Below are 57,671 nucleotides of genomic sequence, written 5' to 3'. Positions count from 1 at the left end.
GATATCGGCAGAACGGCGCTGCAGGCCCCGGACAGGGGCTCCAGAATGATTAGGTGGCCCTTCATGATGTTGGATACAACCACTTCCAATTTGGGTTCAACAAGCTCGCCCACAGTTTTAAGAATATCTGCTGGTGCCATGGTGGTTTCGGTTAGATTCGAGGTTTGGGTTTGAAGCGATGCGATGCTCTGGGGAAGATCCACCAATGAATCAAAACCGATCACCTGGACATGATATTGCAGCAATCGTATTTCAACATTGAAATAATCGGCATTCGCTTTGAAATATTCAGCCAGGCTTTCTTTGAGGTCCATTCCTGCATCCGCTCCCCCGCCATTCTTGATACTAGATATCATTTCCATTATGGCCTCTGCTTTATGCATAAAAAGTATTGCCGGTGATGTCACAACGGCACTGCCTTATTTGTCTATATGATGAATAGATTAAAAAGGAGAGAAATTGGATGGGAAAAATGCTTATTATTAATGCGCATCCGAAGGTGGAAGCAGCCGCCTCTGTCAGCTTACAGGTGCTTCAGCATTTTGTAGAGACGTACACGAAATGGAATCCAGCAGGCCTAATCGAACAGTTGGATTTATACCGCGATCATATACCTGCCATTGACTACAGGGTTCTTGAGGCATGGAGCAAACAGGGAAGAGGGGAGCCGCTTAACGAAGAGGAGCAGCAGATCACGGATCGGATGTCCGTCATCCTGAAGCAGTTTAAGAATGCGCGGAAGTATGTCATTGCCATGCCATTGCACAATTTCAACGTTCCGTCCAAGCTTAAGGATTATATCGACAACATCCTCATAGCGCGGGAGACATTTCGATACACGGAGAACGGTTCGGAAGGTTTGCTAACCGATGGCCGCAGTTTACTGGTTATTCAGGCAAGTGACGCCATTTACACGAATAATGACTGGTATACCGAGGTGGAATACTCTCATAAGTACCTGAAATCCATGTTTAACTTTATGGGGATCATGGATTATCAGATCATCCGGGCGCAAGGGAATGCCATTCTGGATCGAAGTCAAATTCTGGAGAAGGCCTTTCAGGAAGCCGAAACAGCTGCGAAGGCCTTGGCTATTGCGGAGACTTCGAATAAAGAGCCTATACGAAGTGGATTAGCGGAATAGGAATGTATCATGAACAAGGCTGCCTGATGGCAGCCTTTTTTATAAGTATCCGTGATCCTTTAAATAAGCATGCAAGAGCACAATTCCGTCACGGATCTCGCCAGGCTCAAGATGGCCGTAGCCAAACAGCAGCTTGTTGGCGTGGAGACCTTTTTGTATGCTGTGATAATCCAGCGGCGTGATGCGTATTCGATCTTGCCTGATCCTCTGCCTGAAAGCCTCGTCAAAGACAGCCCCGGGAAACTCTACAGCAAGATGCAAACCGGCTGCATCTCCCCAAGAACGCCAATCATTTCCGAAGTGTTTATGTAATGAAGACAAAAGGACCTGTCTGCGTTCGCCGTAGATCTTACGCATTTTCCCGATATGCCTGTCAAATTTTCGGGTATGTAAAAATTCGGCCAAAGCAGCCTGTTCAAAAGGGGGATTCTGCACATCGGTATGGGTACGTAACCGGCCCCAGCTTTGTTGAAGCTGACGGGGAACCACCGCGTAACCGATGCGAAGCGCTGGGAATAGAACCTTGCTGAATGTGCCGACATAGACCACCCTATCGGGATCCAGGGCATATAAAGGCGAGACGGAATCCCCGTAATATCTGAACTCGCTGTCATAATCGTCCTCAATGATATAGCTGTCGTTCTTTCTGGCGTAACGAATAAGGGCAGCGCGCCGATCGGCCGGCAGGATACCGCCAAGTGGAAATTGGTGGGAGGGGGTGACATACACGGGACCACTTGATTTGTCGCCCAGGAGATCTGTTTGCATGCCGCATTCGTCCACGGGAACTGGATGTATGCGATACCCTTTATTGATAAACGTCTGCAGCATCTCGATATTGCATGGATCTTCAAACCATATCTCCTGACGGTCCCGATAGAGCAAATCGGCAAGGATGCTGAGCGCATGCGTCGCGCCTGCCGTTATGTATATATCCTGGGCATCCACGCTGAGTCCTTTGCTGCGATACAGCCATAAAGAAATTTCATTGCGCAGCGCCGGCAGGCCCTGGGGACCCGAATAACCCAGCAGGGCGGAGCTCATGCCGCCAAGGGTTTTCGATGAAATCTGCTGCCATGCGTACCGCGGGAATAACCTCAGTTCTGGCTGGCCCGTACGAAAATCCGCTGCAAAGTCAGGAGGGCCTTCTTTCTGCGTCCGCGGTTCGGCGTCAGTCGGAGGATCCAGCACGATGCCTTGGGCGACGCGCGTCGGCGCTCCTTGTCTGCTGACGACATAGCCCTCGACGTTCAGCATGTCCAGAGCTTCGTTGACCGTGGCACGAGACACGTTCAGATCTCTGGCCAATTGACGGGAAGAGGGGACGGCTTCTCCTGACGGCAGGTTCCCGTGAACGATCTTATCCCTTATGGCCAAATAAATTTGGCGTTTGAGTGATACTTCGCTGTTCCGATGTAATTTGATTCCCCACATGTTGGCCCGACCTCCAACTGGTATGCTTATATTTGAGTTCAACTGGCTCTTTCATCATACCAGTTAATTTCCTATGATTGTAGCATAGATTAGCGGCTATCGATTGGAGATTTCAAGGGGATGTGATCGTGTTGGAACGATGGAAAGGAATGCTTTATTTAATGGGGGCTTTCACGCTGGCAGGAACCTCTGTCATCACGGCGTGGCTGTTGAACGGAAAGTTAGGTGCGTTTACGATAACGGCGGCCAGTTTATTGCTGGCTTTGTTATGCATGATTCCTCTTTGCATGAAGGATTTGAAGAGAACGGTTGGAAGGCTGTCATGGGGTGAGTGGGGGGATCTGTTTTTTCAGGCCCTCTTGGGTATGTTTCTGTTTCGGATGCTTCTATTGCATGGCCTTCTTCATACTAGCACGGCAGAAGCCGGAATACTCACGGGGACTACGCCTGCTTTTACCGTGATGTTGGCATTCGTGTTTCTGAAAGAGTCGGTTAGCGGCGGCAAGCTGGCAGGCATTTTCAGCACGGTAGGAGGCATCCTCGTATTACAAGGAATGCTCACGCCCGGCATTTCTTTCAAGGTGCAGCACGTATACGGGAACTTGCTGGTGCTCTGCGCGGCTCTATCCGAATCCGGCTTCAACCTGCTATCCCGTATCGGTTCGGTGAAGCAAACGTCTTCTCCAAATCATGCCATGCATCCTGGAGTCCAAACGACGCTTGTCTCTGCGATCGCTTTCCTATTATGCTTGATTCCCGCTGGTTTCGAGGTTCCTTTCACTTCGCTGGCTGCCATCGGATTACGGGAATGGTTCGCACTGATATGGTATGGGCCGATCGTGACGGCCGTAGCGTTCATCATGTGGTATGCCGGCATCAAGCGCTGCCATGTTTCAACAGCTGCCGCTTTTTCTGGCATGATGCCTTTCACGGCTCTATTGTTATCTGTCATCGTACTAAAAGAACCCGCAGGATGGGAGCAGTGGGGAGGGGGCATCCTGGTCGTTCTCGGTATGTTCCTTATTGGCAGGCAGCAGGCCAAAAGCCCTCCGTCGGCCAAACAGCTTCAGTCGGAACATGGAAGCCTCGCTGGGAGTGAGGGAATAGGTTAACTAAAAGAAGCAGCGTTGATCGCTGCTTCTTTGGCTTGTGGATCGTCAAGGCTCAGCGTTTCAAGAGATTGGGAAATGATATTTTTACTCGGGTCTCTTGATTTGCAGCGGCGGCGGAATGAGCCAGCCTTTTTCCTTATTCATCTGAAGGATTCGCACACCCTGCGCGGTCTTGACGAGATGATATTTAGCAAATAATGCACCGATATCCTCCCGGATCGATTGTCCCATGATTTGGCTGCAAGATACTAGTCCGAGTGATGTATCCGCTGCGATTTTGGCCGCGATTTCCGGATCCGTGAATCTTGCGCCAGCCGGAATATCCTCAAGCTTGACAGGGGGTCTTTCGGGAAGCCCCGGTGCAGGCGGGATTCCGTTGTCGGTAAGCAGCTCATCGCATTCTTTAATCTCGAGTTTAGCCTGATCCAGCAGATCATGAAGAATTTTTTTAAGGTCTTTATCTCCCGCGTGATTCAAATAAGCCTCATAGCAGGACACCATTCCCTTTGCCAGCATGGAGGTTTCCCATACGCTAAAAATCTCCCCGTAATGCATGGGCTCATCTTTAGGGTTTCCGCTTAAAATACCCATCAATATTCGCTCCTTTAATATTTATCCAAACAGAGTCATTATGTACAGGAGGTTATTGTTTCATTCTAATCAGAACGAAGTTCTCGGAAATTTGCAGGAAATCATTGTATCGGGTGCAGACGCATGGAAAAAGAGGGCTCAACGCAAACTGGATTGGTGACCATTTGAAAAAGCGGAGGATATGCACATGTATTTTTATAAAGAGGATCTGATCAACCTGATCGTTCCGGATAAACCGGATCCCGCAGCTGCGAAAGTGCTGCAAGAAACGTTAGGCGGCCGATTCGGGGAGATGCGGACGATGATGCAGTTTTTCTTTCAGAGCAGCAATTTTCGAGGAAAGGCAACGCAGTACCGCGACTTGATCCGCGGCGTTTTTTTGGAAGAAATCAGCCATGTCGAATTGGTTCAACATACAATCAACCAGCTGCTTACCGGTGCTGGCGCAGAAGGCGCGGGTAATTCCGGCACGGATGCGGCCCCGCTGAATGAAGCGATTAAACATGCGAATCCGCATCATTTTATTATGGGAGCCCAAAGTTCTTTGCCTGTGGACGCCGCCGGAAATCCGTGGATGGGAAATTACGTGTACGATCACGGCAATCTGGTAGGTAATTTGCTCGATAATGTTGTACTTGAATCTACGGGAGTGCTTCAAAAAACACGAATTTATGAGATGAGTACGAACAAGGCCTTCCGCGAAACGTTGGCTTTCCTCATCGTGCGGGATAATGCACATCAGAATGCTTTTGCAAAAGCTTTGGAGACGCTAGGCGTGGAATGGGGCAAAATATTTCCTGTTCCGAATTATGACATTCATAAATACCCGGAATGTCAGAAGTACGTTGATATGGGCTTCCATAACGCTCAGTTCAATTTCAGGCTGGATGATACACGCATCGGCGAAATTTTTAGCGGTCAAACACCTAGCAGAAACGGCGGAGAATTACAAGTGGTTCAACCGCCGGAGGGTTTCCCGTTACCTGTGATGCCGGAGCTTGCCAACGAGCACGCACCCGGTTTATACGATTTGAATCAGTAAGTCTGCACGGATACGGATTTACAGGTTATCGAACAACAAGAGGCAGTCATCGGGCTGCTTCTTTTTTGCATGCTTCTTTTTTTGCATGCTTCTGTTGCGCGTGAAGTCATGAGAGCTTATTGTTTTTTTGTGATTACGACGTACCGCGGCTTGTATAAAAAATAATTATAATCATACGGCCTATATATAAGAGTTTGTCGAGGATGATACCCTTGAGTGCAAGGAGGGATTTGGATTGAGTTTATTTCCTGTCACTTACTCGCTTCTGTCTAAACAAGCGGTAGGGTTACATATCCAACACCATTATGAGATCGGTTCCGTTATGAAAATTCAGTATTTCTTGCGGGGTATGAACGATACGTACGCAGTTGAAACAGATGTTGATAAGTATATCTTCCGCATCTATAGGGCTGATCGAAGAAGCCGGCCTGACATCGAGTTTGAATTGGAATTGCTGCGGTTTCTCCGTGCGAACGGGATCAGCGTGTCAGAGCCCATTCCGGGAAAAGACGGCGCGTACCTTAGCGGATTTAACGTCATGGAGGGAACCCGGTACGGGGTTCTATTTCAATATGCGGAAGGACAAGAGATGCCGATTCACGCCGCAGCGGACAGTTACCGGTTCGGTAAATCCATCGGCCATATGCATAAGGTGGCGGATCAATTTGAAAGTCGGTTTGCAAGGGAACGGCTGGATATGGAGTTTCTTATAGAGCGGCCTTTATCCATCATCAGATCCTATATGGAGCATCGGTTGACGGATGTTAACTACCTTAGTGAAATGGCAACGGAACTTAAGAAACGAATCTCTGAGCTTAAGGTTCAAGGTTTAGATTGGGGCGTGTGCCACGGAGATTTGCACGGCAATACGAATGCTGCATGGACAGAGGACGGAAAGCTGACCCATTATGATTTTGATTTATGCGGTTACGGCTGGAGAGCTTACGATATTGCGGAGTTTAGGCTGGCCAGAGAAATACATAGCAGACATGACCCGGAGGAAGTCGAAAGATTATGGGACGCCTTTCTGAGTGGGTATTGCAGCGTCAGATCTCTCAGCGAAAATGATCTTGCTGCTGTCCCTGTATTTGTTGCCGTTCGGCAGCTTTGGCTCTTTGGTCTATGTTTTCGCGATTCGGAATTTGTGGGCATTGCCGACATTGATGAAGGTTTTATAGATAGCAAAATGCAGTATTTCAAGAGTTTGGAATATGTCTAGGATGGAGGGAAATATATGAAAGTTACCGTGGAGTTAACCGATGCTTCCGCCAAATTTATGATTAACAATCTATATCCGCTATATTTGCACGATTTATCGGAGATATGGGGGTGGAAGCCGAATCGATACGGCGTCTTTGAGGATGACGATACTAGAACCTTATATGACCAGAATCAAGTTTTTGATATATGGTGGGAGAAGCCCTTGGTTTTGTTTCCCTATCTGATTCGAGTGGAAGGTATCCCGGCAGGGTTCGCCCTCGTAGCAACCCCGCCGTACACTTTTGGCAGTGAATTTTATATGAATGAGTTTTTTGTTATGAAACCCTTCCGGGGCAAACATGTTGCTGAGAATGCTGCATCGCAAGTGTTCGGCAAGCATGATGGCAGCTGGGAAGTCCAGACGAATGCCACCGATCGCAATAAGCAGGCGCAGGCATTCTGGAGAAAGACGATGCACAACTATGTTTCGCCCTCTCGCATGCAGGAATTTGTTGCAACGAGGAACGACAAAGAGATGCTGATCTTTCAGTTTGTATCCTCGCGGGAGTAAAGTCTGACACATATATATGTCTTCTAAACAAAAGAAGTGATCGACATGGCGGAAAAACAATTCATACTTGAGGTATGAGTTGTTTTTTATTTATGTTTCGGGTGTCCCTTTTTTGGAAGATGAGGGGTTATACAGACGTAAATAAGATTTACACGGAGGTGCGTCTTCGAATTGGATTCGATCGAGGAGTACGTGGGACGTGTTAAGGCCGGTGAGGTGGATTGTTTCGAGCCTATCGTCGAAACGTACAAAAAACAGATTTACATATACTGCTGCCGAATGCTCGGCTGCAAGCAGGATGCGCAGGATGCCGTCCAGGATATCTTCATCAAAGCGTTTACCAAGCTTAATACCTATGAAGCCAAGGTTTCATTCTCATCATGGTTGTACAAGATTGCATACCATCATTGTCTCAATATTCTACGTAAGCGACGGGTTCGCATGCGAGTAAGCCGACTGATCAAACCGGCGGGTTATGCTGATAGCGTGGAAGAGACGCTGGAGCGCAAATGGTTTAGCGAACCGCTGGAATATGCCATGACCAAGCTCTCGGTAGAGGAGCGTAATCTGCTCGTGTTGCGGGTTTATGAAGATAAACCATTTACGGAGATTGCGCAGATTCTGGATAAGAATCTAAGCGCGGTGAAGAAAAAATATGCTCGGATGAAACAGAAAGTCATCAAGCTTATCCAGGAGAAGGAGGTGACGGGGTTATGCGAGATTCGGGACAGCCGGAGCAAGATCGAATTCTGAGAAGCATGGAATTGCACTCTGTGGATGAAGAAGTTGACGTGACCCCCGCCATCATGCATAAGGTACGTCTAATTCACCGGAAGAAACACGGTAGAAATGGCAATCGGAAGAAAACCTTAATTATTGCAATGCTTATTGCGATTTTGATTCTTTCGTCGCTTAGTGTTTACGCAAGTCAATACTTGATACAGATCAAGAACAAGGAAGGCGAAGTCATTCTGTCGACCATAAAGCCATGGGAATATTCCGAATCGGAATATAACGCCAAACGTGTAAAAGAGACGGAAGAAGAGCTGAGAAAGAGGTTAAAGCCGGGAGAACAGGCGGTGTTTTATATCAAGGACCTGCATATGACTCCACTCGTCAAAGAACAACCTCTGAAATATTTTTATATGTTGACTAAGCATTCGAATTATCAGGAACTCGCAAAAGAAATCGAGGAAAAAAACGCTCCCGTGCTTCTAGAGCCAGATTATGTACCGGAAGGGTATCGATTTGATTATGGACAGATTCAAATTAGGAACGAGCCCGTATGGGGTACACCGGAGTATGAAACTCTTCTGAATGAACTCAAAGAGCAGGCTGAGCAGTCGGATGAAGAACAGGGACTGTTCTATAAGATTGTTCCTTGGTACAAGATTGCATCTACAGGAATGGAATATCGTAAAGATGAAAACCGGATCAAGATGGTAGCTTTTGCCCGAGAGAAGGGCTCCAAGGCCGGGGTGCCCACAAACCAAGCCGTAAAAATAAAGGTGAAAGGGAAAGAAATGATTCTGTCAGCCAGTCCATCCAGCCCTTCGCGCAGCTTGACTTGGCTAAGCGACAGCGAAGAGGTGCTGTATATAATTACGGATGACCCAAAGGATCCGTTGTCCAAGGATGAGTTTGCGAAGATTGCGGCAGGGCTTATTCCGTAAAGGTATCCGATTTCTTTACAAAATGTCCCTTTTGATGACGGCAAGGTGTTATACGAGATGTTAATAAAACCAACTCAAAAGGCTTTGCCGCCGAAAGGAGCACGAATGGTAACATGATAAAAAACAAGGTAAAAGTCGCATTACTTCTCGCAGCCACGATGATGGTTGGATCTGTCAACGCATACGCAGCCAGTACCGAAAGCGTATCGATTTCGAAGACGATGTCTGCCAAACCGGAGAAGGGAATCGTTTCATATGACGATCAAATCAAGGACTTGGTCAACAGACTTAAGCCAGGTCAGATGATTGCCTACTATGCTGCCGATCAGGAATTTAACCGGACAGATCAAATCTACTTCGCATCCAAAGGCTTTGCTTTCACTAAGTATACGGATTATTTGGCGAAGTCGAAGGCAATGAGTGCACCGTCCCTGACCAAGCCTTCAACCTTGCCGAAAGGGTACACTTTCAAGAACGCGGTTGTTTACTTAAAGAGTCCTGAAAGAACGTCGAGCCTATACAAGAAGCTGGACAAGGAATTGAAGGGGAAGGCTGCGAACGGCGAGAAGTTCGTGTATTCCGATATCATGAAGGTGAATGAAGCATCAGCCGCGATTCTGAACTATGAAAAAGGCAAAGTAAAGCTTCAAGTCGTAGCGAGTGATATCGTTCCCGAACAGCCGATAGGCGGAACGCCCGTACCGCAGGAGAAACCGAACGAATCCAAGGAAACCATCGTCATTAACGGAGTCGAATGTGTTTACACCGCCGACTCGAAGGGAAGGGATCACCTGGATTGGGTGGATGAGGAGCATCAGATTCGTTATAGCATTTGGGCGGAAGACGTCAAGTCTGATATTCTTCGCTATGCCCGAATTATGCTGGCTCCAAAATAGAAGCTCTTCCTTATGATCCGTCGATGCAATAACCCATGTTTTTATTTTTGCTCTAAAGTCTAAGCTCTTTCATATAACAAGCATAGGATATTGTGTTCCGAAAATAAAGGAGGTTAGAACCATGGGTGAAGTTGCTGGATACAATGGCGGAGGATACGGATCGGTTGGAGCGGTGCTGGTTCTCTTTATTCTCTTGGTCATCATCTTGTCTGCTTTCGGATTCGGATTTGGAGTTTAATAGGTTATGAAAAAAACCCGCACCGTTTACCCGGTGCGGGTTTCTTCCGTTCATTGCGAGGCATGCCTTCCCATTGACGAGACCGCATCGGATTCTGTAAGCAAGGACAACCATTTGTTATATAACTCCCATGGTTTCCCTGAATCCAGCAATGCTTTGCAGGTATATATCCCTTCTTCGACGGACCTGACCTTGTCCGCCAACTGTAAACGTACCGCGCCATTCAGCAGCACCTGGTAGATAAAAGCGAGATTCCCTTTGCCTAGCAGAACCTCCGCCGTAGCGTCAGCTTGTTCGGAAGGAGTCCAGCCGATGTCCGGAACCGGTACATCTAGCCCGTACGCCTCGGGATCGATGATCTGCAGGCAGGCCTTACCGTTCTCGATCCGGTATGTCCGCGTGGGCCGGTGAATGAATAGTTCATCGGAGCCTTCACTGCCTTGAATAATGATCGCTTTACGATAATCGAGTTTCATGATCAGTCGGCTTAACCGGTCAAAGACCGTATTATGGTAAACGCCGAAGGTTAAATACGGGGAATGGGAATAATCGACGAACTTTTCCGCCGTGTTGAGCACGGTCCGCATCCCCAGTTCCTCGCGAATCGGGCGAAGGTGCTTCAGCGGAGGGCACCATTCTTCCGCATCTACATATAATACGCCCGTCTGTTTGGCCGCCCTGATGCATGAGTCTTTTGCCAATGCCGGTCCGGTTATTCCTTTCGCTGCGAGTATATCCGACAAGGTGATCCCCCACTTTGGAGGGAGGGATGCAGTCCCGTGCAGCGTAACGGGCAGATCGGCAGCCGCGAGGACAAATGCAGTGGCTAACGTCGAGAAAAAAGAAGACTTTCTGCCGTCATAAGGACCTGCGCAGTCGATACCCGCATGTAGAAACGAACGGTCCGCATATTCACGACTGACCTTCACGAATGCTTCCAATTCTTCCACGCTTTCCATCTTGATGCGTTCAGCGATGAAAAAGGCCCCGATCTGCGCAGGAGTAGCCTCTGCACCCAGAATCGATGCTGCAGCCTGAAGGGCTTCCTCGTAAGTCAGGTCCCGAGCGCCGCGTTTGCCGCGGCCGACTTCTTTCAATAAGTGGATCATGATTTTTTGGCACCTCCTGAACCGGTCTCTTGCAGCAATTGATACAGCTTAACGATCGAGGTGGCGACGTCCACCATTCTTTTTCTTTCATTCATCGCCTGTTTGCGCAGGACATCGTAGGCTTCGGATTCCGAAATTTGTTTCATTTCGCATAAAATGCCTTTGGCCATATCAATCCATTTTCGTTCTTCAATGCGGGCTAGGAGCTGCGTTTTTTCGTCATGCCACTGTTGACGTTCGTAAAAATGCTTTGAACTAAAATGAAGCGTCCAATGCAGCTCATGCTCCTTCATGGTGGGGAATAAAAGCCCATCAATTGTAACATCATCTTCACATGCTTCGAGAGATTGCGAAGCGGCATGATCGCTGCACCACCACAGAACCGGCACGCGCTTTTGTTGTTCAAGGGTGCTGCACCATGGCTTGATCGATGCGACCGGAAGATGGAGAACCGTTCCGTCAGCCTCCATGATTCCGGCCAACGCTTGCTTCTCATTGCGAGCAAGGTGGATCTTATATCCGTATGAACGAAGGATAAATTCCGGAAGAAGCGCCTTGGCAGCTGTGTCACTTCGCTCTGAAGCAGGGACCGGATGGTGGATAACCAGCAATGAACGCATGGATTGACGCTCCCTTCATAAATGAAATCCTGTCAGTGGTTAAGCTTTAGCACAAAACAGAAACTATGTTAATTTATATAACATAAATCACGAGTGAATGTCGATAATTAATTAATTTTCTTATTTTCGTGTCAAATATGTTGACAGAACTCAAATGCGTAGTGTATATTTCCCTCAAGAACTTTATACTTCCCGGATACAACGGTGTATCCCATTAGCGGCAAAGAAGCCTGTTTTCGTTCCCGGTAAGAGTGTGCCAACTCTACTGGATCGAATGCAGGCTATTTTGGTTTTTAAAGATTTGTTGATGGATGAGTAGATCGAAGGTGTTAGACGGAGGGAGAGCGAACCATGAACAAAAAAGAAGTTAGTGATGATCGGGAATGGCATGGCAGGAGTAAGGGCTATCGAGCATTTAATCAAGCTTGCGCCCGAAGCGTATGAGATTACGATATTCGGAGCGGAACCTCATCCGAACTACAATCGGATCATGCTGTCATCCGTGCTCGCAGGCGGAACCGATCTGAAGGAAATCATTATTAATGATTGGGATTGGTACAAGGAGAACCGGATCCAATTGCATGCAGGCCATACGGTGAACCGGATCGACACGCTGCATCGCAAAGTATTCTCCGAGCAAGGAGCTGTCGCTCCATATGATGCTTTGATTATTGCGACCGGATCCAATCCGTTTATGCTGCCTTTGCCGGGTGCCGACAAGGAAGGCGTGATCGCATTTAGGGACATCCAGGATTGCGAAACGATGGTGAAGACGTCGCAGCAATATAAGAAAGCGGTGGTCATCGGCGGAGGCCTCTTGGGCCTGGAGGCCGCTCGAGGTCTTCTGCATCTGGGCATGGATGTATCCGTGGTTCATCTGAATCCCTATTTAATGGAACGGCAATTGGACGAGACGGCAGCCAAAATGCTGCAGCGTGAGCTCGAAACACAAGGAATGACGTTTTTGCTGAATAAAAATTCGGAATCGATCTCGGGTCGGAAGCGGGTGAGGGCGCTCCATTTTACGGACGGGAGCAGCGTCGAGACCGACCTGATCGTGATGGCCGTCGGGATCAAGCCAAACGTCTCTTTGGCACAGTCCTCCGGAATTGAGGTTAACCGCGGAATCGTCGTTAACGACTATATGGAGACGAACGTCCCCGGCGTCTATGCGGTGGGCGAATGCGCGGAGCATCGGGGTATCGCTTATGGTCTTGTAGCCCCGCTGTACGAACAAGGAGCGGTACTCGCCAAGCATCTGGCAGGTGTGGAGACGAGTGGATATGCCGGTTCCGTCACGTCAACGAAATTAAAGGTATCCGGTGTGGATGTATTCTCCGCAGGTCATTTTGCAGACCCGGAAGGAACCAGATCCATGCGATATCAAGATGAGGTCGAAGGGGTATACAAAAAAATCGTCGTCCGCGAAGACCGGCTCATCGGGGCTGTTATGTTCGGCGATACGGGGGATGGACCGAAGCTGTTTTCGCTCATGAAGAGCGGGGAATCCATCAAGGGTAGAGAGAAAGAGCTTCTGTTAGGCTTCGCGCCTAATGCAGGCGTTGTATCAACGGAGCAGCGGCTGGCTCAGCTGGCGGATGATGAGATCATTTGCGGCTGTAACGGCGTATCGAAAGAAGCGATCAAAGATGCCATTCTTACGAAGAATTGCAATACCGTCGCATCCGTTAAAGCTTGTACCAAAGCTTCGGGATCCTGCGGCGGCTGCAAACCTCTTGTCGAGGGACTCGTTCAATTATACGCCGGGGATGCTGCCGGGGAGCCGGTAAAAGAAGGGATATGCGGGTGTACTTCGCTGGGGCGGGATGAAATCATCGCCGAGATCACCCGTCTTGGACTGGGTACCGTGAAAGAAGTGATGAACGTGCTGGGATGGGATAATCCGGAGGGGTGCTCCAAGTGCCGTCCATCGCTGAACTACTATCTCGGCATGCTGTTTCCGGAATCCTACGTGGACGAGAAGGAATCGCGTTTCACGAACGAGCGGTACCATGCCAATATTCAGAAGGATGGCACGTATTCCGTGGTGCCTCGGATATACGGTGGGGTGACGTCACCTTCGGAGCTAAAGAAAATCGCCGAGATTGCGGAAAAATTCGATGTGCCGATGGTCAAGATTACGGGCGGACAGCGGATCGATCTGCTCGGCGTCAAGAAGGAGGATCTGCCGAGGATGTGGGAGGAGCTGGATATGCCTTCCGGTTATGCTTACGGTAAAGCCCTCCGTACGGTTAAAACTTGCGTAGGGTCCACGTTTTGCCGATTCGGCACGCAGGACTCCATAGGTATGGGCGTGCGTTTGGAGAAAGAATTTGAGCGGCTGAGCACCCCGGCCAAAGTGAAACTGGCGGTTTCCGGATGTCCTCGGAACTGCGCGGAAGCCACCATTAAGGATTTTGGCGTTGTGGCAATTGATGGCGGCTGGGAACTGCACGTCGGCGGCAATGGAGGCGTTCATGTCCGGGCCACGGAATTGTTATGCATCGTAAAGACCGAAGACGAGGTGGTCGAATGGGCGGGAGCCTTTATCCAATATTACCGCGAGAACGCACAATGGAATGAACGGACGTCGGTTTGGATCGAGCGAGTGGGTCTGGAGCATGTGAAACAAGCATTGGAGAAGAAAGAGGATCGCGACGCTCTTGTTTCCAGAATAAAGCTGTCTTTAAGCAAGCAAAAGGATCCGTGGAAGGAGATTACGTCAGACAGCGGGCTTCGTAAAAATTTCGTGCCTTTGCCTGACGCCGAAGCTGTGACGAAATAGGGGGAGAACCAATATGGCGAAACTGCATGTAGGATACGTGAACGAAATCGATCCTAAGGGATCAAGAACCATTGAAATCGGGGGAACGGAAATTGCGCTGTTCCGCTTGTCGGACGGGAATATTCTGGCCGTCGAAAACAAGTGCCCGCATAAAGGAGGCAAGCTTTCGGAAGGTATGGTGTGCGGGAAGCAAGTGCACTGTCCACTTCATGATTGGAAAATCGATCTGTGCAGCGGACAGGTTCAAGAGCCGGACACGGGTCATGTAAACACATATCAGATTGAAGTGGATCCGGCAAACGGCGCGATTTACTTGCTGGATCGTACAGCTTAACGCGTTGTCAGTCATATTCCGCTGTCATGTCTGAGGCTGTCATAAATGTTAAGGATTGATTTCATTAGAAGGAGTAGACCGACATGGATTACGTGAAACCGGATCAGGTGATGCATGACATGATCGAGGCTGGGGCCGCGAAGGCGCGGCTGAAGATTTCGCAGATGCTTATTCGCGGCATACTGTCCGGCGCTATCCTGGCATGCGCCACCACGCTAGCATTTACAGCTTCGACCCAAACGAATATCCCGATGGCGGGCGCGCTCCTATTTCCGGTTGGCTTCGTCATCATTGTAATGCTGGGTTTAGAGCTGGTCACCGGAAGCTTTGCACTCTTACCGTTAGCCGTCCTGCAGAAGAAGGCTTCAACGGCTTCTATGCTAGCGAATTATGGATGGGTCATTCTCGGACATGTGATAGGCTGTCTGATCTATGGGGGGCTCTATGCGCTTACTGCGACCAAGATGGGGACGGATATGAGTCATCCGCTGGTTCGGATGATCATTGAAGCAAGCGAGACGAAGACAATCGGCTACAAGGAGCTAGGCACGAGCGGCTTGCTATTGGTATTGATCAAGGCTATGCTCTGCAACTGGATGGTGACGCTTGGCGTTGTCATGGCGTTTACCTCAAGCTCAACGATAGGAAAAATCGTCGCCATGTGGCTGCCGATCCTGCTCTTCTTCGGCCAAGGATTCGAGCATGCCGTCGTCAATATGTTCGTGATCCCCGCAGGCATGATGCTGGGTGCGAATGTCAGTATGACTGATTGGTGGTTCTGGAATCAAATCCCCGTGCTTATAGGTAACTTTATCGGCGGATCGGTATTTACCGGGGCGATGCTGTACTTTGCCCAATATGGATTCGGTAAGAGACGCGGGGTTACGCGGATGGCGACCGGCTATTCAGGCCGCGGGATAATGGAGGCGACGGCAGTTTCCGTCGAGAAAAGACGATGAGGCCGGGCATGGTGTATATCGTCGGCGCAGGCCCGGGAGACCCGGAGCTGATTACGTTGAAAGCCCTCCGGCGTATCCAGGAAGCGGACGTCATCATGTACGATCGGCTGGTGAACGATGAGCTGTTGAATTACGCGAAGAAGGATGCTTTGCTTGTATACTGCGGCAAGGCACCCGGACGCCATTCTCTTCCGCAGGAAAGGATCAACGAGAACATGGTGGCCTTTGCCCTAGACGGTCATCATGTCGTCAGACTCAAGGGAGGCGATCCGCTGATCTTCGGTCGAGGGGGAGAAGAAGCTTGCGAATTGGCTGCACGCGGCATTCCCTTCGAATTCGTGCCAGGCGTTACCTCGGCTGTGGGCGCTTCCTCGTCCTCAGGAATTCCTCTGACTCACCGCGGAGCCAGTACCTCGGTTGCTTTTGTCAGCGGAACGAGCTGCCATGGTAATGAGCAGAGCGTGAGGTGGGACTTGCTGGCGCACAGCGTGGATACGCTTGTGGTGTACATGGGTGTCAGCAGAATGGAAGGCATCTGTAAAGAGATGATCGCTCACGGCAAGCCGCCGTGGACTCCCGCCGCCATCGTCGAGCAAGGAACCTGGGCGGAAGAGAGAATCTTCACGGGTACGCTCGGAACCATCTACAGGATTTCTCATCGGATGAACGTGAAAAATCCGGCCCTGCTTATCATCGGAGAAGTGGTGCGGGTCAGAGAGCAGCTCCTGAAACTGGCGGCGGAGGCGCAGGAGAAGACCGGTTAACCCTTGCGCAGACATGAGGAGATGGATGCGCAGCCTACAATTACGCTAGAACGATACGAAGATACTTTTAACCATGGAGTGAACCCTTCTTGATTTGGGGTTCACTTTATTTTGCTGTGGAACATGTTAGCGGGGATGGGAAGGCATACAATAATACGGACCAGGCATTCGAGAGTAGCCGATTCTATGCCGTTGCAAGGAGGAAAACGCTTACATCGTAAAGAATATCATGTTAACGCCATCTGTAACGATCAAGCTGGAGTGAAGTTAAAATTATTTGTTTTAGTAAAGGGAAAGAACGGGGGAAATGCATGAAATATGACGTCATCGTGGTAGGAGCCGGCTTATCGGGTCTCGTGGCTACCGCCGAAATGGCCGGGGCCGGCAAACGGGTGCTGCTGCTTGACCAGGAACCGGAAAGCTCTATTGGCGGGCAGGCATGGTGGTCTTTTGGCGGTTTATTCCTTGTCGATTCGCCCGAACAGAGAAGACTGGGAATCCGGGACTCCCGTGAACTGGCATGGCAGGATTGGCTTGGAGCCGCTGGTTTCGATCGGGAGGAGGACGAGGATCTGTGGGGGCGGAAATGGGCTGAGGCCTATGTCGACTTTGCCGCCGGCGAGAAGCGGGCATGGCTGCATTCGTTAGGAATTCGCTTCTTCCCTGTCGTTGGCTGGGCGGAACGCGGCGGATATCTCGCCGAGGGCCACGGCAATTCCGTTCCGCGTTTTCATATTGTGTGGGGAACAGGCCCAGGTGTCGTACAGCCATTTGAGTCCAGGGTCAGAGACGCCATTCGTTCCGGCGTCGTTGATTATCGTCCGCGTCACCAAGCCGATGAGCTGATTACGCGCGAGAATGCCGTCATCGGAGTAAGGGGCTCGGTACTTGCACCGAGTTCGGCCGGCCGGGGCGAAGAAAGCTCCCGCGAGGTCGTCGGCGACTATGAATATTATGCGGAGGCTGTGGTTGTCTCCAGCGGAGGTATCGGCGCCAACCACGAGCTGATCAGGCAGCATTGGCCGTCCCGGCTAGGCAAGCCTCCACGAGCGATGCTCTCCGGCGTTCCCGCGCATGTGGACGGACGGATGCTGGGCATAACGGAGCAAGCCGGCGGGCGGGTCGTCAATCGAGACCGGATGTGGCACTACACGGAAGGGATTAAGAACTGGGACCCGGTATGGTCCAAGCACGGCATCCGGATACTGCCGGGTCCATCGTCAATATGGCTTGATGCCAAGGGGCAACGGCTTCCTGCTCCGAATTTCCCGGGCTTCGATACGCTGGGAACCCTGAAAGCCATTCAGGATACGGGTTTTGACTATTCCTGGTTCCTTCTGACCAGAAAGGTCATTGAGAAGGAATTTGCCCTATCTGGCTCTGAACAAAACCCGGATTTGACCGGAAAGAGCATCCGAAAAGTGCTTGGAAGAGCAGGCTCGGGCATTCCTGGCCCTGTGCAGGCATTTCTGGATCACGGCGAGGATTTTGTTGTCGCCGATTCGCTGCCCGAGCTTGTGGACGGCATGAATAAGCTTGCAGGCAGCGATCTGGTCAAGCTGGACGATTTGAAGCGTCAGCTTGCCGCAAGAGACCGCGAGATGGACCAGGCTTTTACCAAGGACCTGCAGATTACGGCGCTCCGGGGAGCAAGGAATTATATAGGCGATCGCTTGGTGCGCGTAGCCAAGCCGCATAGATTTCTTGATCCGGCCCATGGACCATTGATTGCGGTGCGCCTGCATATTCTTAGCCGGAAAACACTGGGCGGGCTTCAAACGGATCTATCGGGGAGGGTGCTGAGTGCATCCGGCGATCCGGTCCCCGGGCTCTACGCGGTCGGAGAAGCGGCCGGCTTTGGTGGTGGGGGCGTTCATGGTTACCGTGCATTGGAGGGAACGTTTTTGGGCGGCTGCCTGTTTACGGGAAGACAGGCGGGACGGAGCATTGCAAAGCTGTAAGTTTCAGTCGGTCGTCCTTCATTGGAAAATTGTGCAAAAGGCACCTTATCGTTATCATCCTCTCCCCAGCCATAATAATGAAACAGCCTCCCATCGAAGTCGATAGGAGGCCGTATTCAGTTATAGCTTAAGGAAGGATGTTGCCGGCCGCGCGGTAAATGGCGTACCATTCCTCGCGAGTCAGCGTAACATCGCCTGCTTTGATGCAGTCCTTCAAACGGTTGATATTCATCGTTCCGATGATGGGCTGCATTTGTGCAGGGTGGCGAAGAAGCCAAGCAATGGCAATCGTCGTATTGGTAACGTTATATTTTTCAGCGATTTCATCGATCTTCTGGTTAAGCTCAGGGAACTTGTCGCTTCCAAGGAATACGCCTTCGAAGAACCCGTATTGGAAAGGCGACCAAGGCTGAATCGTAATGTCGTTCAGTCTGCAGAAATCCAGAACGCTGCCATCGCGGTTAACCGCGGCGTCATTCTCCATATTCACGTTGATTCCGCTTTGAATCATGGTGGTATTCGTGATGCTAAGCTGCAGCTGGTTGGCTACGAGCGGCTGCTTCACTGCTTTTTTCAACAGCTGGATCTGCATCGGATTCTGGTTGGATACGCCGAAATGACGCACTTTCCCGGAGCTTTCGAGCTGATCGAATGCTTCAGCCACCTCTTCAGGCTCAACCAAAGCATCCGGACGGTGGAGCAGGAGAACGTCGAGATATTCGGTACGAAGTCTTTTGAGGATGCCGTCGACGGAATTCAAGATATGCTCTTTGGAGAAATCGAACATGCCCTGACGGATACCGCATTTGGATTGAAGAATGATTTTCTCGCGGACTTCCGCATTCATATGTATCGCATCTGCAAAAATCTCCTCGCAAGCTCCGCCGCCATAGATGTCGGCATGGTCGAAGAAGTTGGCTCCTTCCTCAAGTGCGGATTGCACGAAACGTTCGGCTTCGGCTTTATCCAGCGAATTTATGCGCATGCAACCAACGGCTACAACAGGTACTTCCAGTGAACTGCTTCCTAGTTTCATCGTTTTCATGATTGCGGTCCTCCCATTCAAAATAGGTTGATTGTACGGCCGCCGCGCTATAATGCAGGGGCAGCCGAGAACGTGTAAGCGAACGACTAGATGAATAGGTTCATGCTGACAGTCTCTAATGTATTGTGACATGCAGACGGCGCAATGTACAAGCTTTAATTTTCTCTCCCATGCAGCAATGTGGGTTCTGGATCCCAGATGCGATTTTGGAAGCGTCCTTGGATTCACCGCATCCTAATGTAGGGTCTTTACTTTTCGAATGACGATTCGGCTGTGAGGAAGAGAAGGCATCTCATGAAAGCTGAAGCTTACGTCGTGCACGGGCACTTCATAACTCATCCGGTTAGCCAGAAAGTCCAGACTCTCCTTCATGATTTCAAGCGTAATCCATTCCCCGGCACAGCGGTGTCCCGTATGATGATCTCCGCCGCCTTGAGGGACGAAGTTAAAGGGACTTCCGTTCCAGTGTTCGAAGCGATCCGGCTTGAACAGCTCCGGCTGATCCCATAGGCCGGGATGATGGTTCGTTCCGTATAAATATTCTCTTCCGATTTGAACAATTTCACACCGCTGTTCTCAACTATCATTATCCATGTCAAAAGTTGAAACCGGGCTGCTGCTCCCTTGCAGGATTCCCATGCGCTGACGAGAATTCATTAGGTAATAAATTCAAAAAGATGAACCCAGGAGGTTAAGAAAATGGCTGCAGAAGTAACCAGGGTGTACAAAGAACAGATCCCGTCCGCGCGCTTGATCGGCAAACGGTATACGGACGAGCATCGAAATGCGGCAGGAAGCTTCACGGACCAATGGGAAGAATGGTTCGCCAATGGCTGGTTCGAAAAGATCGGGCAGTTTGGTTGTTTGCCCGAATCGGAGGGTGCTTCATACGGTATTATGCGAATGAACGGGATTCAGTTTGAATATTGGATTGGCATGCTTTTCCCGAAACATATCGAAGTGCCGGAAGGATTTGACCATGCGGATCTGGAAGAAGGCGCTGCGGGGATATGTTGGTTATATGGCAAGGATAACGGGGAGCTATTCGGTATGGAGCCTCATAAACGATGCATGGCGAAAATCGCCGAACAAGGCTGGGGCTTGGGCGAGAACCCGTGGTTCTTTGAACGTTATCATCCAGTCCGTTTCATGACGCCGGATGAGCATGGGAATGTCATCTTGGATTATGGCGTTTATTTGAAATGAGACGTTCGATTCGCTAGGCATGAATGAGAGCCGCTCCAATGGAGCGGCTCTTAACCGTTCTTCTGATTCAGTTAAACAAACCACACGCCAGACTCAAGCTCGCTGTTTCTGTGGAAATGCTCGAGTCGCCGGTTCCTTCATTGCGATATACGGAATATTAAGATTCATGCAGTGCTTAGCCTCTGCTCACGAATTTCTTTGCATTGTCTATGTTCAGCTTTTTAACATGTTGAGTTAATAGATTCTTGTCACTGACGATCCAGGTGTGATTGTTGGAGTTGCGTCTTCGATTCGCTAAGAAATGATACGGACTGCCCGAGTATATTCTATAGTTACGAGCTATACAATCAGCACAAAATTTGACGCACTCGCTGCGATTTTGATTCGGGAACGATATTTGATCGAATACATGCCGTTTAACCAGCATGGTCGCCCCTTGAACAAGGGGAACCCATTGATTGGCCTTGTTAGGGTAACGGTGCAGAAGAGCTTTTTGCCCGGCAAGCTGCATGAAGTGCGCTCTCTTTCCTACAATATCAGCGCGAGTCTTGATCATGAGACGGACGCTTTCGTGCAAATAATCGGGTGCGTAATAGTCATCATCGTCAAATTTAGCAATGAGGCCGTGTTTGGAGACCTTTACTCCATAATTAAGGCAGCTGCCAAGAGAGAATCGTTCCGGTTTGCTATATATTCTGACGTTGCGATATGACTTGGCTGCCATTTGATATTCCGATAGCTTGAGACTGCTATGATTTAAGATGACGATTAACTCTTTGTTCCTGTAATTCTGTCTGACGTAATTCTCCAACAGATTGTGCAGGCATTCCGGTCTTTTGGTACAGGTGATGATCGATACGGCAGGCTGTGATGGGGATGATGACCGGTGCGTCATGCTCGACCGCCTCCGGTCGTCCGCTGTACGAATTTTTTGAAATCTCGCACATTCGGAACTTTAGGGTGCTTGGCCATGAGTTCCTGATCGCTAATGATCCATGTATGACCAGATGAATTTTTCCGCCGCACTGCCATAAAATGATACTTGTTACCGGAATAGACTTTAAAGCCCTTGCTTTTACTTCTTGTACAAAAAAGATCGTCTTCACCGACGTTTTGATTCGGAAAGCGTACTTTGTTAAAGACGTTCTTCTTAAAAAATGAGTGTAGCCCCCGGCAGCATGGTTACGGTTCGATTTTCATCGTTAGGAAACCGTAGAATTAGAGTTTTGGAGCCTTGTAAATACATATAATGTGCACGTTTCCCTATAATATCGGCGTTGGATCTTCTTAATGACTTCAGGCTGTCCGACAAATAATGGGGGGCGTAATAGTCGTCGTCATCGAATTTGGCAACGATGCCGTATTTCGTTTTGCTTACGGCGTAATTTAGGCACGCACCCAAAGTGACTTGCTCCGGCATGCGGTAGATTTGTATGTTTCGATGCTTGTTGGCTATTTGCTGGTAAGGAGAGAGGGCGACAGTACTATCGTTGACAACGATAATGAGCTCTTTCTTGGTATGGGATTGTCTAGCGAAATTATGGAACAAGTTTTTAATATAATTAGGGCGATTCGTACAGGTAATAATGGATACGCCTTGCGTTTGGGATGAATTGTTGAAGCTTGCTGCCATTACATCACTCTCCTTATCTATGAGGATAATTCCTATATCACAATAGAATATGTAAACTATAAATAGAGGTAACGGCATTACGACTCGATCAACTTTTAAAATTTTTATAGCAGGAGAGCCTTGCATTACAGATTTTGTTTGTCTATAATGGATGTCAGGAGTCTATAATATAATTTGTCCCTGGCCATTCTTCCTTGGGCAAAGAGCAACTTACAAGAACCCATGTCTTCTTGCGTTCTTATTATGGACATTAAAGATCCAGAAAGGTGATGGTATGCATGACCGAGCAATTGCATGATGTCGTTATTATCGGCGGAGGTCCGGCAGGGTTGAATGCTGCGCTGGTATTGGGAAGAGCGAGGAAGGACGTGGTGTTGATTGACGAAGGAAAGCCGCGAAACAGGGTTACGCGGGAAACCCACGGTTTTCTTACGAGAGACGGCACAAGCCCATCGGAGTTTCGCCGCATAGCAAGAGAACAAATTACCGCCTATCCCTCCGTCCGCTTCGTAGAGAATACAGCTGCCGCCGTGGCGGGAGTCGATGGTGATTTCCGGATTACCACGGGAGAGGGAACGATATACCGGAGTAAAAAGCTGCTGTTCGCCGTTGGGAAGAAGGACAGCCCGCTGGATGTTAACGGATTAGCCGACGTATACGGAAAGAGTGCCTTCGTCTGCCCATACTGCGATGGATGGGAATTGAGGGATCAACCGCTCGTCGTCATTGCCAAGGGTGCGGGGGCGCTGCATTTTGCCAAAGTGATCGCAGGGTGGAGCGACCGGTATACCCTCTGTACGAACGGACCGGATGAACTGACGGATGAACAACGGCAGGAATTAAAGGATCATGACGTCCCTCTATTCAACTCCCCGATTCATCGTATTGAATCGAACGAGGGGATGGTGCAGCAAGTCGTATTGGAGGATGGAGCGGTCATTCCGTGCACGGGCATCTTTTTCGCGCCGAAGCTGGTCCCTGGTTCTGAATTGCCGGCGGCTATAGGCTGTGATATCAATGAAGGTGGAAGTGTGGTCATTGATGCCTTCGGTAAAACGAGTGTGCCGGGCGTCTACAGCGCCGGTGATGCAGCCACCGAGATGTATCAGGCCATTGCGGCCGCTTCGATGGGAGCCATGGCAGCGGCCGCCATCAACGGCGAGTTGCTTAACGAACGATGGAATCGTTAATCTGTGAGTATACGAGAGGCAGGCTTGGTTAGCATCCAAGCCTGCTTTTTCGTTCCTAGGGGATTTTTTAATTCTAAATCATTCTTGCACTCCGGATTGGGGTCATTTATCGGCTATGATGAAATTATCAAGTACAAGGAAGGGTGTTTACGATGAGAACAACCATGGAGTTTATCATGAATCAAGTTTGGAGGGATATGATTAAATAACCCTCCGGCATAATGGAGGAGAGCGATTTGAATTCTCGGACCAAGAAATTTTTATCCTATTATAAACCGTACCTGGGGTTATTATTTGCAGATTTGGCATGTGCTTTTGTTGTCTCGGCCATTACGCTGACGCTTCCGCTCTGTATACGATACATCACCATCAACGTGCTGGAAGGGAATTCTCAAAGCCCGCTGATTCAAATCTATGCGGTGGGTGCCGTCATGCTGGCTATGGTCATCATCCATACTCTGTGCGATATGTTCATTTCATACAAAGGACATATGATGGGGGCTTATATGGAAAGTGACATGAGACGGGAGCTGTTTGACCATTTTCAGAAGCTGTCCTTTGGATTCTACGATGAGCACAAAACCGGGCAGCTCATGACACGCACCACCAATGACATTCTGTCGCTGACCGAATTGTATCACCATGGTCCCGAAGATATCGTCATTTCCGTTCTGAAGTTCCTGGGTGCATTCATCATTTTAATGTATATCGACGTGAAGCTTACCCTGATCGTATTTCTCTTTCTCCCGGTCATGGCCGCGTTTGCTTTTTATTATAATAAGAAGATGAACGTGGCGTTGCGGGTAAGCAAGGACCGGATCGAGGATATCAACGCACAAGTAGAGGATTCTCTTTCGGGTATCCGCGTGGTGAAGTCGTTTACGAACGAGCATATAGAGAAGGGGAAATTCGCCTATGCCAACAAGCGGTTCGTTGACAGCAGAAGGGAAGGGTATAAGAGCGAAACGTACTTTCACGAAGGGCTGGTCGGTTTTACCCAACTTATTACGATTACCGTTATTGTGTTCGGCGGAGCCGCAATCGTGGATGCCTCGCTGGAACTGGCGGATTTGCTGACCTTTTTCTTATGCATCGGCATTCTGATCGAACCGATCCAGCGCATGGTTAATTTCGCCAGACTGTACCAGGAAGGCATTACGGGATTTGACAGGTTCATGGAGATCCTTGAGGTAGAACCCGATATCGAGGATGCCGATTTTGCCGAGACGATCACGCAGGTTCAGGGGAACATCGAGTTTCAGAATGTCAGCTTCAGATACAAGGACCGCTATGGATTCGTGCTGAACCAGGTCTCGCTAAACATCAAGCCTGGCGAGTATGTTGCTCTTGTTGGTCCCTCAGGCGTAGGCAAGACCACGCTGTGTTCGCTGATTCCGCGTTTTTATGAAGTAAGTGAAGGACGCATACTGCTGGATGGGCGCGATATCCGGGAGGTTACGCAGCACTCCTTAAGAAAAAATATCGGGATCGTGCAGCAGGATGTATATTTGTTTGCCGGCTCCGTCTTCGATAACATCCGGTATGGAAACATGGAGGCCAGCGAGGATGAGATCATCGCAGCAGCCAAAAGAGCGAATGCCCATGATTTCATCATGGCATTGCCGGACGGTTATGAAACGGATATCGGCCAGCGAGGCGTCAAGCTCTCCGGAGGACAGAAGCAGCGGCTAAGCATTGCGCGTGTGTTCCTGAAGGACCCGCCGATCCTCATATTTGACGAAGCGACCAGCTCCCTGGACAATGAAAGCGAGAGAGCGGTCCAAGATTCGCTGGAACGGTTAAGCGATAATCGAACAACGCTTGTCATCGCTCATCGGTTGACAACGGTTCGGAATGCGCAGCGAATCGTCGTATTGTCCGAAGACGGGATCCAAGAACAGGGCACGCATGAAGAATTACTTGCCCGTCAAGGCGCTTATGCGAATTTATATCAGATGCAATTGACAATCTAAGCATGAAGAAAGGCGATTTGTGAACGGTTGAAGCACCGTCAGCAAATCGCCTTGTCTTGTTTGGAATCATGTTATGAAGTTGCCTCGTGCCTGGTATACATTGCACGCGGAAGGGAATTTAGCCTTGCAGCGTTTTACCCGGCTGTTGTTCTTCCACTTCCTTGATGGCATTGTCTTCATCCTGTACTTTCTCTTTCGAAGAGCTAAACCATCCGATCACGGCAATCAGCACGAGAACGATGTAGAAGGAAGCCTTCCAAATCGAGCTCTCAGGGAAGTGATGGTCGATTAGGGCTACATCAGGGTGTGCAAGGGTAATTACAGCAAGCTTGACGCCTACCCAACCAACGATCAGAAATGCCGCCACTTCCAGTCCGGGACGCTGCTGCAGCAATTTTACGAAGTAGGATGCCGCAAAGCGCATGATGATCAAACCAATGAATCCGCCCAGGAAGATGACGATGAATTGACCTCCATCCAGGCCGCCGATGTTCGCCAATCCGCTTGGCGGCAATGCAACCGCCAACGCAACGGCTGCGAGGATCGAGTCTACGGCAAACGCGATGTCCGCCACTTCGACCTTGAAGACGGTCATCCAAAAGCCGGATTGCTTCTTGGGCTTGTCCGGTTTCGGTTTTGCGTCTTCCGTCGGTTTCTTGCCTTTAATAAAGTGTTTCAACGTGTGATTGATCGAAATGTAGAGAAGATAGAGTGCGCCGATGGCTTGTACCTGCCATACATCCACCAGGAACGAGATTAAGAACAGCGATCCGATCCGGAACACAAAGGCTCCGAGCAGCCCGTAGAATAAAGCCTTTTTGCGCTGGTTCTCCGGTAAATGTTTGACCATGATGGCAAGGACCAGCGCATTATCCGCCGCCAGCAATCCTTCCAGTGCGATGAGCACTAACAGTACCCATCCATACTCCAATAAAAGCTCCATGCCATTTCCTCCTTGTTGTATTATTGAAGGCACAAAAAAGACCTCCACCGGCAGGTGAAGGCCTTTTGAAATCAAAAAGAGACCTTCACCACAGAGTGTGTGGTAAAGGTCTCGCAAACAACGTATCGTTGCCAACAAAGCCGGGGACATTTCCCGTAATGACGACTTTGCTGTGACAGCTACTCCCCTTTAATCACGTTCCTGCATAACTGATATCGCCCTCAGTTAAGCCGTGATATAAAGATATAAATTTTTTAGGGATAAGTCAAGCTTTTTTACTTGAATTCAGCGGAATAGGACTCCAACGCTACGGGGCTGTTATTCATGGCCGACCGTTTCCTGAAGTTCACATCAATGCTGGATAGAACAACGCTAAGAAGGACAAGCGCAGCTCCTGCATACTGGTTGGCATCCATGACCTCGTTGGCAAACCAGTATCCGAACAGCGCGGCGAATACAGGTTCCAGAGAGAACACGAGACCCGTACGGGTGGCGGTTGTATACTTCTGGGCGATCGTCTGGAAGATGAACCCCAATCCGCTGCATACGACGCTGAGGACCAGGACAGCCGTCCATGAGTCGGTGGAGCTTGGCCATACCGGTGTTTCCAAGAGAAGAGACGAGAGGAACGCATACAATCCGGTAAATCCCAGCTGCAGGATGCCGAGGCTTAACGCGTCGACCTTCTGTGCAGCCGTGCTGACGATATTGATATGAAGCGCATAACATAATGCCGCCGCTATGCAGAACAGGTCCCCGATCTTAAATGCAAAAGGGAGCTGGATGGTCAGCAGTGCGATGCCCGTTAAGGCCAGCAAAATACTGACGATCCGTTTCTTCTCTATTTTTTTCCTAAAGAGGAACGTATGTATCAATGGGACAAACACCACCGTTAAGCTGATCAAAAATCCGGCATTGGATGCTGTCGTTGTTTTCAAGCCAAAGGTCAAGGCAGTGAACATGATAAACAAAATAAAGCCCAGGAGCATGGCGTAACGGATCGTCTTCAGGTTAACCCGGCGCAAGCGCGGGAAAAAAATCGCTCCTGCAAGCATAAAGGCCAATCCAAATCGTAGGGCTATCAAATTGAACGCTCCCAGCGAATCCAGTCCCATTTTCATAAATAGATAGGACGAGCCCCAACACATGGTGATAAACAAAATCATAAGATCGGCCTTCAGCGGTTTCAAGTTCTTCCTCCTCCTTCAAGTGATTGAACAGAATCAGTATACTCACGTACAATAGACAAGTAAAACGAATGTTTTTCATAATAAACATGAGTAAAATTCATGTATAAAATAGGCTGGAGGATTCTCTGTGAGTATTAATAAATTCAAAGTTCTATTAAAGGTCGTCGAGCTCGGAAGCTTGACCAAAGCCGCCGAAGTGATGGGATTTACGCAGTCCGGCGTCAGCCATATGATCAACAGCCTGGAAGATGAGTTCGGCTTCTCGCTGCTGGTTCGAAACCGTTCAGGCGCGAAGCTGACGACCAATGGCGAGGAGATGGTAAAGACGATGCGGGAAATATTGAAATGGAACGAGCATTTGGAGCAGCAGGTGGCTTCCATTCATGGAATCGAGCTGGGAACCATTCACATCGGTACCTTTACCAGCGTCGGCGTTCACTGGCTGCCTGGGATTATCCAGGATTTCCAGCGGGATTATCCCCATATCGAGATTCGTTTGGTTGAAGGAGATTATCGGGAAATTGAGGATTGGATCGCGGAGGGCAAGATTGATTGCGGCTTTCTGTCACTTCCGACGTGGGATATATTCGATGCGATTCCGCTGCATCAAGACCCGATGCTCGTACTGCTGCCAATGGAACATCCGCTTAGCTCCGAGGACTCCATTACGTTAACCCAAATTGAGAATGAACCGTTTATTATGCCCAGCAAAGGCTCCGATTACGATGTGAACCGGGTGCTGGAGAAAGCCCCGACCCAGCCGGATATCAAATATACGCTTGGGGACGATTATGCCATTATGGCCATGGTGGAGAAGGGCCTGGGCATCAGCATTCTTCCCGAACTTGTGCTGCGAGGGCAGCGGCGGAATATACGGCTGATCGAATTGAAGGAGAAGAGCTTCAGATCGCTTGGCATTGCGGTAAGCTCCTTGCGGGAAGTATCTCCGGCAACGAAACGATTCTTGAATTATGTTAAGAGTTATCCCAAGCTGTAGCTGCTAAACGGACGCTAAATGAAGCTCATACCCAGCATCCAGGCTCTATTACAAGGCAAGAGCTTCGTTCATGTTATATCACCACATAAAACAATTCGTGTCACAACGACGCTTGTTAGGATTGTTATATAGGTAAACAAAGAAGGAGGTGAGCTCGCTTGCAGCCAACCATCCCCGGGGAAGCGGAAGGAAAAAGAGAAGCCATTGAAGCGGTTGTAGAACAAGTCAAAGCAGGAGACAAGCAAGCATACCAAGCGATCATAATCCAGTTTGAGCGGCAGATGTACACGTACTGCTACTATATTCTCAAAAATCATGCGGAGACCGAAGATGCGGTACAAGAGATTTTTATTCGTGCCTATGAACATCTTCATCAGTACAAGAGACAAGTGTCTTTCTCCGCCTGGTTGTATAAAATGGCCTATCATCATTTGATCAATATCAAAAAGAAGCAGAGCCGCTTTTTTAACCTGATCGAGCATTGCAAGGAACAGCAGCCGGTTATGCAAATATCTCAGCACGAGCCGGTTGTGTACGAGCTGTTAAGCTACCTGACAGCAGAAGAACGACACATACTGCTGCTGAAGGCGGTTGAACAGTATACCTTCGAGGAAATCAGCGACATTATGGGAATCAAATCAGCAACGATACGAAAGAAGTATGAACGGTTACGGCATAAACTGATGGACCGAATAAGCCAAAAAGGAGAGGTGGCACGTGGGACAATCGCCGAAACAAACGGAATTCGCTGAAATGAATGCACTAGAAGAAATGATTCGTGAATCGTCTTTATCGAAGAGAAGTATGAGTGATCAAATCATGAACCGAATTGGAGAGCGTGAAATGACAAGATTATCAACCAAACCTAAACCGAATGTTATTAAAAGAACGATACTCGTTGCGTCCGCAGCAGCTGTGCTGGGAGGAACCGTGATCGGTTCGGGGTTTGTATCGCCGGTGATGGCAGCAACCCTGAAGCAAATTCCGATGCTCGGCGTGATATTCGAAGGAACCAGCGAAGATGCAGTTAAAGCTGCTATAGAGCAAGGGATTCTATCCGAACCAAACTTGAGTGTAACTCACGATGGCGTGACGTTGAAGGTAGCTGACGTTATATATGATGGAACCCGGTTGTCCATTATCCTGGAGCGCGAGGGGGTGGATTTACCGGGTACAGCTTCTCCGTATATTAGCGAAGATGCTACGTTAATTGGTAATCAGGATAGTGAGTATGTTAAGTCGAGAAAAGTAGCTAAGGAAGATCAGGAAAAAGGCTATATCGAAATGCCGCGAATTCTGGTAGACGGACAAGAAGTGGCGATGGGCGAGGGGAACTTTGGAGATTATCCGCAACAGGACAATGCCTATATCGTTGAGCTTACCAAGGGTCTGAAATTACCCGATCAATTCGAGCTGACCATTCAGGCCAACGTAACTCAAGTGAATGAAACCTTTGAATTCAAGGTCCCTGTGAATGTCACTAATAAATCGGTTGTCGTGAAGCCTGACCAGGCTACGAAATCGGATGGACCATTCAGTTATACCGTCAAGCAATTGGATATTTCACCAGTATCGACCCGCTTGGTACTGGACAGTAAAGGCGAGGTGCCGTCTTCTGCAGAGCAAACAGGCGATTACAGCGCGAGCATGGTCTATTATGAGCTGGTGGATGATCAAGGAAATGTGCTGACTCCGCGGAAGTTTGATTACTTTAACAGCAAGCCGGAGACCGAATATCATATCGATCAACTGTACAGTCCTGTAAACGGAACTCCGAAATCCATCACGATTAAACCGTTTACCCTGACCGTAAACAACAAGGATTGGAGCGTTGTCGGTCAAGGGAAGGACAGCTTCGGAGATAAAACATACCTGCAGGATCTGGAAATGACCATTCCGGTCAAGCCGTAAACCACAAGCACGAACAGGATTGGCCCGCCATACATGGCGGGCCTCTTCCTTATGCTCCTCGAATATTAGGTTTCGGCTCGAAAGCTTTTGCCTACTGACGGGCCGAGCCCATAATAGTGCCGGAAATTGTAGATGAGCGGACTCCATTTGCCGGGGTCAATGTGTTGTTCATTCATGATGATGCTGCGATGGGCATGCACCTGAACAGCCTGTGTTTCGACAATGGCAAAAAAGGGCGAGTCGTCAGGCAGCCGAATGTGGTTCACCTTGGCTTCAATCTGGATCGGGCATTCCATGATACGAGACGGCCTGACGGTGACGGAATCCGCAGGCGTTAATCCGCTATGCGCATATTTATCTTTTTCATATGTGAATCCGCTCTTCAGCTTATAGTCCGGAACGGGGTGTTTCCCTGTCAACGGGGCTAATCGTTCGACATTCTCCCACAAGGAAGGATCCGGAATATTGATGACGCATTCAGGATGCCGTTCCAGGTTCTCAATCGCCTTGCCCCCGAGCCCGATGCCAAGAATAATATGTTCTCCCAGCGCCCATGATGAGGAGATGGGGCTGATATTGACGGTGCCATCTTCATTCAGGGTGTTGAGCAAAATAACCGGGGTTCCATAGTATAGGATTTTTGGTTTAATTAGTTAGGTGTCAATCATTTGAGCAGTTTTTTTCATAAAACGTTCCTCCTATTAACTTTCTATCCTAAATCATTGTAAAATAGAAAATGTTCGATGCTCATCGAAATATGGATTACATCAGGAGGGATGGAGATGAATGCGAGTCCGAACATAGCGCAGGTAGCCTCACTCATAAGCGATGCATCGAGAGCGGCCATCATGACCGTCTTATTGGATGGGCGTTACCACCCGGCAGGAGAGCTGGCCTACATGGCAAATATCAAACCGCAAACGGCTAGCTTTCATTTATCCAAAATGGTTGCGGCAAATCTGGTGGCCGTCGAAAAACAGGGAAGGCATCGTTATTACGGAATAGAGAACCAGGAGGTTGCCCGGATCATGGAGACCTTACTATCGATAACGCCTCCCGTTGAAATAAGATCATTCAACCAAGCATTGGAGCACGAAGCCATTCGCCATGCAAGGACTTGCTACGATCATCTTGCGGGGAGTTTGGGAATACAATTGACGGATTCGCTTCTCAGTGCAGGGATTTTATCCGAAGTGGATCATCAATTTACGGTTACCGAAAAAGGAGAAGGCTTCTTCAAGGCGTTTCAAATCGATCTGGAGCGCGTGAAGAGAAAACGCCGCTCCTTCACGCACCGATGCTTGGACTGGAGTGAAAGACGCCATCACCTTGCCGGGGCGCTGGGCCATGCGCTGTTGGAAAGACTATTGGAATTAGGTTGGGTACAACGCATGCCAAAAACCCGGGCCATTAAAATCACGCCCGAGGGCAAGAATGGGCTAAACGAAACGTTTCATATTGATATCGAATAGGCGCAGGTTTTCGGTATGAAGCGTGGATGCCAGAAAAAAAGGACTGCCGCCGCCTCATCGGAAGATGAAGCGGCGGCAGTCCTATTTATTAGAGATTAGCGCAGTGTCTTCAAAGCACCGCTCCAAGCAAGCACTTGGTCAAGCATGCCATTCAGGTTGACTAGATGCAGATCAGCCGGTTTGAAGACGGAGCCGTTCTCGAAATCAGTGAATAACGAGAGGGCAGGATGTACGCGAACGTCCGCTACGGACAGCTCGCCCAGGATTCCGCGCAAATGCTCGGCAGCGCGTGCGCCGCCAACAGAACCGTAACTCACGATGCCTGCAGCTTTATTGTTCCATGCCTCACGGGCATAATCGAGTGCGTTCTTCAATGAGCCGGAAATACTGTGGTTGTACTCCTGAACGATGAATACAAAGCCGTCCAAACTTGCAAGTTTGGTATTCCAAGCCGTTGCTTGTTCAGTCGCGTCGGCTTCGCCCAAAAGCGGAAGCTTGTAATCCGCGATATCTACGATTTCGTAGTTTGCATCTCCGCGCTCGTCAGCGATACGTTTAACCCACTCACCTACTTGCGGACTTAAACGACCTTGACGGGTACTGCCTAAAATAATACCGATATTCAATTTGGACACTGTTCTTACCTCCCGATTATTCTGAATATATTGTGATCATGGTGTGCTTGTTATTTTGCATGAGCTAATCATAATCTTAGTGGGTTATCTTTGTCAAGTAGCTTACTAAAAGTTTGTGTAAAATATTCTAAGTTTTTTTGTATTCATGCACGGGTGAATATTCACCTGAAATCGGACGGTGTTTTGTACCGCATAGACAGCTGCGATGTTATACTGGTCATGTGCCTCGGAACCCACTTTTTCGTGCCGGGATAACACGCGTCAGTTCAGCAATTAACGTACATATGAAGATTGGAGAGGTGAAGCAAGAATGGAACTTAGACAATTAAGAACGGATGAATTTGACATCAGCACGAAATTATCCGAATATGCCTTTCAATATACGCTGACGCCGGAGCAGCGAGAGTCCAATCAGAAGCATTTTAAACCAGAGCGATTCTGGGGGATTTTTGACGGGGAAGAGCTGCAGGCGAAACTGACCATCATTCCGCTGCAGGTCTATTTGCAGGGGAACACTTTCGCTATGGGCGGCATTGCGGGCGTGGCAACATGGCCGGAGAACCGCAGACAGGGACATGTCTCGACGCTGCTTAAGCATGCATTGCAAGAGATGAAGGGCAAGGGACAGACCCTTTCCTTCCTGCATCCGTTCTCGATCCCGTTTTATCGCAAGTTTGGCTGGGAATTGTTCGCGGAATATTATAAGTACGTCATTCCGGTGTCCAAATTTCCGCGTAAAGTGGAGGTGCCGGGCCGCGTTGTAAGAGATGTAAACGACATTGCTGTACTGGATGGCATGTATCAGGCCTTTGTCAGCCGGTATAACGGTACCCTTGTGCGCGAAGAGGCATGGTGGACAAGATTCGTCCTGCAGGGAGACAATCACAGCGTTGTTTATTATTCTGCCGAGGGCAAACCGACGGGCTATGCGTTATATGAGCTAAAAGACAAAGAACTGGTGTGCGATGAATTTGTTTTCCTGAATGAAGAAGCCCGAAGCGGACTCTGGACTTTTTTTGCGAACCATGATTCCAGGATCGAGCAGGTGACCATGACGATGGTGCCGACGGATGACCAGCTGCCCTATATGCTGCCGGATCCACGCGTTACCCGGGAAACGGTTCCTTACTTCATGGCCCGTATCGTGGATTTACAATCCTTCGTGGAGCAGTATGCATTTGAAGCGGGTCGGGAGGCTGTCCTGACCATCGAGGTGGAGGATTCCGCAGCGCCTTGGAATGCAGGCCTGTGGAGGCTGTCGGTGAATGGAGAGGGGAACGCGGAGCTATCGGAGCTCCCATCCGATCGAGGGGAGCAGGCGGATCTGTCTACCGACATTCAGACGCTGTCGGCCTTGTTTACCGGATATAAAAGACCGCAGGCACTGTATTCCATCCACCGCCTGACCGGGGATGCTAAGGCTGCAGCACAGCTGGAAACGATGATTCCTGCAGGCCAAACCCACCTCATGGATTTCTTTTGAGAAAGGGATAGAACTTGGTGCTCCGGAAGAATATCGTCGAATTCGCTTTGTCGTTAAAATATACGAAACACGCAAAAAAGCCTGGGAATCAGGCTTTTTTGCGTTGCGATCATCTAAGGGTATAAGTTCAATCCTGAACCTCTTTTTTGGAGAAGACATAGAGCTTTCCGTCATCCCCATATTCCGCGTATGCGATATCTTCCAAGGATTCAAAACCTTGCTCCCGCGCTTTCGATTGAATATCGTTGTGTTCGATGTGCTTGCCCAGCATGGATTCCTCGAGCAGTCTTCCCTTATCGACAACCGTTACCGTAAAGGGATCCGGCTTGGCTTCGATGCCAAGATCCTGGGCCGTCGGCGGCTCGTATTCGGGTTTGCGCATGACGGATAGCGAGCCGTCCGTTTCCAGAATGGCGTATTTGACTTCGGTTAATGAGAAAATATTTTGCCTTCTGAGCATGGACAGCAGCTGTTTATATTCCATGTCGTATTTATCGAGCAGCTTTTGGTTCAGCTTTCCGTTATCGATCAGAAGAACCGCCCGCCCTTCCGTTAAATAGCCGAACTTGACAAAGTGCGTGGTTGCCTTCTCGAAGAGGAAAGACATGGTTGTCCATAACGCTAGAGCGAATAACAAATGGGACAATTTTACTTTATCATCATAGAGGCTTGCCCCAACGATTTCACTCAGGATTAAGGAAGATAAGAAGTCAAGCGGTGTAAGCTGACTGATGGTTTTGCGCCCAGTAACAAACGTGATGATCCATAGCCCGAAAAAGCTGATGATCAGTTTGACTCCTAAATCGATAAACATATCCATGGACAACCCTCCTTGGGAAGCAGTGTAATATGGTAAGTTATTAAACGTTTTCGCTTCACGCAGAAACAAGGGAGATTTATCCGGCTAGGGTATTCATTGACGCAATGAACAATATTCAATTATCGATCTTTATGAATGAAAAGCTGCTGGTTAGCAGCGGCTTTTTTGTTTTCAGTTATGGATTCATTCGTGAATTTGACAACTTCTCAATAGACGCTTGAAAGTGACGCGGCGTCATCTTGTAAGATATAATTCGTCAACGAAAATCACGGAGAATGTCATACATATCGACAAGAGGGAGATGGGAGAATTGAAAAAGGGAGATATCATTATTTACGCTTGCGTCATCATCGGAGCCGGGATCGGTTTAACGTTAGACCATGCTTTTCCGGGTGTTCTGGTCGGTTTGGGTATTGGATATTTGATCAAAATGACACTGAAGGACGAGGAATCGTAAACATGGAAAAGATGCTGACATAGGATACTTGAGGGAGAGAAATGTTATCCAAATTAACATCCAACTATCTTTGAAATTAGGTTTGACAATTAGAAAAAACTGACTTATAGTACTTTACTATCAGCAACGATCAAAGACATGATTCGTGAAACGACCTGTCCAGAGAGAGAGGCGATTGGTGAAAGCTTCTTCCGCGCTTGTTTCTTGAATTACCCCTTTGTAGCTGTGTTTTTGAACCCAGATCGGTCGTTCGACAATCGAAATGGAAACTAGAAAACACCGAATCATCCCCGTTACCGGATGTCTGAATGAGGATCCGACAAAGCGCGCGGCAGTACGAGCGTTTGCCATTTTCGGATCAAATTAGGGTGGAACCACGAGCTGAACGCACTCGTCCCTTAGGGATCGAGTGCTTTTTTGCGTTCAATCTAAATTTGATGGAGGGATCACAATGTCAATTGTAGTAACGCTGCAGGACGGAAGCAAGAAGGAGTATCCTGCACAAACGACGATGATCCAAATCGCGGAATCCATCCATTCAGGACTGAAGAAAAATGCGGTTGCGGCCAAAGTGGATGGCAAACTTGTGGATTTGAATCATGAGCTTCGTGAAGATGCGGAAGTAAGCATCATTACACTGGATTCCGAGGACGGATTGTACGTATACCGGCACAGTACGGCCCATCTGATGGCTCAGGCCGTGAAACGGCTATACGGCAGTGAATCTGTTCATCTTGGGGTGGGGCCGGTCATTGAGGATGGTTTTTATTACGATATGGATCTGGGGCATTCTATTACGGCCGATGACCTGATTGCCATCGAACGAGAAATGCTGAAGATCGTTCAGGAAGACCTGCCGATCCTTCGCAAGGAAGTGGGGCGTAAGGAGGCTGAACGCATATTCCAAGATGATCCGTATAAAACGGAGCTCATACGTGAACTACCGGAGGACGAGGTTATTTCGGTATATGAGCAGGGAGAGTTCGTTGACTTATGCAGAGGGCCGCATCTTCCATCCACGGGCAGAATCAAAGCGTTCAAATTAATGAGTGTGGCGGGTGCTTATTGGCGGGGGAACTCCGACAATAAAATGCTGCAGCGAATCTACGGAACGGCGTTTCCCAAGAAGTCGCAGCTGGATGAGCATTTATTGCTGCTTGAGGAAGCCAAGAAACGGGATCATCGGAAGCTGGGAAAAGAGCTTGGCCTCTTTATGTTTTCGGAAGAAGCGCCCGGCATGCCATTCTTTTTGCCGAACGGGATGATCATTCGCAATGAGCTGGAGCAATTCGCAAGAGGGCTTCAATTCCATCGCGATTACGATGAAGTGCGGACGCCGCTGATGATGAACAAGCGCCTGTGGGAAATGTCCGGTCACTGGGATCACTACAAAGACAATATGTATTTTACGCAAGTAGACGAGACGGAGTATGCGCTGAAGCCGATGAACTGTCCAGGGCATATGTTAGTCTACAAAAACTCTCTGCATTCCTACAGAGAGCTGCCCATTCGCATATCCGAATTCGGTCAGGTTCACCGCCATGAGTTCTCAGGCGCTCTTAACGGCATGATGCGGGTGCGCACGTTCTGTCAAGATGATGCGCATATTTTTGTAAGGCCCGATCAGATCCAGGAAGAAATCAAACAGGTTATCGATTTTATCAGCCAAGTGTATCAAGTCTTTGGCTTTGAATATACAATCGAATTATCGACAAGACCGGAGGATTCCATGGGCTCCGAGGAACTATGGGAGCAAGCGGAGTCTTCGCTGCAGCAGGTACTGGATCAAATGGGACTGCCGTACCGGATTAATGAAGGGGATGGAGCGTTTTACGGACCCAAAATCGACTTTCATATCCTCGATTCCTTAAAGCGGAGCTGGCAGTGCGGCACCATCCAACTGGATTTCCAGTTCCCTGAAAAGTTCGATCTGTCCTATATTGGGGAAGATAATCAGAAGCATCGGCCGGTTGTCATTCACCGGGCGGTGTTTGGATCCATCGAACGTTTTATCGGGATCCTTACGGAACATTACGGCGGAGCCTTCCCGATGTGGCTTGCTCCCGTACAAGTGATGATCATTCCGGTGTCAGATCACTATATCGATTATTCCTTGAAGGTGAAGAAACGTCTGGAGAATGCCGGCATACGGGTGAACGTCGATGTCCGAAATGAAAAGCTGGGTTATAAAATCCGTGAAGCGGGACTGTTGAAAACGCCTTACACGCTTGTCCTTGGCGAGAAGGAAATGGACTCCGATCACGTATCGGTTCGTAAACGGGGCGAGGGCGAGCTTGGAGAAATCGCGATAGATCAAGTCATTGAACGGCTTCGGAACGAGATAGAGTCAAAAGAATATTAATTCTTCGTTATGGCTGCGGCTTTCCGCATAGGGAGCGGGATGATCTTCGTCACCGTGTGCGGCCCCAGGGCATGGTATGATTTGAATGTGCCTGTTAAGCGGTACATGTTAATGATGAAGGAGAGAGTATCGTTGCAAACATACCCGAGCAAAGAGGCTTTCATCGCTGAAATTCGACGAACGTATATGCTGTTTGACCAAGAATTTGATGCTGTTCCGGAGGATAAAAAGAATCATCGCATTGGCGAAGTCGACAGAACGCCGCAAGAAATGATCGCCTATCAGCTTGGTTGGCTGTCTCTCGTCATGAGCTGGGAGCGGGATGAACGAGCCGGCATCGAAGTTACGACGCCAGCCCCTGACTATAAATGGAATCAATTGGGGGCGCTGTATCAGCGTTTCTACCAAGCGTATGACGGCTATTCTTTGGAAGGATTGCGTTTTATGCTGAAGCAGAGGACGGATGAATGGTGCGAATGGATCAACCGGTTGACCGAGGAAGAGCTGTTTCGTCCGGGCGTTCGAAAATGGACGGTAACCAGCGCCAACTGGCCGATGTGGAAATGGCTGCACATCAATTCCGTCGCCCCTTTCAAAAGCTTCAGAACCAAGATCAGAAAGTGGAAAAAGTTCGTCGCGTAACGCTTTACCGCTTCAAGGGCAAAATGGACGATCCGAGGTAAACCTCGGATCGTTTTTTGGTTGGATTAAAGCAGAATGGGAAGGCTTGTTCCTTTTTTACCGCCTAATGTGTGCAAAAGTCAAAATAATGCACATCAAGGCAAAAATCGGCTCTACTAGAACCGGGCGACTCTCCTTATCATGAATCGTAATCAGGATCGATTTGAAGGGAGCAAGGTGTTATGTGGAGCAATGCGATTCAAGATGCCGTTGAGAAAATCCGGAAGAACATGGATGCCTTCGGGGCAAGATTTCCCCACGTCAGCAGGGACGGAGCTTATTTGCTGAATGACAATGACGACTGGACGAACGGCTTCTGGAGCGGCCTGCTCTGGCTGTGTTATGAATACACAGGCGACGAGGCCTTTAGATTGGGAGCAAAACGAACGGTGGAAGATTTTCGCCGCCGCTTTGCAGAAAAGAAGGTGCTTGATCATCACGATATCGGGTTCCTGTATTCCTTGTCCTCCAAAGCGGAATGGATCGTCGAGAAGGACGAGAGTGCCCGCCAGTTGACGCTTCAGGCTGCGGATCTGCTGCTGAAACGCTGGCGTCCAAGCGGAGGATATATTCAAGCCTGGGGTCCGGAAGGAGACGAACAGGAAGGCGGCCGCATCATTATCGATTGCTTGATGAATCTGCCGCTGCTGTTCTGGGCGGGACAACAAACCGGAAAGTCCCAATATCGGGAAATTGCAATCATGCAGGCGGAGAAGACAAGGCGCTATCTGGTACGGGGAGACGACAGCTCATACCATACCTTTTTCTTCGATCCCCATACGGGGGAGCCGATCGGCGGTGCCACGCATCAAGGCTATACGAACGGTTCGACCTGGACGCGGGGACAAGCATGGGGGGTATATGGCTTCGCGCTGGCTTATCGATACACCGGAGATCACGCATACCTGGATACTTCCAAACGAATGGCTAAATATTTCCTAAAGCATTTACCGGAGGATCATGTCGCCCTTTGGGACTTTAACGCTCCCGTAACCGCCGAGACTTACCGCGACAGCTCGGCTTCCGCCATCGTGGCAGCAGGCTTGCTGGAACTGGTAGGACATTTGGAGGAGGGGGATCCCGATAGAGCGGAATTTGAACAAGGATTGAAGGATTCCATGACCTCGCTGGTCCGCCACTATTCCACGATCGGCCAAGAAGCGGAAGGCCTGCTGCAGCATGGCTCTTATCATGTGCGCGGCGGATTGTCCCCGGATGATTTCATGATTTGGGGAGATTATTTTTACCTGGAAGCTTTAATTCGGCTGGAGACCGGCAGCAAGGGGTACTGGTATGAACGCTGATGCCATGGAAGCTTCGGCGAATGCTGTTTTAAAGATTTTGAACCTGAAGGACCCCGCTATGGGTTCGATGCAGGATGCAGACGATCAAGGTCATCGGCACGATTTACTGTGTAAACTGCATCAATACTTCACCTGCCGGAGGACACCCGGATGGTGGATGAGCGGCGAGGATAAGCAGTATACCACCGATTACGTGAAGCAATATTGCGCAGATGAACTGGAAACCGTGATGAAGACAGCGGAAGAAGTGGTACAGCAGACGTTCCTGTTCCGTTTTCCGTGGGATATGGAACGGAGCCAAATTCCCGTTATATTTGAAGAAAGCGTGAATTGGTGCCATATTCCCGATCAAGACGCGGAGTGGGCTTACATGCTGAATCGCCACCGCTATTGGGTGGCGCTGGGACAAGCGTATGCAATGACAGGCGACGAGAAGCATGCGGAAGCGTTTTGCCGCCAGCTCGAAGACTGGATCGATCGGAATCCTATCCCTGAAGAGCCGACGACGGATACGCTGACATGGCGGCCGATCGAAGCCGGTCTGCGCAGCGCGAACTGGATCAAGGCACTTCGATACATGATCGGCAGTCCATCCCTGACTCCGTTGCTGCTCGGTAAAGCCCTGATTTCGCTTCATGAGCACGGGGAGTATCTGGCTGCTTCCTTCACCAGCTGGAAGCATATCAGCAACTGGGGTGTTCTGGAAACGTGCGGATTATACCATATCGCACTGTACTTCCCCGAATTTAAGAGCTCGGAACGATGGCGGGAACTAGGGGAAGAGAGACTGAAGGAGACGGCCCGGCTTCAGATCATGGTAGACGGCATTCACTGGGAGCAATCGCCAACGTACCATCATGAGGTGCTGGCTTGTTATCTGGACTGCGTTCACCTCGCCAATCTCAACGGCTTGGAGCTTGACGGCCTATTCCGGCATACGGTACGCGAGATGGCCGAAGCCTCCCTGTACTGGGCAAAGCCGAACCACAGGCAGCCGATGCTGGGAGACAGCGACGACAGCGATATCCGTTCCATTCTGACTTACGCAGCGTGGTTATTTGAGGATCCCGTTCTGCGCTTTGGCGGATATGCTCGGCCGGATTTCGATCATGCCTGGCTGTTCGGCATGGCGGGCATCCGGGATTACGAAGCGATGGTGCCCGCGGAGCCGCCATCCCTGAGCCGAGCTTTTCCCCATTCCGGCCATTATACGATGCGAACGGGCTGGGGCGAAGATGCGCTGTACCTTTATTTTCACTGCGGTCCGCTCGGGGGAGGCCATGGTCACGCCGATATGCTGCACATGGATCTCCATGCATACGGCCGGGATCTGCTCACCGATCTCGGAAGGTATAACTATAGCGACCATACACCGCTGAGAAAAGCTTTAAAGGAGAGTTCAGCTCATAATACAACGGTTGTCGACGGGATCGGGTTTACCGGGGTCAAGGATACCTGGTCTTTCGACCGGATTGCCGGGCCACTGGGCTGCAGATGGATCAGCAAGCCGGAGTTCGATTATGTCGAGGGGGCGCATGACGGCTATCTCTATGAGAGTGATCCGTTGTATCCGCGCAGAAGAATCATCTTTATCAAGCCTTATTTTGGCTGCTGATCGACAGCTTGGCGTGCCTTGAGCAGCATACCTTTACTCAGCATTTTCATTTTCCGCACCCGCCAGGAGAAGTCCGGATGGAAGGGGAGTCTTTGATTTGCCGCACAACCACCCTTGGGGAGGCGAATCTATCCATTATCCCCGTAACTGCAGACGGCCTGCGCGGGGAAGTCGGCGAAGGCATGATTTCCAGCGAGTACAACCTGCTGGAACCGAATGCGAATGCGGCTTACTCCCGAACCGGGAAAGGATGCATCAGCATGATGCAGGTGCTGTATCCTCATCGTCCAGGCGATACGGCCTTGCCGCGAGTCCGTAAAGTGCCTGTTTATCGCCATACGGGAGAACGGGTTCATGACGGGCAAGCGGAAGCATGCGGGATTCAGCTGCCGGGTATGGAAGAAGAGTTTATTCTCGTTGTTAGTCACCGTGCGCCGTCCGGTCATTATGACTCTTATGTGGTGCAGGGCATGCAGATCTTCGGGGAGATTGTGCTGATGACCCTTCACGGCAGCAAAAAGCAAGCAACTGTCATCATTTAATGAATGCCGCCAGAACAAAGGACTGATAGAATAAAGAGGACTAGAGCACAAGAGAGGCGCAGAGAAAAATGTTCAAATTCACCTTCTACAAACGCATTCAGCTGTCTTTCCTTTTGCTGATCTTTATTCCGCTGATCGCGGTTTCTATCATTTCATTTGTTCTGATCCGAAATACGATGGTAGAGAAGCTGCAGCTCAGCAACGAGAATGTCCTGAACGTCATGACCGACGAGCTGAGCAAGACGATTGACGATGTCACGTTTGCTTCCCATTTTATCGTGAACGATACGAATGTTCGCAATATCCTGAAGTCATTTGCAGACACCAAACGGCTGGCTACTTATCAGGATTATGTGCATTTCAGACAAATACAGGACGTGTTCTCCCTGATAAATTCGAAGCCGCTGAATAATAACGTCCGCATGTACCTGGTCAACCGTCAGCACTTCGTCATCTCTTCCGGCACGGAGGATTTGACCGCAATCAACGGAAGCCTCGACAAGCTGATGGAGCGCGTCGATCTCAGTAAACCTGAAACCCTGCAATGGCTTGGGATGGCCGGCGGCGACTCGGCAGGAAACGGAAAAAGCTATTATATAGCCAGGGTCATCTATGACAGCCGCGAGAAGAGGCAAGTGTCCGTATTGCTCAGCGCCATTTCCGATACGTACTTCAACAAGCTGCTGGGTACGATCGACTTTGGCAAGGTGGCGCTCTTTGACGCTAACGGGGAATTCATCGCAGGCCATACCGGGCTGATTCCGCATCATACGGAAACCAAGGGCAGCGTCCGAACGGACAGAACCATATTGAAATCGAACTGGAAGCTGGCTTACGAGGCCTCGGAGAAAGAGTGGTCGGGGCAGATTTCCAGGACTTTTTATACCGGTCTTGCCGGTGTTCTTCTGCTGTTTCTGGTGTTCTTCGGGATGTCCATCCTGATGGCCAAGAGGCTCCACAGTCCGATTCACAAGCTGCAGCGGGTGGTCCGCCAGTTCGGGATGGGAAACCTGGATGTCAGACTGGAGGTCAAGGGCAAGGATGATATCGCCGAATTGGGGCAGACGCTGAATACGATGCTCGATCAATTGCAGCGGTTGATTCACGATATCGAACAGGAGCAGGAACAGAAGCGGGTGATGGAGCTCGAAGCCTTGTTTATGCAAATCCGCCCCCATTTTTTGATCAACACGCTGAATTCGATCAAATGCAGCCTGATCTTAACGAAGGATACGCTTCACAGCGGCATCATAGATTCCCTGATGAGTCTGCTCCGGGCTTATCTCAAGGTTAATGAGCCGGCCACTTTACGCGAGGAATGCAAGCTGCTGGGCCATTATGTCGACATTATGAAAATCCGCAACGAAATCCCGCTTCATTTAAAGGTTGACCTGGACCCGGAAACCGAGGGGCTTATTTTGCCGAAACTCATTTTGCAGCCTATCGTTGAGAATGCCATCGTCCACGGGCTTGTCGACCATCAGACTCCACGCATTGAGATCCGTTCCCGAAGCAGCCTGGACGGGATCAGGATTGAGATTACAAACAACGGTACAGGGGCCGATGAAGAACTGCTCGAATGCCTGAACCGCAGGCTGGGGCAACCAACCGAAGAGCAGGACGGAGCCTACGAGAGAGTCGGTCTGATGAACGTGGTCCAAAGACTCCGATTGACCTTCGGACCGGAAGCGAGTTTGACGCTCGCCAACCTTCCGCATGGCGGAATGTCAGTTACCCTGTACTTGCCCTTAAGTCATCATCATGGTTTTTTGCCGGAGGGAGAGGAAGAATGATGTATAGAGTAATGCTTATCGACGATGACGTTCCCATGCTCAAGGTATTGCAGCAGATGATTGACTGGGAGGCAAACAATCTGCAGATTGCCGGCAGTACGTATTCCAGCGCGAAAGCGCTGCATATGTTTGATGAAGTGAGGCCGGACATCGTCATTACGGATATCGGGCTGCCGCAAAAAACGGCATGGAGCTGGCAGAACATTTTATTCGCGTGAAGCGGGAGGTTCGGATTATCTTCCTGACCTGCCATGAAGATTTTCATTATGCCCAGCAAGCCGTAAAACTGCAAGCAGACGACTATCTGATCAAAGATCAGCTGACGGCCGAGCAGCTGGAACAGAGCCTTGGCAAATCCGTGCACTTATTAAAGACGCGGGCCGGTCTGATTCATCGCGAGGCGGCGAGTTACAACAGCCAGCTCTTTCGGCAGGATTTGCTGCAAAGGGTAATCAACGGCTCGCCTTCCGAGTCCACTTTGGCTTATGCGGGGCAGATCGGCATCTCCTGGACGTATCCGTGGTTTATGCTGGGACTGGTCAGCATTCGGCTCTCCAGCTTTGACCAGCGTTTCAGAAAAACGGAGCTGCCGCTGATTTTATACGCAGTCTATAATATCGCGATGGAATTGTCGGAATCGTTTGAAGGCATTACGCCGTTCATGGAACAGGGGAACATTGTGATTCTGCATAACTTCAGGGTGAATCTCGCACAGAATGCCAGCTTGCATCTGCACAATTATTTGCAGCAGCTGCGATATCAATGCGTCCACTTTCTCAAAATTCAACCGAACGCCATCGCGGTTACGGACAAAATGGAATTAAGCTCGATCGGCTCCGTCTATCAGGAAATTCTGCACGGCAGGTGCGAATTTTACGAAAATACCGATGATACGATAACCGAGGTTTCTCAAATCCGAACAAGGTGGTTCCAATCCGCGCCTCAAGGGTTTCTTGACGGCTACGTATCCGAGCTGGAACGAACACTCATCAAGCAGGATCTAAACGGTATACGGAGCACGCTCCAGAAGATCGCCGGTACTGCAAAAGAACTGTCTATTGATCCGGGCGACTTTGCCAGGGATTTGTCCTCCATGCTTCGCGGCATCGAATTGATGATGTCCAGTCTCAAATTCGATGAAGATCTATTCGCCTATCTTGCTTTAGCCCGCACCTTGGAGGATATGATGGAACTGGTGGAGAGAAAGCTGACCCAGATGACGGGAACCCGGCAAACGGGGGCGGGAAACCACGCTCATGAGCCGAAGCTTCAGGTGATCCAGCAGTATATCGATCAGCATCTTGATGATAACATCACGTCGATCGACATGGCACGCTATCTGTTTTTGAATCCGAGCTATTTTTCGCGATATTTCAAACGGATGACGGGGCTGACCTTCACGGATTACGTGCATCAATACAAAATGAAGATGGCCACCAAAATGCTCAGAATGTCCGGGCAAAATCTGGAGTCGTTGGCCATGGGCTTAGGTTATTCGGACCGGACGTATTTTTCTAAAGTGTTTAAAAAATACGTGGGAACCACGCCGAGCGAATATAAAGCGAAGTACACCGCACGAAAATAAGTGGACCGTTACCACTTCATTCACTTATACAGCAGCATGCCGCCCGGCAAGGGCGGCTTTTTAAAGTTTTCAGCAAAGCACAAGCCATAAATGTATTTGGAATAAGCATTCGAAGCATAGGCTCCACTTTGTGGGGCTTCTTTTAGGTCAAAATCTTGCACATGGCTGGTCATAATCCCTCCTTCTTGCCGATGGCGGATGTATTACTATAATGACAACTTACAAATTGTCGAGGTGATGCTGCATGGAGGCTGTACAACAACCAGTGCCCAAGAGCCGGCGGAAGTTTTGGACTCCCAAGCGGAAAGAGGCTTTGATCGGGTGGCTGTTTCTGGCCCCGGAAATCGTCGGGATGCTGCTATTAAACGTGTTTGCTCTTGGATTTTCTTTGTATTTGAGTTTATCCGATTGGGATATGCTGTCGGGTGTGCAGGGGATCGAGTTTACCGGATTTGATAACTACATCAAGATGTTCCATGATCCGACCATTATTCAAGCGATAAAGAACAATTTGATCTATATGGTTCTTACGGTGCCGATCCCGATTGCCATCGCTCTTGTGCTTTCGGTTTTGATTCATAACAGCGTGTTCTTCAAGAGTTACTTTAAAGTCGCGTTTTTCATTCCTTATATCTCTTCGATTATCGCGGTTGCTGCGGTGTGGAGCGCATTATTCCACCCATCGCTGGGTCCAATCAACCAGTTTCTGATGGATCTCGGGATCAGCAATCCGCCGAAATGGCTGGTCGATCCGAAAACGTCGCTCTTGGCGATTTCGATTATCAGTTCCTGGGCGGGCTTGGGCTACACGATCATTATCTATATGGCCGGGCTTACGAACATTTCGAATGAAATTTACGAAGCGGCGGATATTGACGGTGCCAGTGCAATTAAAAAGTTTTTTGCCATCACGGTTCCGATGCTCCGTCCAACAACCTTCTTCCTGTTGATTACGATGTTGATTGGCTCGTTTAAAGTGTTTGACATCATTGCCTTTTTAACGGAAGGCGGCCCGAACAATTCTTCTACCGTGCTTGTATTCCGCATCTATGAGGAAGGCTTTCAATATTACAATATGGGATACGCTTCGGCCATTTCCTGGCTGCTGTTCGCGATTATCGGTCTGATTACCGCGCTCACCTGGAAAATGAGAAATGAAGAATAAGGAGGGAGAGGAATGTACATGCAGCTGCTTCGAAAAAACGCGTCCAAAGTGGTAGTCACCTTTATCATGGGGGCATTGTCCATTGTGTTTCTCGTTCCGCTCATCTGGATGATTTCCGCGGCTTTTAAATATGAGAAGGATGTTATGCGATTCCCGATTCAATGGATACCGGAAAAGGTGAATCTGGCGTACAATTTCAAGATGGTCTGGATGGGAAGAGTTCCCTTCTATGATTTCTATTTTAATTCTTTTAAAATAGCGATTATTACGACCCTAATCACCCTGATTATCTCATCCATGGCAGGTTATGCGTTAACGAAGATTCGATTCAAGGGACGGAATCTTGTTTTTATGGCCTTGCTCTCGTTCATGATCATTCCGGATCAGGCAACGCTCATTCCGCGGTTTCTGCTCATTCGCTGGTTTGGACTCTACAATACGCATGAGGCCATCATCTTCATGAGCATGTTTTCGATTTACTTTACGTTCCTGCTGCGTCAATTTATGAACGGGATCAGCGATGAATACTTGGAAGCGGCCAGAATTGACGGAGCGGGTCATCTGCGGACATTTGCTTCCATTATGGTTCCGCTGTGCAAGCCTGTGCTGGCTACGGTGGCGATTATTAAATTCATATGGACGTGGAACGATTACCAGAATCCACTCATCTTCTTGCTGGACAAGGACTTATACACGATTCCGCTGGGGATGACGCTGTTCCGTGATGACTACACCAACAACTATGCCATTATGATGATGGCGTCAGTCTCGGCAATCATTCCGCTGGTCATTGTGTTCATCGCATTGCAAAAGCAGGTTATAAACGGCATTGCTTTGGGCGGGGTAAAAGGTTGATACGAAGTCTAAAGTCAAAATTCAGAAGTTCGGAAAGTCAAAAATGTAATCCTAGAACCTCAAAATTGTGCACTTGATCGGCCATGCTGGTGCCTATAATGAACATGAAAACAGCACCACAACTAATTTATCTGTGCAGGGGGAAGTAAGATGAAGAAAAAAAGTAAACACAGATTATCCGTCATTCTTAGCACGATCCTGGCGAGCACCCTGGTATTAAGCGGCTGCGGGAAATCCGGGTCAGAAAGCGGTGCCAGCACGAACGGTGGGAGCGGTCAGACGGACAAACAGGTTACCGTTAAGTATTACAACTGGGATAACGAAGCTCAACAAGCGGGTACGGACGCCATGCTCCAGGAATTTATGGATCAGAATCCGAATATCAAGGTCGAGCATGTGGTTCTGGTTCCCGGCGATTCCGTTGAAATGTTGAAAAAGCTGGATTTCCTGATCTCATCCGGTGAAGCGATCGATGTTATTCAATTCCCAAGCTTGGGCGGAGTTCTCGAACGGGCCTCACGCGGAGCCCTTGCTCCCCTGAACGAGTTCTATGAGCAGGAGAGTCTCGTTCCGGAAGACGAATACTTTGTCAATGCCAAGCTAGAGGACAAGTATTATGGCATGCAGTACACCAAGAGCACAAACTATGTGATGCTCAACAAGGATGCCCTGGATGAAGCGGGACTTGAGGTTCCGAAATTCGGCTGGACTTGGGATGATTACCGCGACTATTCCAAAAAGCTGACCAAGGGCGAAGGCGTTGACAAGCGTTACGGTTCTTACTTCCATACATGGGAGCTTTATATGAACGCTCCGGCGCAAACCATGATGAAGGACCCGTTCGTATATGAGGACGGAACGACCATTCTGGCAGATCCGACCTACAAATACTTCTTCCAGCTCCGCAAAGATATGGAGGAGACGGATAAGTCGGCCAAACCTTACAGTGACGTGCTTGCCGCGAAGCTGAACTACCGTACTGAATTTTTTAATGAAGAAGCTGCTATGATTCTTACAGGTAACTTTACGGTAGCGGATCCAGGCAATACCGAGCAATATCCGCATGATTTCAAAACAGCTTTCGCTCCTGTACCTGTGCCTCCTGCAGGATCGGAACCGAAAGAGTATGAAGGAAAATATTTCACCAGCGGCAATATGCTGGCGCTGGGTGCCAATTCCACGAACAAGGAAGCATCCTTCAAGCTTATGAGATTCATGACAACGGCCGATTCCGACAACAGACTCGAGTTCTCTGGCTACAAGAAAGCGAATAACGAAGAACTGTTGACAAAGCTGGTTGCCGGTAAAGAGGATAAGTACGATATGGAGTCGTTGAAATATACGCTGTTCAGCGATGAAATCCAGTATCTGGATGCAGCTAAGATCATGATGACGGATACTTCGGAATTGACCAAGATCATTAATGACGGCTTTGCGAAGTTCATGCTCAGCAACGAGCCGATTGATGAGGTTCAACAATGGATGGTCGATGAAGCCACCAAAATCATTAACGAAAAAGGCGTTGTCAAGTAACGGGGCAATGCACGAGGTATAAGAATCCTGGTAGGAAGCGGGTTTCGGGGGGGCCATTTAACGGGCTTCCCCAAAGCCCTTTTTTTACGACTGGTGAGAGTTGGAGGGGAAGTTATGTCCATATCAAGAAATATTAAGGACCAGCTTGTTGTTCCTTCGCCGGAGCAGCTAGCCTGGCAGGACCTGGAGCTCGGGATGTTCTGTCATTTCGGTATCAATACGTTCTGCGACCAGGAATGGGGGGAAGGCAAGGATGCTCCGTCTTTGTTTAATCCCGACCGCCTGGATGCCAAACAGTGGGTCCGATCCGCGAAGGAAGCCGGATTCCGTTATTTCATATTGACGGCCAAGCACCATGACGGCTTTTGCCTATGGCCAACGGCAACGACAGACTACTCCGTAGCCTCGAGTCCGTGGAGGGAAGGCCGGGGCGATGTCGTTAAAGAATGCGCGGATGCATGCCGGGAAGAGGGCATCGGCTTCGGTATTTATGTATCCCCTTGGGACAGGCACGAGCCGAGTTATGCCGACCCGCAACAGTATGATGACTTTTACTGCAGGCAATTGGAGGAACTCTTATCGGGCTATGGCCCGCTAGTGGAAATTTGGTTTGACGGCGCGGGGTCGGAAGGCCGCGAATATGACTGGCCTCGAATCATGGAACTGGTCAAACGATATCAGCCCCGTGCCATGATCTTTAACATGGGGGCTCCTACGATACGTTGGGTCGGCAATGAGGATGGCGTGGCGCCGTATCCTTGCTGGAACACGGCCGATTCTTCGCGGGGCAGCATGTTCAGTGAGGAATCGTTGAAATGGCTGCCCGAGACGCCGGGCTGGGTGCCCGCGGAATGCGATGTTCCGATTCGAAAAGACCGCTGGTTCTGGCATCCGGACGAAGAACACTTGCTGTTGTCCGTGGATCAGTTAATGGACATCTACTATCGATCGGTCGGACATGGGGCGACCTTGCTGCTCAACGTCGCGCCTGACCATCATGGCCTGCTTCCGGAAGCCGATGTACGACGTCTTCTGGAATTCGGCAGAGAGATCCAGTCTCGATTTGGTCATTCCCTTGCCGAAGGCTCGGGATCGGGGGAGATCGCCCAGTTGACCCTTCCCCGGTCATGCGTGATCGATCATGCCGTGGTCATGGAGGATATTGCTTACGGGGAACGGGTAAGCCAATATGTGCTGGAAGCCTTCGTCGATGGAGAGTGGCTTGAGCTTACACGCGGCAGCGCGATCGGACACAAGAAAATCGATGCCTTCACTCCGGTAGCTGCCGACAAGGTGCGTTTACGGGTCCTGAAATCGGCGGCAAGCCCGAGAATCAAAAACATGGCGGTTTATCATTGCGGGCAATAATCCTTAATTTTTACATGAGGTGGAGGGAAGCTGAATGGGAATGCTGACATGGGGAAACGGACAATACTTGTTGGACGGACAGCCGTACCGGATCATATCGGGAGCGATTCACTATTTTCGTGTCGTCCCTGAATATTGGGAGGACCGGCTATTAAAATTAAAGGCCTGCGGCTTTAATACCGTTGAAACTTATATCGCATGGAATGTGCACGAACCCCAGGAGGGGAAATTTAGCTTTAGCGGTATGGCAGACGTCGCATCGTTTATCGAATTGGCCGGGAAACTGGGCCTGCACGTCATCGTCAGACCCAGCCCGTTCATCTGTGCGGAATGGGAATTTGGAGGGTTGCCGGGCTGGCTGCTTGGTTATGGAGAAATACGGCTTCGCTGCAGTGACCCGCTCTATTTGAGCAAGGTGGATCATTATTACGATGAGCTGATCCCAAGACTGGTTCCGCTGCTATCTTCTAACGGAGGGCCGATTCTGGCCGTTCAGGTCGAGAATGAATACGGCAGTTACGGCAACGATCACGCTTATCTGGATTATTTGCGTGCAGGACTGGTACGGCGAGGCATCGATGTGCTTCTCTTTACCTCCGACGGGCCAACCGACGAAATGCTGCTCGGCGGGACGCTGAACGATGTGCACGCAACTGTGAATTTTGGTTCCCGGGTTGAAGAATCCTTCCGCAAATACCGGGAATATCGTACGGAAGAGCCGCTGATGGTGATGGAGTTTTGGAACGGCTGGTTTGATCACTGGATGGAGGACCATCACGTGCGGGATGCCGCGGATGTCGCCGGCGTACTGGATGAAATGCTGGAGAAGGGCTCCTCGATGAATATGTACATGTTCCACGGGGGGACCAATTTCGGCTTTTACAGTGGAGCGAATCACATCCAGACCTATGAGCCTACGACGACAAGCTACGATTATGATGCCCCTTTAACGGAATGGGGGGATAAAACGGAGAAATACGAGGCGGTCCGGAGGGTGCTCAGCAAGCATGGGTTTCCGCCGGGTTGTACCTTCCCTGAGCCCGTTCCAAAAGCAGCCTACGGTAAGGTTGCGATGTCTGAAACGGCCGGCCTGTTTACGGAATCCAATCTCCAGCAATTATCAGAGCCGATAAAAAGCGTATGCATTCAGCCGATGGAAAAATACGGACAGTCCTATGGTTTTATCATGTACAGCACATTTATCCAGGGACCGCGGCACGGTCAGCAGCTGCATATTCAGGAGGTTCGTGATCGCGCCCAGGTATTCCTGGACGGTCGTCCGCTTGGGGTCGTCGAACGCTGGAATTCAAAGCCGCTCGATATTACAGTACCCGCAGACGGTGCAAGGCTGGATATTCTCGTGGAGAATATGGGCCGGATCAATTATGGGCCGCTGATCCACGATCCCAAGGGAATCACGGAAGGCGTGAGAATCGATAACCAGTTCCTGTACGACTGGACGATCCGGACCCTGCCGCTCGAGCCCGAGAAACTGTCATCGCTCTCTTATACGCCGGTTACGCAGGAAGAGCAGGCGTTACAAGAAGAACCGTGCAAGCCGGAGAGGGACAACGCGGGTCTGCCAGGGTTTTACCGTGGATGCTTCGAGGTGGAGGAGATCGGGGATACGTTTCTTCGCTTTGATGGCTGGACGAAGGGCGTCGCCTGGATCAATGGCTTCAATCTCGGCCGGTACTGGAATGCGGGACCGCAGAAGGCGCTATATATTCCCGGCCCTTTACTGCGCAAAGGGGAAAACGAGCTGGTTCTTTTTGAACTGCACGGCCGTCCCGAATGCTGCGAAGCAGAACTGTCAGATCAACCGGACCTTGGACAGACCGCGGCAGTGGACGAAGCTGTGCTCAATTTCGTTCAGGACGTAGAAGACAAGTAGCTCTTAGCGATAGGATATTTTTCAATTCATCGTGTTAAAAAAAGCTCGGCCAGAGAGAATCTCTGGCCGGGCTTTTTTTGTTAGAGGTGCCCTGGAACAGGAAGCCAATGTCACAAATGTATACCGCTTTTATGTCAGAATGCTTAAAAAGCATAATATATCCAACTCCGGGAACAGTAGAGGAAAAGAAAACTGAAGGTAACTTAAATTCCTTGTAGGGCAAAGCTGGCCGTGTAGGCACGAGGAGTCGTTTCCATGATGATGAAGAACTTAACGCCGGGCGAAGCCCCGCAAGAAAATTTGCCGGCATCCCTGACGCAATTTATTGACGATATGAAGAGCCGCTTCGGACAAAGCGGAGATATTATTTACCGCGAGCTTCAACTAGGCGCCATACCCTCGGTAATGGTCTATATTGAGGGGATGGGAGATCCCCGTTATCTAATCGAAGCGATTCATGCCGATATGCCGCTGTTCATGAATCTCCCCGACCAGCGTCCGGAAGAACGGATGAAAATGCTGCAGGAACTGACGATCACGATGGGAAAAGTAGGAGAAGCCCGGTCCTTTCAAGAGGTTGAAAAGAAATTGCTCTCCGGCAATACGATCATCTTCATGGATGGAACCGCCACCTCCCTGTATGTGGGGACGGAAACGCTGAAACAGCGGGGAGTGGAGGAAGCCAGCTCGCAATCCGTGGTAAGAGGTCCGAGGGAAGGCTTTACCGAGTCGCTTCGAGAGAATACGGCTTTGGTCCGGCGAAGAATTCAAAGTCCTAAACTGCGCTTGGAAGAGAGAACCGTCGGCGAGCACACAAATACGCAGCTGGCCGTGATGTACATGGAAGGATTATGCGATGTCGATGTACTGAACGAGCTGCGCAGAAGACTGGATGGAATCAAGCTGGACAGCGTCCTGGAGAGCAATTACATCGAGGAGATGATTCAGGATCATCGCTATAGCCCTTTTCCTACGGTATATAATTCAGAACGGCCCGACGTCATTGCATCTGCTGTATTGGAAGGGCGCATTGCTATTTTCTTAGAAGGAACGCCCTTTGTTCTGGTGGTTCCCGCCCTGTTCGTCCAGCTGTTTCAATCAAGCGAGGACTATTACCAGCGGTGGGATTTTGCCAGCTTGGTTCGACTGCTTCGATACTTGTGCTTCGGAATAGCGCTCCTTACTCCCTCCCTGTATATTGCGATTACCACGTTCCATCAGGAAATGCTGCCAACCAACCTGTTGACCAGCTTAATCGGACAGCGGGAAGGGGTTCCCTTCCCTGCATTCATCGAAGCGCTGATCATGGAGATTACGTTCGAGATTCTGCGCGAGGCGGGCATTCGGCTGCCTAAATCGATCGGCCAATCCGTCTCCATCGTAGGCACGCTGGTCATCGGTCAAGCCGCCGTGGAAGCGGGTCTCGTATCGGCCGCGATGGTGATCGTTGTGTCCATGACGGCGATTGCGAATTTTGCCCTGCCGGCTTTCAATATCGGAATCTCGGTTCGGATCTTGCGATTCGGGCTCATGGGAATCGCTGCGTCATTCGGATTGTACGGCATGATAATCGGCATGATCATCATCGGCCTCCACCTATGCAGCCTCCAGTCCATGGGGGTTCCGTATATGACCTCATTCGCCCCCATAAGATGGCGGAGTCAAAAGGATGCCTTGTTGCGATTGTCCCGCCACAGCATGAAAAAATACTTGACCAAATCCAAGACATAAGCCAACAAATAACGAGGACTTGAATTCGAAGTCTCTATTTCATGCAGAGGGGACTGGTTATCGTGTTGGAAAGAAAAATACTTTCAGTCCTGCTCATATTATGCTTGACCTTCACCCCTGGATGCTGGAGCAGAAAAGAACTGAATGAGCTGGCCGTCGTCATGGCGCTTGGCATCGACACCCATGAGAATGGGTATGCCATTACTGCTCAGGTGCTTAATTCCGCCGAGGCCGGCTCCAAAAAAGGCGGATCGATGGGCAGTCTTCCTGCCGTGACCTATAAGTCCGTCGGCAAAACCATACCCGACGCCCTGCAGCGCATGTTGAGCATGGCCCCCCGGATGCCGTATCTGTCCCACGTTCGCGTGTTGGTATTCGGTGAGGATCTGGCCAGGTCAGGGCTCAGCGATGTCCTCGATTATATCTCCCGGAATCATCAGCTTCGAACGGATTTCTTTATGCTCGTCGCCAAGAATGGAAAAGCTGCGGAGATTCTAGAGGTCGTTACGCCATTCGAATATGTTCCGGCGAATTCGCTCTATACCTCCATTCTGATCTCGGAAAAAAAATGGGCGGCGACGGGGAAAGTCACATTGCAGCAGTTCGTGACGGAGCTAAAGCGCAGCGGGTCAGACCCGGTGTTATCCGGAGTACAATTAAGCGGCAGTTTAGCCGAAGGCCAGACCATGGAGAACGTGAAGCAAATCAATCCTTCCACGCTTCTTCAGCATACGGGGCTCGGCGTATTCAAGGGGGACCGGTTGGTCGGATGGCTGGGGGAACCTCCCAGCAAGGCCGTCAATTATGTCCTGAATAGAGTCGACACCACGACGGGATTCATTGTATGTCCGGACGATGGTATTGTCGGATTCGCCGTGAACCGGGCGGACACAACGCTGGACGTTAAGCTCAATGCGGATGGAACCCCCGCTTTTTCAGCCGAATTGGAGATCGAGGCCGACGTGAATGCCGTTCAATGCGCGATTGATATCAGTCAACCTGCCGTTATCGACGAATTGGAGAAGGACATCGAGGATAAATATAACGCTAATATTCGGAAGCACATCGGGCTGGTCCAGCAGCGTTATGGAGCCGACGTTTTTGGATTCGGCGAGGTTCTGCACCGTAAATATCCGGACGTTTGGAAAAAATACCGGGATCATTGGGGGGAAAGCTTTAAAACGATGAGTATCCGGGTGGACACCGACGTAGCGATCCGCCGGATCGGATCCATCATACAACCCTTAAACCAAAAGGTGGATGAGCCGTGAATTGGCATTGGTTATTCATATTCTTTCTAACCGTCGTTCTCGTTACGGAAACCCGTCATCTTCTGAAGCTGCGCTCCATCAGGGACATCATCGTATTCTATGCGGTATGGGGAGTAACCTTGCTGGCTTTGATCGGAGATATGATGGAGGTGCCTTATTTAAGGCCGCTGGACTGGATCGGCGCCTTGGTGCAGCCCCTGAGCGGATTGATCTCATAATGAGGAAAGGTTTGGTAATACGTGATCAAATACAAGGATATCGCACCACGGCAATTTTATATACTGGCCTTCGGTTTGACCATCGGTACCTCGATTCTGGTTACGCCTTCCGGATTAGCGCATACCGCCCGGGAAGATGCGTGGATGGCCTCTCTCTTCAGTTTGCTCATTAACCTCCTCATGGTCGTGCTGTATATAGCCATTGCGCGTCTCTATCCCGGCCAATCGATCTTCGAGATACACGAAAAGGTGCTAGGGAAGCTGCTGGGCAAACTCTTCTCGCTGATCTATTTGTTTTATTTTTTGATTCTTACAGGTACTTTACTTGGCAACCTGGGCTTTTTTCTGAGCAGTGAAATGATGCCGGAGACCCCGATCGAGGCCATTCAAATCTTGTTCTTAATAGCGGCCGTCATGTGCGCCAGAATGGGCATCATTCTGTTGGCCCGCGTCGGTGAATTGATGTTTCCGTGGATCGTATTTCTGTTTATGGTCCTTGTCCTCTCGCTTATACCCCAGATCGATTGGAACCATATCAAGCCGATGCTGGAGGAAGGCTGGATGCCCGTGGCTAAGGCCGGATTCCATTCTTCCATGTTCCAGGAGCTGATTGTGTTAATGGTATTCCTGCCCTTGGTCAAAGGAGAGAAGGAAGGGGAGAGGGCATTGATGCGGGGAGCCGCTTCAGGCGGGCTCGTCCTTAGCATTGCCGTCCTGCTCAGCGTGCTGATTTTGGGGATTGAACAGACGGAGAACAGCACGTTTCCGGCATATGCACTTGCGAAGACGATTAATTTAGGAAATTTCTTTCAACGTGTCGAAGGCATATTGATTACGCTGTGGATCCTGACTTTTTTTATCAAGATTTCTCTGCTGTATCTTTCGATTCTTCAAGGCATGAAAACCGTGTTCGGTCTGAAGGACCAGAATTCGTTAATTTATCCGTTGTCCGTGCTGTTTGTCGTCGTGGCCTGGAATACATACATCAACACCGTTTATGTCGCCGATATCATTCAGAACGTGTGGTCAAGCTATGCGCTCCTCCACTTGATCGTGATTCCCATCGTCCTCTATCTGGTCGGGATAACGCGAACGAAAATCCTCAGCTTGAAATGAAACCAGCATGGTATGGAAAAAGCCCGAAAGCCGGGGCTTTTTTTTGTTTTATATGTGCATGGACATGATTTTCTTCGAAAATGACTTGAAAGTGACGTTGCGTCATCTTGTATAGTGGAGTTACCGGAGAACTTAAGAAAGCAGGTGATGAAATCGATTCCCATTCAAGAATTGTCCAAACAGACGGGCATTACGGTAAGAACGCTTCGCTATTATGATCAGATCGGCCTGCTGATTCCGGCAGCCAAGACTCCTGGTAAACACCGGATATACAGCGAGGAGGAGCTAAAGAAGCTGCAGCAAATTCAGTTTCTGAAAAAGCTGGGCTTCAGCTTGCAGGAAATTTCGGATATGATTTCGAACCCGGAATGGAACTGGTCATCCAGTTTGATGAATCAGTTGGACTTCGTGAAGAATGAACAAAACAAGCTGAACCAAATGGAATCCGCGCTCCGCGCCGTCCTGCATAGCATTGCCGTGGAAGGGGAGACAAGCTGGGATGTGATTCAGAAGCTGATCCATCTCTCAGGAAGAGACCCCTCATTAAAGCATGCGTTCCGACAACAAATGTTTGAGAGGCGCGAAGAAGAGCTGCTGGACCTCCTCCCGAATATGAACAGCACAGATCCGGATTCGCTAGAATGGATCGCTCTGCTGGGACAGCTTAAAAAGCGTATGGAGAACGGACCCGGTTCTCCTGAAGTACAGAGGATCATCAGACGCATGGATGAAAAACGCCGGGAGCATTTTGAAGGCGAAGACCCCTTCGTGGATAAATTGTGGGAGATTCGCAAATCTCCTTCGCAGTCCGAGCAGATGGGCTTGTACCCCATTGAGGAAGAGCTTCTTCAGTTTATGGAGCTGGCATTTAATATCTATGCTAGAGGAGTGGAAGAAAAACTAGACGAAGAGGGGGAGACATCATGACAACGGAACTGCTGCTCTCCGTAGGTGCGTTGTCGCTCCTGGATACCTTGAGCCCCGCCACGCTCGGCGTAACGGTCTATTTGCTGTTGACGGAGCGGGATCGGTTGATCACCCGATTATTGGTCTATTTGTTCACGGTGGCAGGCTTTTATTTCTTGGTTGGTGCCGCACTGATGCTCGGTTTGGATGCTGTTCTTCAGAGCGTAACAGGCATATTTCAGAATCGAACGGTAAGCTGGGTTATGGCTGTTACCGGCGGCGTTTTGTTTGCTGCCAGTTTTTTTGTCCCGACGAAAAAGACGACGGAACCGCGACGTCCAAGA

The 57,671-nt window shown here is 49.7% G+C and carries 57 protein-coding genes (1 of these 57 running past the window's edge); 42 read left to right on the top strand and 15 right to left on the bottom strand.

Going from position 1 to position 57,671, the window contains the following annotated elements; translation table 11 throughout:
• A protein-coding gene (locus HMPREF9412_RS33675) for a spore germination protein (RefSeq protein ID WP_009593499.1) crosses the window boundary here: on the bottom strand, window positions 1–362 show its beginning. The gene continues 487 nt to the left of window position 1, outside the view; only the first 362 of its 849 coding nucleotides appear in the window; its start codon is at window positions 360–362; the stop codon falls past the left edge of the window.
• Between the two features lie 101 nt (window positions 363–463).
• Between HMPREF9412_RS33675 and HMPREF9412_RS19945 the strand changes: the two genes are divergently transcribed.
• The gene (locus HMPREF9412_RS19945; protein ID WP_009593550.1) at window positions 464–1,144 is read left to right on the top strand and encodes an FMN-dependent NADH-azoreductase; all 681 of its coding nucleotides are present in this window, start codon (window positions 464–466) and stop codon (window positions 1,142–1,144) included.
• Between the two features lie 39 nt (window positions 1,145–1,183).
• On the opposite strand, the gene pdxR is transcribed toward HMPREF9412_RS19945, so the two are convergent.
• Window positions 1,184–2,578: a MocR-like pyridoxine biosynthesis transcription factor PdxR gene (gene pdxR, locus HMPREF9412_RS19940; protein WP_009593500.1), complete on the bottom strand. Its 1,395-nt coding sequence runs from the start codon at window positions 2,576–2,578 to the stop codon at window positions 1,184–1,186.
• Window positions 2,579–2,706: 128 nt separating this feature from the next.
• On the opposite strand from pdxR, the gene HMPREF9412_RS19935 reads away from it, so the two are divergent.
• Window positions 2,707–3,690: a DMT family transporter gene (locus HMPREF9412_RS19935; protein WP_254664081.1), complete on the top strand. Its 984-nt coding sequence runs from the start codon at window positions 2,707–2,709 to the stop codon at window positions 3,688–3,690.
• A gap of 84 nt (window positions 3,691–3,774) precedes the next feature.
• On the opposite strand, the gene HMPREF9412_RS19930 is transcribed toward HMPREF9412_RS19935, so the two are convergent.
• Complete coding sequence (locus HMPREF9412_RS19930) at window positions 3,775–4,281, bottom strand: DUF3231 family protein (RefSeq protein ID WP_009593555.1); 507 nt, start codon at window positions 4,279–4,281, stop codon at window positions 3,775–3,777.
• A gap of 187 nt (window positions 4,282–4,468) precedes the next feature.
• Between HMPREF9412_RS19930 and HMPREF9412_RS19925 the strand changes: the two genes are divergently transcribed.
• From HMPREF9412_RS19925 to HMPREF9412_RS33110, 7 genes are all read left to right on the top strand, one after another.
• A complete protein-coding gene (locus HMPREF9412_RS19925) occupies window positions 4,469–5,323 on the top strand; it encodes a manganese catalase family protein (protein WP_009593571.1) in 855 nt (284 codons plus the stop codon).
• A gap of 235 nt (window positions 5,324–5,558) precedes the next feature.
• On the top strand, window positions 5,559–6,542 hold the full coding sequence (locus tag HMPREF9412_RS19920; RefSeq protein WP_009593566.1) for a phosphotransferase: 984 nt from the start codon (window positions 5,559–5,561) through the stop codon (window positions 6,540–6,542).
• Window positions 6,543–6,557: 15 nt separating this feature from the next.
• Window positions 6,558–7,094, top strand: a complete 537-nt coding sequence (locus HMPREF9412_RS19915; RefSeq protein WP_009593503.1) for an acetyltransferase — start codon at window positions 6,558–6,560, stop codon at window positions 7,092–7,094.
• Window positions 7,095–7,265: 171 nt separating this feature from the next.
• The gene (locus HMPREF9412_RS19910) at window positions 7,266–7,847 is read left to right on the top strand and encodes an RNA polymerase sigma factor (RefSeq protein WP_009593562.1); all 582 of its coding nucleotides are present in this window, start codon (window positions 7,266–7,268) and stop codon (window positions 7,845–7,847) included.
• A complete protein-coding gene (locus tag HMPREF9412_RS19905; protein ID WP_254664080.1) occupies window positions 7,808–8,767 on the top strand; it encodes a hypothetical protein in 960 nt (319 codons plus the stop codon). Before HMPREF9412_RS19910 ends, HMPREF9412_RS19905 begins: the two co-directional genes overlap by 40 nt.
• Before the next feature lie 113 nt (window positions 8,768–8,880).
• Window positions 8,881–9,663, top strand: a complete 783-nt coding sequence (locus HMPREF9412_RS19900) for a hypothetical protein (protein WP_009593557.1) — start codon at window positions 8,881–8,883, stop codon at window positions 9,661–9,663.
• Between the two features lie 121 nt (window positions 9,664–9,784).
• Entirely contained in the window at window positions 9,785–9,901 is a 117-nt protein-coding gene (locus HMPREF9412_RS33110; RefSeq protein ID WP_009593567.1) for a hypothetical protein, read from the top strand.
• A 50-nt stretch (window positions 9,902–9,951) separates the two neighbouring features.
• On the opposite strand, the gene HMPREF9412_RS19895 is transcribed toward HMPREF9412_RS33110, so the two are convergent.
• Together HMPREF9412_RS19895 and HMPREF9412_RS19890 are read right to left on the bottom strand one after the other, a co-directional pair.
• Entirely contained in the window at window positions 9,952–11,010 is a 1,059-nt protein-coding gene (locus HMPREF9412_RS19895) for an anthranilate phosphoribosyltransferase (RefSeq protein WP_009593481.1), read from the bottom strand.
• Window positions 11,007–11,630: an ANTAR domain-containing response regulator gene (locus HMPREF9412_RS19890; RefSeq protein ID WP_009593568.1), complete on the bottom strand. Its 624-nt coding sequence runs from the start codon at window positions 11,628–11,630 to the stop codon at window positions 11,007–11,009. Before HMPREF9412_RS19890 ends, HMPREF9412_RS19895 begins: the two co-directional genes overlap by 4 nt.
• 373 nt (window positions 11,631–12,003) lie before the next feature.
• Between HMPREF9412_RS19890 and nirB the strand changes: the two genes are divergently transcribed.
• From nirB to HMPREF9412_RS19865, 5 genes are all read left to right on the top strand, one after another.
• Window positions 12,004–14,415: a nitrite reductase large subunit NirB gene (gene nirB, locus HMPREF9412_RS19885; RefSeq protein ID WP_036672847.1), complete on the top strand. Its 2,412-nt coding sequence runs from the start codon at window positions 12,004–12,006 to the stop codon at window positions 14,413–14,415.
• A gap of 13 nt (window positions 14,416–14,428) precedes the next feature.
• Window positions 14,429–14,749, top strand: a complete 321-nt coding sequence (nirD, locus tag HMPREF9412_RS19880) for a nitrite reductase small subunit NirD (protein WP_009593537.1) — start codon at window positions 14,429–14,431, stop codon at window positions 14,747–14,749.
• Between the two features lie 83 nt (window positions 14,750–14,832).
• Complete coding sequence (locus HMPREF9412_RS19875; RefSeq protein ID WP_009593541.1) at window positions 14,833–15,708, top strand: formate/nitrite transporter family protein; 876 nt, start codon at window positions 14,833–14,835, stop codon at window positions 15,706–15,708.
• 8 nt (window positions 15,709–15,716) lie between these two features.
• Complete coding sequence (gene cobA / locus HMPREF9412_RS19870; protein WP_139084020.1) at window positions 15,717–16,472, top strand: uroporphyrinogen-III C-methyltransferase; 756 nt, start codon at window positions 15,717–15,719, stop codon at window positions 16,470–16,472.
• Window positions 16,473–16,783: 311 nt separating this feature from the next.
• Window positions 16,784–18,433, top strand: coding sequence for an FAD-binding dehydrogenase (locus HMPREF9412_RS19865; protein ID WP_009593574.1), 1,650 nt, complete (start codon window positions 16,784–16,786; stop codon window positions 18,431–18,433).
• A 127-nt stretch (window positions 18,434–18,560) separates the two neighbouring features.
• On the opposite strand, the gene HMPREF9412_RS19860 is transcribed toward HMPREF9412_RS19865, so the two are convergent.
• Window positions 18,561–19,478 carry an aldo/keto reductase gene (locus tag HMPREF9412_RS19860; protein ID WP_009593504.1) on the bottom strand — a complete coding sequence of 306 codons (918 nt, stop codon included), beginning with the start codon at window positions 19,476–19,478 and terminating at the stop codon, window positions 18,561–18,563.
• A 234-nt stretch (window positions 19,479–19,712) separates the two neighbouring features.
• Window positions 19,713–20,030, bottom strand: a complete 318-nt coding sequence (locus HMPREF9412_RS32165; protein ID WP_368072389.1) for a cytochrome P450 — start codon at window positions 20,028–20,030, stop codon at window positions 19,713–19,715.
• 147 nt (window positions 20,031–20,177) lie between these two features.
• Here HMPREF9412_RS32165 and HMPREF9412_RS19850 point away from each other — a divergent pair, with 147 nt between their 5' ends.
• A complete protein-coding gene (locus HMPREF9412_RS19850; RefSeq protein WP_009593514.1) occupies window positions 20,178–20,684 on the top strand; it encodes a hypothetical protein in 507 nt (168 codons plus the stop codon).
• A gap of 175 nt (window positions 20,685–20,859) precedes the next feature.
• On the opposite strand, the gene HMPREF9412_RS19845 is transcribed toward HMPREF9412_RS19850, so the two are convergent.
• Together HMPREF9412_RS19845 and HMPREF9412_RS19840 are read right to left on the bottom strand one after the other, a co-directional pair.
• Window positions 20,860–21,579, bottom strand: a complete 720-nt coding sequence (locus HMPREF9412_RS19845; protein ID WP_009593482.1) for a glycosyltransferase — start codon at window positions 21,577–21,579, stop codon at window positions 20,860–20,862.
• A 255-nt stretch (window positions 21,580–21,834) separates the two neighbouring features.
• Entirely contained in the window at window positions 21,835–22,317 is a 483-nt protein-coding gene (locus tag HMPREF9412_RS19840) for a glycosyltransferase (protein WP_009593573.1), read from the bottom strand.
• 278 nt (window positions 22,318–22,595) lie between these two features.
• Between HMPREF9412_RS19840 and HMPREF9412_RS19835 the strand changes: the two genes are divergently transcribed.
• Together HMPREF9412_RS19835 and HMPREF9412_RS19830 are read left to right on the top strand one after the other, a co-directional pair.
• Window positions 22,596–23,507, top strand: a complete 912-nt coding sequence (locus tag HMPREF9412_RS19835) for an NAD(P)/FAD-dependent oxidoreductase (RefSeq protein ID WP_009593570.1) — start codon at window positions 22,596–22,598, stop codon at window positions 23,505–23,507.
• A 236-nt stretch (window positions 23,508–23,743) separates the two neighbouring features.
• Window positions 23,744–25,480 (top strand): ABC transporter ATP-binding protein, encoded by a 1,737-nt coding sequence (locus HMPREF9412_RS19830; RefSeq protein WP_036672874.1) that lies wholly within the window; start codon window positions 23,744–23,746, stop codon window positions 25,478–25,480.
• Between the two features lie 118 nt (window positions 25,481–25,598).
• On the opposite strand, the gene HMPREF9412_RS19825 is transcribed toward HMPREF9412_RS19830, so the two are convergent.
• Together HMPREF9412_RS19825 and HMPREF9412_RS19820 are read right to left on the bottom strand one after the other, a co-directional pair.
• Window positions 25,599–26,423, bottom strand: a complete 825-nt coding sequence (locus HMPREF9412_RS19825; protein WP_009593493.1) for a TerC family protein — start codon at window positions 26,421–26,423, stop codon at window positions 25,599–25,601.
• Between the two features lie 275 nt (window positions 26,424–26,698).
• Window positions 26,699–27,613, bottom strand: coding sequence for a DMT family transporter (locus HMPREF9412_RS19820; protein ID WP_009593564.1), 915 nt, complete (start codon window positions 27,611–27,613; stop codon window positions 26,699–26,701).
• 127 nt (window positions 27,614–27,740) lie between these two features.
• Here HMPREF9412_RS19820 and HMPREF9412_RS19815 point away from each other — a divergent pair, with 127 nt between their 5' ends.
• The 3 genes from HMPREF9412_RS19815 (at window position 27,741) to HMPREF9412_RS19805 (ending at window position 30,521) form a co-directional block, all read left to right on the top strand.
• On the top strand, window positions 27,741–28,610 hold the full coding sequence (locus tag HMPREF9412_RS19815) for a LysR family transcriptional regulator (protein WP_009593533.1): 870 nt from the start codon (window positions 27,741–27,743) through the stop codon (window positions 28,608–28,610).
• Window positions 28,611–28,768: 158 nt separating this feature from the next.
• A complete protein-coding gene (locus tag HMPREF9412_RS19810; protein WP_009593543.1) occupies window positions 28,769–29,362 on the top strand; it encodes an RNA polymerase sigma factor in 594 nt (197 codons plus the stop codon).
• Window positions 29,328–30,521: a DUF4179 domain-containing protein gene (locus HMPREF9412_RS19805; protein WP_009593532.1), complete on the top strand. Its 1,194-nt coding sequence runs from the start codon at window positions 29,328–29,330 to the stop codon at window positions 30,519–30,521. The genes HMPREF9412_RS19810 and HMPREF9412_RS19805 overlap by 35 nt, the downstream gene beginning before the upstream one ends.
• Window positions 30,522–30,586: 65 nt before the next feature.
• Here the strand turns inward: HMPREF9412_RS19805 and HMPREF9412_RS19800 are convergent, their stop codons facing one another.
• Window positions 30,587–31,171, bottom strand: coding sequence for a flavin reductase family protein (locus tag HMPREF9412_RS19800; protein ID WP_085981275.1), 585 nt, complete (start codon window positions 31,169–31,171; stop codon window positions 30,587–30,589).
• Window positions 31,172–31,303: 132 nt separating this feature from the next.
• Between HMPREF9412_RS19800 and HMPREF9412_RS19795 the strand changes: the two genes are divergently transcribed.
• Window positions 31,304–31,993 carry an ArsR/SmtB family transcription factor gene (locus HMPREF9412_RS19795; protein ID WP_009593529.1) on the top strand — a complete coding sequence of 230 codons (690 nt, stop codon included), beginning with the start codon at window positions 31,304–31,306 and terminating at the stop codon, window positions 31,991–31,993.
• Between the two features lie 95 nt (window positions 31,994–32,088).
• Here HMPREF9412_RS19795 and HMPREF9412_RS19790 read toward each other — a convergent pair whose 3' ends face one another.
• Window positions 32,089–32,628: an NADPH-dependent FMN reductase gene (locus tag HMPREF9412_RS19790; protein ID WP_009593544.1), complete on the bottom strand. Its 540-nt coding sequence runs from the start codon at window positions 32,626–32,628 to the stop codon at window positions 32,089–32,091.
• Between the two features lie 310 nt (window positions 32,629–32,938).
• Here HMPREF9412_RS19790 and HMPREF9412_RS19785 point away from each other — a divergent pair, with 310 nt between their 5' ends.
• A complete protein-coding gene (locus HMPREF9412_RS19785) occupies window positions 32,939–34,111 on the top strand; it encodes a GNAT family N-acetyltransferase (RefSeq protein WP_009593572.1) in 1,173 nt (390 codons plus the stop codon).
• Window positions 34,112–34,238: 127 nt separating this feature from the next.
• Here HMPREF9412_RS19785 and HMPREF9412_RS19780 read toward each other — a convergent pair whose 3' ends face one another.
• The gene (locus tag HMPREF9412_RS19780) at window positions 34,239–34,931 is read right to left on the bottom strand and encodes a DUF421 domain-containing protein (RefSeq protein ID WP_009593534.1); all 693 of its coding nucleotides are present in this window, start codon (window positions 34,929–34,931) and stop codon (window positions 34,239–34,241) included.
• A gap of 310 nt (window positions 34,932–35,241) precedes the next feature.
• Between HMPREF9412_RS19780 and HMPREF9412_RS32990 the strand changes: the two genes are divergently transcribed.
• From HMPREF9412_RS32990 to HMPREF9412_RS19745, 9 genes are all read left to right on the top strand, one after another.
• Window positions 35,242–35,388, top strand: coding sequence for a hypothetical protein (locus HMPREF9412_RS32990; protein ID WP_036672871.1), 147 nt, complete (start codon window positions 35,242–35,244; stop codon window positions 35,386–35,388).
• Window positions 35,389–35,839: 451 nt separating this feature from the next.
• On the top strand, window positions 35,840–37,750 hold the full coding sequence (gene thrS / locus HMPREF9412_RS19770; RefSeq protein ID WP_009593490.1) for a threonine--tRNA ligase: 1,911 nt from the start codon (window positions 35,840–35,842) through the stop codon (window positions 37,748–37,750).
• Window positions 37,751–37,882: 132 nt separating this feature from the next.
• Complete coding sequence (locus HMPREF9412_RS19765) at window positions 37,883–38,392, top strand: ClbS/DfsB family four-helix bundle protein (protein ID WP_036672841.1); 510 nt, start codon at window positions 37,883–37,885, stop codon at window positions 38,390–38,392.
• A 221-nt stretch (window positions 38,393–38,613) separates the two neighbouring features.
• Entirely contained in the window at window positions 38,614–39,735 is a 1,122-nt protein-coding gene (locus HMPREF9412_RS19760; RefSeq protein ID WP_009593556.1) for a glycoside hydrolase family 88 protein, read from the top strand.
• Window positions 39,725–41,350 (top strand): alginate lyase family protein, encoded by a 1,626-nt coding sequence (locus HMPREF9412_RS19755; RefSeq protein ID WP_009593505.1) that lies wholly within the window; start codon window positions 39,725–39,727, stop codon window positions 41,348–41,350. Before HMPREF9412_RS19760 ends, HMPREF9412_RS19755 begins: the two co-directional genes overlap by 11 nt.
• 77 nt (window positions 41,351–41,427) lie before the next feature.
• Window positions 41,428–41,892: a hypothetical protein gene (locus HMPREF9412_RS33405; RefSeq protein WP_009593528.1), complete on the top strand. Its 465-nt coding sequence runs from the start codon at window positions 41,428–41,430 to the stop codon at window positions 41,890–41,892.
• A gap of 68 nt (window positions 41,893–41,960) precedes the next feature.
• Window positions 41,961–43,685 (top strand): cache domain-containing sensor histidine kinase, encoded by a 1,725-nt coding sequence (locus HMPREF9412_RS19750; protein ID WP_009593516.1) that lies wholly within the window; start codon window positions 41,961–41,963, stop codon window positions 43,683–43,685.
• Window positions 43,682–43,903 (top strand): response regulator, encoded by a 222-nt coding sequence (locus tag HMPREF9412_RS33400; protein WP_254664078.1) that lies wholly within the window; start codon window positions 43,682–43,684, stop codon window positions 43,901–43,903. Before HMPREF9412_RS19750 ends, HMPREF9412_RS33400 begins: the two co-directional genes overlap by 4 nt.
• Complete coding sequence (locus HMPREF9412_RS19745; RefSeq protein WP_009593518.1) at window positions 43,873–45,270, top strand: response regulator transcription factor; 1,398 nt, start codon at window positions 43,873–43,875, stop codon at window positions 45,268–45,270. The genes HMPREF9412_RS33400 and HMPREF9412_RS19745 overlap by 31 nt, the downstream gene beginning before the upstream one ends.
• Before the next feature lie 20 nt (window positions 45,271–45,290).
• Here the strand turns inward: HMPREF9412_RS19745 and HMPREF9412_RS32985 are convergent, their stop codons facing one another.
• Window positions 45,291–45,443 (bottom strand): hypothetical protein, encoded by a 153-nt coding sequence (locus HMPREF9412_RS32985; RefSeq protein WP_009593491.1) that lies wholly within the window; start codon window positions 45,441–45,443, stop codon window positions 45,291–45,293.
• Window positions 45,444–45,514: 71 nt separating this feature from the next.
• On the opposite strand from HMPREF9412_RS32985, the gene HMPREF9412_RS19740 reads away from it, so the two are divergent.
• The 11 genes from HMPREF9412_RS19740 to HMPREF9412_RS19690 form a co-directional block, all read left to right on the top strand.
• Window positions 45,515–46,435, top strand: a complete 921-nt coding sequence (locus tag HMPREF9412_RS19740; RefSeq protein WP_009593494.1) for a carbohydrate ABC transporter permease — start codon at window positions 45,515–45,517, stop codon at window positions 46,433–46,435.
• An 18-nt stretch (window positions 46,436–46,453) separates the two neighbouring features.
• The gene (locus HMPREF9412_RS19735; protein ID WP_036672869.1) at window positions 46,454–47,290 is read left to right on the top strand and encodes a carbohydrate ABC transporter permease; all 837 of its coding nucleotides are present in this window, start codon (window positions 46,454–46,456) and stop codon (window positions 47,288–47,290) included.
• Between the two features lie 150 nt (window positions 47,291–47,440).
• Entirely contained in the window at window positions 47,441–48,823 is a 1,383-nt protein-coding gene (locus tag HMPREF9412_RS19730; protein WP_009593515.1) for an ABC transporter substrate-binding protein, read from the top strand.
• A gap of 114 nt (window positions 48,824–48,937) precedes the next feature.
• Complete coding sequence (locus HMPREF9412_RS19725) at window positions 48,938–50,191, top strand: alpha-L-fucosidase (RefSeq protein ID WP_009593542.1); 1,254 nt, start codon at window positions 48,938–48,940, stop codon at window positions 50,189–50,191.
• A gap of 34 nt (window positions 50,192–50,225) precedes the next feature.
• Window positions 50,226–52,085, top strand: a complete 1,860-nt coding sequence (locus tag HMPREF9412_RS19720) for a glycoside hydrolase family 35 protein (RefSeq protein ID WP_009593535.1) — start codon at window positions 50,226–50,228, stop codon at window positions 52,083–52,085.
• Between the two features lie 255 nt (window positions 52,086–52,340).
• Window positions 52,341–53,816: a spore germination protein gene (locus HMPREF9412_RS19715; protein WP_009593549.1), complete on the top strand. Its 1,476-nt coding sequence runs from the start codon at window positions 52,341–52,343 to the stop codon at window positions 53,814–53,816.
• 62 nt (window positions 53,817–53,878) lie between these two features.
• Complete coding sequence (locus tag HMPREF9412_RS19710) at window positions 53,879–55,087, top strand: Ger(x)C family spore germination protein (RefSeq protein ID WP_009593531.1); 1,209 nt, start codon at window positions 53,879–53,881, stop codon at window positions 55,085–55,087.
• Entirely contained in the window at window positions 55,084–55,305 is a 222-nt protein-coding gene (locus HMPREF9412_RS19705) for a hypothetical protein (RefSeq protein ID WP_009593495.1), read from the top strand. Before HMPREF9412_RS19710 ends, HMPREF9412_RS19705 begins: the two co-directional genes overlap by 4 nt.
• 21 nt (window positions 55,306–55,326) lie before the next feature.
• Complete coding sequence (locus HMPREF9412_RS19700; protein ID WP_009593527.1) at window positions 55,327–56,421, top strand: GerAB/ArcD/ProY family transporter; 1,095 nt, start codon at window positions 55,327–55,329, stop codon at window positions 56,419–56,421.
• Window positions 56,422–56,568: 147 nt separating this feature from the next.
• Complete coding sequence (locus tag HMPREF9412_RS19695) at window positions 56,569–57,348, top strand: MerR family transcriptional regulator (RefSeq protein ID WP_009593563.1); 780 nt, start codon at window positions 56,569–56,571, stop codon at window positions 57,346–57,348.
• On the top strand, window positions 57,345–57,671 hold a 327-nt coding region (locus HMPREF9412_RS19690), incomplete at its 3' end, for a GAP family protein (protein WP_009593497.1). The genes HMPREF9412_RS19695 and HMPREF9412_RS19690, both read left to right, overlap by 4 nt.

The organism is Paenibacillus sp. HGF5 (assembly GCF_000204455.1).
Classification (GTDB): Bacteria; Bacillota; Bacilli; order Paenibacillales; family Paenibacillaceae; genus Paenibacillus_AQ; species Paenibacillus_AQ lautus_A.
This window is presented reverse-complemented; position numbering and strand designations above follow the sequence as displayed.

Bases quoted from the DNA above. Each gene is read 5' to 3' on its own strand.
- HMPREF9412_RS19945 (WP_009593550.1), top strand. From the start codon at position 464: ATGGGAAAAATGCTTATTATTAATGCGCATCCGAAGGTGGAAGCAGCC.
- pdxR (WP_009593500.1), bottom strand. From the start codon at position 2,578: ATGTGGGGAATCAAATTACATCGGAACAGCGAAGTATCACTCAAACGC.
- HMPREF9412_RS19930 (WP_009593555.1), bottom strand. From the start codon at position 4,281: ATGGGTATTTTAAGCGGAAACCCTAAAGATGAGCCCATGCATTACGGG.
- HMPREF9412_RS19925 (WP_009593571.1), top strand. From the start codon at position 4,469: ATGTATTTTTATAAAGAGGATCTGATCAACCTGATCGTTCCGGATAAA.
- HMPREF9412_RS19915 (WP_009593503.1), top strand. From the start codon at position 6,558: ATGAAAGTTACCGTGGAGTTAACCGATGCTTCCGCCAAATTTATGATT.
- HMPREF9412_RS19905 (WP_254664080.1), top strand. From the start codon at position 7,808: ATGCGAGATTCGGGACAGCCGGAGCAAGATCGAATTCTGAGAAGCATG.
- HMPREF9412_RS19900 (WP_009593557.1), top strand. From the start codon at position 8,881: ATGATAAAAAACAAGGTAAAAGTCGCATTACTTCTCGCAGCCACGATG.
- HMPREF9412_RS33110 (WP_009593567.1), top strand. From the start codon at position 9,785: ATGGGTGAAGTTGCTGGATACAATGGCGGAGGATACGGATCGGTTGGA.
- HMPREF9412_RS19895 (WP_009593481.1), bottom strand. From the start codon at position 11,010: ATGATCCACTTATTGAAAGAAGTCGGCCGCGGCAAACGCGGCGCTCGG.
- HMPREF9412_RS19890 (WP_009593568.1), bottom strand. From the start codon at position 11,630: ATGCGTTCATTGCTGGTTATCCACCATCCGGTCCCTGCTTCAGAGCGA.
- nirB (WP_036672847.1), top strand. From the start codon at position 12,004: ATGATCGGGAATGGCATGGCAGGAGTAAGGGCTATCGAGCATTTAATC.
- nirD (WP_009593537.1), top strand. From the start codon at position 14,429: ATGGCGAAACTGCATGTAGGATACGTGAACGAAATCGATCCTAAGGGA.
- HMPREF9412_RS19875 (WP_009593541.1), top strand. From the start codon at position 14,833: ATGGATTACGTGAAACCGGATCAGGTGATGCATGACATGATCGAGGCT.
- cobA (WP_139084020.1), top strand. From the start codon at position 15,717: ATGGTGTATATCGTCGGCGCAGGCCCGGGAGACCCGGAGCTGATTACG.
- HMPREF9412_RS19865 (WP_009593574.1), top strand. From the start codon at position 16,784: ATGAAATATGACGTCATCGTGGTAGGAGCCGGCTTATCGGGTCTCGTG.
- HMPREF9412_RS19860 (WP_009593504.1), bottom strand. From the start codon at position 19,478: ATGAAAACGATGAAACTAGGAAGCAGTTCACTGGAAGTACCTGTTGTA.
- HMPREF9412_RS19850 (WP_009593514.1), top strand. From the start codon at position 20,178: ATGGCTGCAGAAGTAACCAGGGTGTACAAAGAACAGATCCCGTCCGCG.
- HMPREF9412_RS19845 (WP_009593482.1), bottom strand. From the start codon at position 21,579: ATGACGCACCGGTCATCATCCCCATCACAGCCTGCCGTATCGATCATC.
- HMPREF9412_RS19840 (WP_009593573.1), bottom strand. From the start codon at position 22,317: ATGGCAGCAAGCTTCAACAATTCATCCCAAACGCAAGGCGTATCCATT.
- HMPREF9412_RS19835 (WP_009593570.1), top strand. From the start codon at position 22,596: ATGACCGAGCAATTGCATGATGTCGTTATTATCGGCGGAGGTCCGGCA.
- HMPREF9412_RS19825 (WP_009593493.1), bottom strand. From the start codon at position 26,423: ATGGAGCTTTTATTGGAGTATGGATGGGTACTGTTAGTGCTCATCGCA.
- HMPREF9412_RS19795 (WP_009593529.1), top strand. From the start codon at position 31,304: ATGAATGCGAGTCCGAACATAGCGCAGGTAGCCTCACTCATAAGCGAT.
- HMPREF9412_RS19785 (WP_009593572.1), top strand. From the start codon at position 32,939: ATGGAACTTAGACAATTAAGAACGGATGAATTTGACATCAGCACGAAA.
- HMPREF9412_RS19780 (WP_009593534.1), bottom strand. From the start codon at position 34,931: ATGGATATGTTTATCGATTTAGGAGTCAAACTGATCATCAGCTTTTTC.
- thrS (WP_009593490.1), top strand. From the start codon at position 35,840: ATGTCAATTGTAGTAACGCTGCAGGACGGAAGCAAGAAGGAGTATCCT.
- HMPREF9412_RS19760 (WP_009593556.1), top strand. From the start codon at position 38,614: ATGTGGAGCAATGCGATTCAAGATGCCGTTGAGAAAATCCGGAAGAAC.
- HMPREF9412_RS19755 (WP_009593505.1), top strand. From the start codon at position 39,725: ATGAACGCTGATGCCATGGAAGCTTCGGCGAATGCTGTTTTAAAGATT.
- HMPREF9412_RS33405 (WP_009593528.1), top strand. From the start codon at position 41,428: ATGGAAGGGGAGTCTTTGATTTGCCGCACAACCACCCTTGGGGAGGCG.
- HMPREF9412_RS19750 (WP_009593516.1), top strand. From the start codon at position 41,961: ATGTTCAAATTCACCTTCTACAAACGCATTCAGCTGTCTTTCCTTTTG.
- HMPREF9412_RS33400 (WP_254664078.1), top strand. From the start codon at position 43,682: ATGATGTATAGAGTAATGCTTATCGACGATGACGTTCCCATGCTCAAG.
- HMPREF9412_RS19745 (WP_009593518.1), top strand. From the start codon at position 43,873: ATGGAGCTGGCAGAACATTTTATTCGCGTGAAGCGGGAGGTTCGGATT.
- HMPREF9412_RS32985 (WP_009593491.1), bottom strand. From the start codon at position 45,443: ATGACCAGCCATGTGCAAGATTTTGACCTAAAAGAAGCCCCACAAAGT.
- HMPREF9412_RS19740 (WP_009593494.1), top strand. From the start codon at position 45,515: ATGGAGGCTGTACAACAACCAGTGCCCAAGAGCCGGCGGAAGTTTTGG.
- HMPREF9412_RS19735 (WP_036672869.1), top strand. From the start codon at position 46,454: ATGCAGCTGCTTCGAAAAAACGCGTCCAAAGTGGTAGTCACCTTTATC.
- HMPREF9412_RS19730 (WP_009593515.1), top strand. From the start codon at position 47,441: ATGAAGAAAAAAAGTAAACACAGATTATCCGTCATTCTTAGCACGATC.
- HMPREF9412_RS19725 (WP_009593542.1), top strand. From the start codon at position 48,938: ATGTCCATATCAAGAAATATTAAGGACCAGCTTGTTGTTCCTTCGCCG.
- HMPREF9412_RS19720 (WP_009593535.1), top strand. From the start codon at position 50,226: ATGGGAATGCTGACATGGGGAAACGGACAATACTTGTTGGACGGACAG.
- HMPREF9412_RS19715 (WP_009593549.1), top strand. From the start codon at position 52,341: ATGATGATGAAGAACTTAACGCCGGGCGAAGCCCCGCAAGAAAATTTG.
- HMPREF9412_RS19695 (WP_009593563.1), top strand. From the start codon at position 56,569: ATGAAATCGATTCCCATTCAAGAATTGTCCAAACAGACGGGCATTACG.